Here is a 56,826-nt window from a genome sequence, read left to right as displayed (position 1 = left end):
GCAGCCGATGGAGGTCGACGACGTCCTGGCTGCTGACACGTGGGCCCGCAGCGAAGCGTCGCGTCGGGTGCAGGCCCTCGCAGCCGAACGGGAGACCCAGCACTGATGACCGCCCTGCTCTACACCGTCGGAGTGCTGCTCTTCGCACTCTCCTTGGTCGTCTCGATCGGGTTGCACGAGCTGGGTCACATGATCCCGGCCAAGAAGTTCGGTGCGAAGGTGACGCAGTACTTCGTCGGCTTCGGTCCGACGGTGTGGAGCAAGCAGGTCGGCGAGACCGAGTACGGGATCAAGGCGATCCCGCTCGGCGGTTTCGTGAAGATCGTCGGCATGCTGCCGCCCGGTGCCGAGGAACTGGCCGAGGAGGTCGGGACCGACGCCGAGGGCAACCAGGTGCTGCGGATCCGCAAGTCCAACACCGGCATGTTCACCCAGTTGGTCTCCGACGCCCGCGCAGCGGAGTGGGAACTCGTCCAGCCCGGTGACGAGGAGCGCCTCTTCTACCGCCTCCCGTGGTGGAAGAAGGTGATCGTCATGGGCTCCGGCCCGGCGGTCAACATCGCCATCGCCTTCGCGATCTTCGTCCCCGTCTTCGCCACCTACGGCAATTCTTCCGACGTGCGCACCGTCCCGGTCGTCTCCGACGTCTCGGCCTGCGTGGTCCCGGCTGCCGAGAACGGCCGTGAGTGCACCGACGCCGACCCGGTCGCCCCGGCCAAGCAGGCCGGGATCGAGGTGGGCGACGAGATCGTCTCCTTCAACGGCGTTCCGGTCGGCGCCTGGGAGGACGTGCAGCGCGAGATCCGGGCCAACGACGACGGCGCGGCCACGATCGTGGTGCTGCGCGAGGGCCGTGAACTCTCCCTGACCACCAACACCACCGTCACGAGCCGGCCCACCGTGGGCGCCGACGGCCTGGCGGACGGCCAGGGCACCGTCGAGGTCGGATTCCTCGGCGTCAGCCCCACCACCGAACTCGTCACCGGCGGCGTGGGCTACACGGTCTCCCAGATGGGAGACATGACCGTCAACACCCTCGAGGCCCTGGCGCACATGCCGGCCAAGGTGTGGGGCGTGGCGAAGGCGATCGTCGGTCTGGAGGAGCGTGACCCGATGGGGCCGGTCTCGATCGTCGGTGGTGGTCGTCTGGCCGGTGAGGCCGTCTCCACCCACGAGGTCCCGGTCACCGACCGTGCGGTCTTCCTGCTGATGCTGATCGCGGGCTTCAACTTCTTCATCGGCATGTTCAACTTCGTGCCGCTGCTCCCGCTCGACGGCGGTCACATCGCCGGTGCCCTCTACGAGGCCGTACGTCGTGGTCTGGCGAAGGTGTTCCGTCGCCCCGACCCGGGCCACTTCGACACCGCCAAGCTGATGCCGGTGGCGTACGTGGTGGGCCTGACGGTGATGGTCATGGGTGTCGTCCTGATCGTCGGTGACCTGGTGGTCCCGGTCTCCATGAACGGCTGAGTGAACAACGGCCAGAACGGCTGAGTGAACGACGGCCAGAACGGCTGACACGTCACACTCGGAAGGGCCAGTGCTCCGGCGACGCGGACAGGCGTGGGGCTCCCCAGTAACCTTGGCGCCATGACGTCCATCGGCCTCGGCATGCCCGCTCTCCCCGCTCCGGTCCTCGCTCCGCGTCGTGCGACGCGTCAGATCCAGGTCGGCTCCGTCGGGGTCGGATCCGAGCACCCGATCTCGGTGCAGTCGATGACGACCACCCCCACCACCGACATCAACGCCACGCTCCAGCAGATCGCCGAGCTGACCGCTGCCGGCTGCGACATCGTCCGCGTGGCCTGCCCCAGCGCCGACGACGCCGAGGCACTCCCGGCGATCGCGAAGAAGTCGCAGATCCCGGTCATCGCCGACATCCACTTCCAGCCCAAGTACGTGTTCGCCGCGATCGAGGCCGGTTGTGCCGCGGTCCGCGTCAACCCGGGCAACATCAAGAAGTTCGACGACCAGATCAAGGAGATCGCCAAGGCCGCCACCGACCACGGCACCTCGATCCGGATCGGCGTCAACGCCGGCTCGCTCGACAAGCGGATCATGGACAAGTACGGCAAGGCGACCCCCGAGGCGCTCGTCGAGTCCGCGATCTGGGAGGCCAGCCTCTTCGAGGAGCACGGCTTCCGTGACTTCAAGATCTCGGTCAAGCACAACGACCCCGTCGTCATGGTCCGCGCTTACGAGCTGCTGGCTGCGGCCGGCGACTGGCCGCTGCACCTCGGCGTCACCGAGGCCGGTCCGGCGTTCCAGGGCACCATCAAGTCGGCCACCGCGTTCGGTGCACTGCTGAGCCAGGGCATCGGCGACACCATCCGCGTCTCCCTCTCGGCCCCGCCGGTCGAGGAGGTCAAGGTGGGTCGCGCGATCCTGGAGTCGCTCAACCTCAAGCCGCGTCGTCTCGAGATCGTCTCCTGCCCGTCCTGCGGCCGCGCACAGGTGGACGTCTACACCCTCGCCGAGCAGGTCACGGCCGGCCTGGAGGGCATGGAGGTGCCGCTGCGCGTCGCCGTCATGGGGTGTGTCGTCAACGGTCCCGGTGAGGCCCGTGAGGCCGACCTCGGTGTCGCCTCGGGCAACGGCAAGGGCCAGATCTTCGTCAAGGGCGAGGTCATCAAGACCGTCCCGGAGTCCCAGATCGTCGAGACCCTGATCGAGGAGGCCATGCGCCTCGCCGAGGGCATGGAGCCCGTCGAGGGTTCCAGCGCCTCGGTCAGCGTCTCCTGACGCCCACCCTGAACACCTCGACGACGTGACCAGCATCGACGCCCGGACCTCCGTGGACGGGGTCGTGGTCCTGGGGCCCGACGACATGGCCGCCTTCTTGGCGGTCACCCGTCGGGACCCGGTGGTCAACGTCTTCCCCGAGTACCGCGGGCGCTCCACCCACCTCGACCCCCGTTGGCTCGGGGGCGAGGTGTGGGGCCGGTTCGTCGACGGCACCCTGGTCGCGGCGCTGCACGTCGGGGCGAACGCCGTCCCGATCTCCTGCGACGCAGAGTCGGCGGGCGTCTTCGCGGCCCGGATGCGGGCCCTGCCGCGTCGTTCCTGCACCTTGGTCGGCCCACGTTCCTCGGTCGAGGTGCTGTGGGAAGGCCTCCGGGACCTCTGGGGTGAGCCCCGAGACGTCCGCTGGGACCAGCCGCACCTCGAGATCCGCACCGCACCGGCGATCGTCCCGGATCCGTCGGTCCGTCTGGTCGAGCCGCACGAGCTGGAGGCGCTCTACCCGGCCTGCGTGGCGATGTACACCGAGGAGGTCGGCGTCTCGCCCGAGGCCGGCGGCAACGACGAGCTCTACCGTGCTCGGGTGCGGCAGCTGATCGGACGTCGGTGGTCGTTCGCCCGCTTCGGCGAGGACGGCCGCGTCGAGTTCAAGGCCGAGGTGGCCTGCGCGTCCCCGTACGCCGCCCAGGTCCAGGGCGTGTGGGTCCGACCGGACCTGCGCGGACGCGGCATCGCCGCACCGGCCACCGCTGCCGTCGTGCAGCTGGCCCGCACCCGGATCGCTCCGGTGGTCTCGCTCTACGTCAACGACTTCAACCACGCCGCCCGTGCGGCCTACACGAAGGTCGGTTTCACCCACACCGCGACGTTCTCCACCGTCATGTTCTGAGCCCTGTCGCGGTCCTCGTCGTCACGGCGGTGTCTGACCGGCCACGTCGATGTGGGTCTGGGACGTGGCGGGTTCACGCCGCCGGGAGCCGCGCCGTTAGCCTGATCCCATGATCATGCGGATGTCCCAGCTCTTCGTCCGAACCCTCCGGGACGACCCGGCCGACGCGGAGGTCCCGAGCCACAAGCTGCTCGTGCGCGCCGGTTACGTGCGGCGTGCCGCGCCGGGCATCTACACCTGGCTGCCGCTGGGTCTGAAGGTGCTGCGCAACATCGAGAACATCATCCGTGAGGAGATGAACGCGATCGGCGCCCAGGAGATGCTGTTCCCCGCTCTCCTGCCCAAGGAGCCCTACGAGGCCACCGGGCGCTGGGACGACTACGGCGACAACATCTTCCGCCTCAAGGACCGCAAGGGCGGCGACTTCCTCCTCGGCCCCACCCACGAGGAGATGTTCACCCTGGCGGTCAAGGACATGTACTCGTCCTACAAGGACCTCCCGCTCTCGATCTACCAGATCCAGACCAAGTACCGCGACGAGGCACGTCCGCGCGCCGGCGTCCTGCGTGGTCGCGAGTTCGTCATGAAGGACTCCTACTCCTTCGACCACAACCAGGCCGGTCTGGACGCCTCCTACGCCGCGCACCGCGCCGCCTACATCCGCATCTTCGACCGTCTCGGCTTCGAGTACGCCGTCGTGAAGGCGACCGCCGGTGCCATGGGTGGCTCCGCCTCGGAGGAGTTCCTGGCCAAGGCCGCCGTCGGTGAGGACACCTACGTCCAGTGCTCGCACTGCGACTACGCCGCCAACGTCGAGGCCGTCGCCGTGCGTGTCCCGGCCGAGGTCGACGCCGCTGCCGCTCCGGCCGCCGAGGTCGTCGACACCCCCGACTGCGCCACCATCGACGCCCTGGTCGCCCACCTCAACGCCGCCCAGCCGCGTGCGGACCGTCCGTGGACCGCCGGTGACACCCTCAAGAACGTCCTGGTCGTCTTCAAGCACCCCGACGGCACCCGCGAGCCCGTCGCGATCGCCGTCCCCGGCGACCGCGAGGTCGACGCCAAGCGCCTCGAGGGCCAGATCGAGCCCATCGAGGTCGAGGCCTTCGACGAGTCCGAGTTCCGCAAGCACCCCTCGCTGGTCAAGGGTTACATCGGCGCCGGCGTGCTCGGCACCGAGAACGCCTCCGGCATCCGTTACCTCCTCGACCCGCGCGTCGTGGCCGGCACCTCCTGGGTGACCGGTGCCGACGTCGACGGCAAGCACGTCGTCGGTCTGGTCGCCGGCCGCGACTTCAACGGCGACGGCTTCATCGAGGCCGCCGACGTCCGTGACGGCGACGCCTGCCCGTCCTGCGACGAGGGCTCGCTCTCGACCGAGCGCGGCATCGAGATGGGTCACATCTTCCAGCTCGGTACCCGTTACGCCGAGGCCCTGGGCCTCAAGGTCCTCGACGAGAACGGCAAGCTCGTCACCGTCACCATGGGCTCCTACGGCATCGGCGCCTCGCGTGCTGTCGCGGCGATCGCCGAGAACACCCTCGACGAGATCGGCCTGGCCTGGCCGCGCGAGATCGCCCCGGCCCAGGTGCACGTCGTCGCTGCCGGAAAGGGCGAGGAGATCTTCGCCGAGGCCGAGCGCATCGCCACCGAGCTCGACGCCGTCGGCATCGAGGTCATCTACGACGACCGCGCCGGCAAGATCAGCCCCGGAGTGAAGTTCAAGGACGCCGAGCTCATCGGTGTCCCGACGATCGTCACCGTGGGACGTGGCCTCACCGACGGCAACGTCGACGTCAAGGACCGTGCCACCGGCGAGAAGGCCGAGGTCGCTGCTGCCGACGTCGTCGCTCACCTCGTCACACTGGTGCGTGGCTGATCATCGTCTGAACGCGTTCACGACGCAGGGCCTCGACCGGATCGCCGGTCGGGGCCCTGTGTCATTCCCTGTGTCATTCCCGGAGAAGCACCACGGGAGCACATCGTCGGCCGCACTGTTCCGCTGGGCGGAACGAATGCGGCACAGTGGGGTCCGGGGCCGACGCTGACCGGCTCCGGCGGGCCCTGCGACGGGCGCGTGGGGGAGATCTCGGGACTTCCCCACGCGCCCGCAGGCCCGTCAGGCGAGCAGGTCCGGAGCGCCGGGGAACGGTGTCGCGTCGGCGCCCCAGCGCAGCAGTGTCGACGCGGTCTCGGCCAACGTCATCACCGCCCAGTCGCGGGCCTCGGCCGTGGTGGCTGCGACCTGTGCGGCGTACGTCTGGGCGCACCGCTCCTCGGCCTCCAGGCCGGCGGCCCGGACGAGGTCCGCGGTGGAGGCCTCGGGCAGGGCGTAGGCGGGCTCGGCAGCGACCGGCTGGGCCCCCTGGGTGCGCACCATCACCATCAGCTGCTCGCGACGACCCCGGTGCACCTGGTACTGCTCGCGCAGCAGCGCAGCGAGCTCGGGTTCACGCGAGGCCGACGTCATGCCTCCCAGAGCCGTGAACAGGTGCACGACGGCGTGTTCGGCAGCGAGGGTCTGCTGCAGGGCGTCGAGTGCGGTCGGCTCGCTCCGGGGCGTGGGGGAGTCGGTCACGGAGTGCCGTCCTTCGTCTTCGAGTTCGGGGTCAGTGCCACGAGGTGCTGGGAGACGCCGGCCGCGGCTGACGCGAGCAGGCGCGCGAAGGCACCGCTGGTGGTGCGCCCCGCGGCGTCGGAGAGCAGCGTCTGGTGCGTCTGCGCCTCCTGGTGCAGCACGGCCACGCCGACGGCAGGCGCCGGTGCGGCACTCGGTGCCGTCGTCGGCGTCGCACCGGCGGAGGCAGAGGCGTCCGGGGCGGGGTCGGTGGTGAAGCGGTCGAGGTGGGACTGCAGGGCGTCGCCGAGAGCGGTCAGGGCTCGTTCGCGACGCGGCTTGACCGCGCCTGCTGCGACGGTGGCGCGGACCCGGTCGAGCAGTACCCGGGTGGAGTCGGTGACCTCGTCCAGGATCGCCTGGTCCTCGCTCGCCGTCGGGCTCTCAGGGCCGGTGTCACCGGAGTCGAGGAGGTCGCAGCCCGCGGTCAGTGTGAGCGGGAGCGTGAGCGTGCTCACTCCCAGGGTGGTCAGCAGGCGGCGGCGACTCGGGCCGGTGCGGGCGGAACGAGGCAGGCTGGGGGTCACGAGGCAGAGCCTAGGTCACCTCGGGCGCCCCTCCTGACTCCGCCACGAGGCTCCTCGCGAGGTGCTCCGCCGCGGTCACGAGGGTTATGGTTGCTGCAACAACAGAACAAGGAGGTCGATACCGGTGAGCAACACCAGAACCGATGAGAAGAGGGAGCGCATCGCGCAGACCCTCACCGACCCCCTCGCTGCACTCGGCCTCGATCTCGAGGCCGTCGAACTCTCCGCTGCCGGCAAGCGCAGCGTGCTCCGCATCGCGGTCGACAAGGACGGCGGCGTCACGATGGACGACGTCACCGACGCGACCCGTGCGGTCAACGAGATCCTGGACGCCGACGGCGTCATGGGTGAGACGCCCTACCTGCTCGAGGTCACCTCGCGCGGTGTGGACCGTCCCCTGACCCTGGAGCGCCACTGGCGCCGCAACGCGGACCGACTCGTGAAGGTGACCCTCGTCGAGGGCGGCACCTTCGAGGGACGGATCGGCGCTGCCGAGGCCGAGAAGGTGACCCTGGACGTCGACGGTGCGCAGCGCGAGCTGCTGTACGCCGACGTGGCCAAGGCGCTGGTGCAGGTGGAGTTCAACCGCAAGACGGTGAAGGACGACGTCGAGGACGCGGACGACCTCGACGATGACGAGTACGTGGACGAGGGCGAGGACGACTGATGGACATCGATCTTGGCATCCTGAGGATGCTCGAGCGCGAGAAGGGCATCTCCTTCAACGTGCTGGTGGAAGCGATCGAGCAGGCTCTCCTGACGGCCTACACCAAGACCCCCGGAGCACAGGACCGTGCCCGGGTGCAGCTGGACCGCAAGACCGGCAAGGCAGTCGTGCTGGCCGTCGAGACCGACGACGACGGTCGTTTCGTCGGCGAGTTCGACGACACCCCGGCCGACTTCGGTCGCATCGCCGCCACCACGGCGAAGCAGATCATGATGCAGCGTCTGCGTGACGCCGAGGACGACATCAAGTTCGGCGAGTTCGCCGGACGCGAGGGCGACATCATCTCCGGCACGATCCAGCAGGGTCTCAACCCGGACGACATCATGGTCGACCTGGGTCGGCTCGAGGCGATCATTCCCGCCGGTGAGCGAGTTCCGGGCGAGGACTACTCCCACGGCACCCGCATCAAGACCGTCGTCGTGTCGGTCCGCAAGGGCATGCGCGGCCCGCAGATCACCCTGTCGCGCACCCACCCCAACCTGGTGAAGCGCCTCTTCGCGCTCGAGGTCCCCGAGATCGCCGACGGCACCGTCGAGATCGCGGCGATCGCTCGCGAGGCCGGCCACCGCACCAAGATCGCGGTGCACTCCACCGTTCCCGGCGTGAACGCCAAGGGTGCCTGCATCGGCCCGATGGGTTCGCGCGTGCGCAACGTGATGAACGAACTCCAGGGCGAGAAGATCGACATCGTGGACTGGTCCGAGGACCCGGCCGCACTGGTCGCCCACGCCCTCTCGCCCGCCCGCGTGAACAAGGTCGAGATCCTCGACCGCGCCGCACGCACCTGCCGCGTCGAGGTCCCGGACTTCCAGCTGTCCCTGGCGATCGGCAAGGAGGGCCAGAACGCCCGCCTCGCCGCCCGCCTGACCGGCTGGAAGATCGACATCCGGTCCGACGAGGCCGAGAACGACTGAGGCCGTCGTGGCGACGCGCCACGCCCGGGAGCCAGCACTCGTGCGCCCGGGCGTGGCGTCCGCCGCCCAGTTCGGTCATCAGTGGGTGAGCGCGGTAGGCTGCCCCCGGTGGTATCCAAGACGATGATTCAGACGCCCGGTCCGGTGAGGACCTGTGTGGGTTGTCGTCGACGAGCCGCCAAGAGCGAACTGGTGCGCGTGGTTGCGGGCACCGGGTCGGACGGCCGGTCGGCCGTCCTCCCCGACCTCACCGCCACCGCACCCGGTCGCGGGGCGCACGTTCACCCCGCGGTCGAGTGTCACGAACTCGCCGAGCGTCGGCGGGCCTACTCCCGGGGCCTGAGGGTCCAGGGGCAGCTCGACGCCAGCCCGGTGGGTGAGCACATCATCGCCCTGACCGAAGGGGTCGTCGTCAGCGACGGTGACCCTCCGCAGAACGACCGACCAGAAACTGGAGCAGGCAGCTCATGAGCACTCGATGAGTACTTTCCGATGAGCCAGCACCACCACTAACGGTCCGAGACGACACCCCTCCCGGGGCTCGGGCCAGAAGGAGCAACGTACAAACGTGGCCAAGACCCGAGTCCACGAACTCGCCAAGGAGTTCGGTGTCGAGAGCAAGGTTGTTCTCGAGAAGCTCAAGGAGATGGGTGAGTTCGTCAAGTCGGCATCGTCGACCGTCGAGCCCCCCGTCGAAATGCGTTTCAAGAAGCAGTTCGGTGAGCAGTTGAAGACCTCCGAGTCCTCCTCCACCGGCGCCGCTGCGGCCACCCCCGCAGCCCCCGCGGCCAAGCCGGCCGCACCCAAGCCCGGCCCGGCTGCACCCAAGCCCGGCCCTGCTGCCCCGAAGCCGACCCCGGCTCCGGCTGCCCCCAAGGCTCCCGCCGCCGAGAAGCCGGCTCCGGCTCCCGTCGCCGAGAAGCCCGTCGCTGAGAAGGCGGCCCCGGCCGCCGAGAAGCCGGCCCCGGCGCCTGCTGCTCCCGCTGCCCCGAAGCCGGCTGCTGCCGAGCCCAAGGCTGCCGGTGCTCCGCGTCCCGGCCCGAAGCCCGGCCCCAAGCCGGCTCCGGCCCCCGCTCCGCGTGAGAACCGCAACGAGCGTTCCGACCGTGGCGAGGGTGGCGCTCCGCGCCCCGGCGCCCCGGCTCGCAAGTCGCCGGCCCCGCGTCCGGTCGGCAAGCCCGGTGCCCCGCGCCCCGGCAACAACCCCTTCGCTCCCTCCCAGGGCATGGGCCGCTCGCGCGGTCCCCAGGGTGGCGGCCAGGGTGGCAACGACGAGAACCGTCCGCCGCGTCCCCCGTCGGCTCGTGGCGAGGGTGGCGCTCCGCGTCCCGGTGGCGCTCCGCGTCCCGCCGGTGGCGGCATGCCGCGCCCGAACCCGGCCATGATGCCGAAGTCCCCGGCCGCGTTCGGTCGCGGTCCGAGCGGTGCTCCGGCCCGTCCGGGCGGCCCTGGCCGTCCCGGTGGTGCCGGTCGTCCCGGTCCCGGTGGCGCTGGCCGTCCCGGTGCCGGTGGTGGCGCTGGTGCCGGTCGTCCCGGTGGCTTCTCCAACGGTCCCGCCCGCCCCGGTGGCGGCGGCAACCGTCCCGGCCAGCGCGGTCAGACCCAGGGTGCCTTCGGTCGCCCCGGCGGCCCGTCGCGTCGCGGTCGCAAGTCGAAGCGCGCTCGTCGTCAGGAGTTCGAGGCCATGCAGGCCCCGACCATCGGCGGCGTGCGCGTCCGCAAGGGCGACGGCGAGACGATCCGTCTTGCCCGCGGTTCGTCCCTGACGGACTTCGCGGAGAAGATCAACGTCGACCCCGCAGCACTCGTGCAGATGCTTTTCTCGCTCGGCGAGATGGTGACCGCCACCCAGTCCGTGGGTGACGAGACCCTGGAGCTGATCGGCGAGGAGCTGAACTACAACGTTCAGGTCGTCTCCCCGGAGGACGAGGACCGCGAGCTCCTCGAGTCCTTCTCGCTCGAGTTCGGCGCCGACGAAGGCGACGAGGACGACCTCGTCCACCGTCCGCCGGTCGTCACCGTCATGGGTCACGTCGACCACGGTAAGACCCGCCTCCTGGACGCCCTTCGCAATGCGAACGTGGGCGGCAAGGAAGCCGGTGGCATCACCCAGCACATCGGTGCCTACCAGGTCACCACCGAGGTGGACGGCAACGAGCGTCGCATCACCTTCATCGACACCCCCGGTCACGAGGCGTTCACCGCCATGCGTGCCCGTGGTGCTCAGGCCACCGACATCGCGATCCTCGTGGTCGCTGCTGACGACGGTGTCATGCCGCAGACGGTCGAGGCGCTCAACCACGCCAAGGCCGCTGGCGTCCCGATCGTGGTCGCGGTCAACAAGATCGACAAGCCGGACTCCGACCCGACCAAGGTTCGTGGCCAGCTGACCGAGTACGGCCTCGTCCCCGAGGAGTACGGCGGCGAAGCGATGTTCGTCGACGTCTCGGCCAAGTCCGAGCTCAACCTCGACAAGCTGCTCGAGGCCGTCGTCCTCACCGCGGACGCGTCCCTCGACCTGCGTGCCAACCCGAACCAGGACGCACAGGGTCTGGTCGTCGAGGCCAACCTCGACCGCGGTCGCGGTCCCGTTGCCACGATCCTCGTCCAGCGCGGAACGCTCCGCGTCGGCGACTCGATCGTTGCCGGTCCGGCCCACGGCCGTGTCCGCGCGATGCTCGACGAGCACGGCGACGAGATCACCGAGGCCGACCCGTCGCGCCCCGTCATGGTGCTCGGTCTGTCCGCCGTCCCCGGCGCCGGTCAGAACTTCATCGTGGTCGAGGACGACCGTATGGCTCGCCAGATCGCTGAGAAGCGCGAGGCACGTGAGCGTGCGGCCATGCAGGCCAAGCGTCGCGTCCGCCGCACCCTCGAGGACTTCATGGCTTCCATGGAGAAGGGCGAGAGCCAGGAGCTCAACCTCATCCTCAAGGGCGACGTGTCCGGTTCGGTCGAGGCTCTCGAGGACTCGCTGGCCCAGATCGACGTCGGCGACGAGGTCACTCTGCGCGTCATCGACCGTGGCGTCGGTGCGATCACCGAGACCAACGTCGACCTGGCTGCCGCCTCCGACGCGATCATCATCGGTTTCAACGTCCGGCCCCAGGGCAAGGCGGAGAAGATGGCGGACAAGGAAGGTGTCGAGATTCGTTACTACTCGGTCATCTACCAGGCCATCGAAGAGATCGAGGCCGCGCTCAAGGGCATGCTCAAGCCGGAGTACGAGGAGGCCCGTCTGGGCCAGGCCGAGATCCGCGAGATCTTCCGTTCCTCCAAGGCCGGAAACATCGCGGGTGTCATGGTCACCGACGGTTCCATCCGTCGCAACGCCAAGGTCCGCATCATCCGCGACAAGAACGTCATCGCGGACAACCTGGACCTCGCCTCGCTCCGCCGCGAGAAGGACGACGCCTCCGAGATCCGCGAGGGCTTCGAGGGTGGTCTGGTGCTCAAGAACTTCCAGGACATCAAGATCGGCGATGTCGTGGAGTCGTTCGAGATGCGCGAGATCCCGCGCAGCTGATCCACTGTTCGAGTCGGCGCCAGTCGCAAGGCTGGCGCCGACTCGGCATTTCAGGCCCACCCACGTGGGCCGTCCGCAACACCCCGAACCATCTGTCCCGCGTGTCCGACCAGGATGCGCGGGACGGTCTTCACGAGAGAGAGTGGAGCCATGAGCAGCCCCCGAGTTCGCAAGATCGCCGACCGCATCAAGGTCATCGTCGCCGAGATGCTCGAGCGTCGAATCAAGGACCCGCGCATCGGGTTCGTCACCGTCACCGACGTGCGCGTCACCGGTGACTCCCAGCATGCCAGCATCTTCTACACCGTCTTCGGTGAGGAGGAGCAGCTTGCCGAGACCGCCGCGGCACTGGAGTCGGCCAAGGGCCTGATCCGTTCCGAGGTCGGCAAGCAGCTGGGCATGCGCATCGTCCCGACGCTGGAGTTCTTCCACGACGCCCTTCCCGAGAACGCTCGCGCCCTCGACGAGGTCCTGGCTCGCGCCAAGGCCGCTGACGCTGCTGTCGCGGCCCAGCGTGAGGGTGCGGCGTACGCCTCCGGCGACGACCCGTACAAGAAGCCCCGCGTCATCGGCGGCGAGGACGAGCAGGACGACGAGGACGCGTGAGCAACAACAGCTCACAGCCCTCTGAGGTGGTCTCCGGGCTCGTCGTCGTCGACAAGCCCGGAGGCATCACCTCACACGGCGTGGTCTCGCGTGTCCGGCGTCTCGCCGGCACCCGCAAGGTGGGCCACGCCGGAACCCTCGACCCGATGGCCACCGGTGTCCTGGTGCTGGGCACCAACCGTGCCACCCGGCTCCTGGGTCACCTGATGCTCACCGACAAGGGGTACGACGCCACCGTCCTGCTGGGCGTGGCCACCACCACCGACGACGCGGAGGGCGAGGTCACCACGACCACCTCGGCGGAGCATCTCACCGAGACGCAGGTCCGCGAGGCGTTGACGCCGTTCGTCGGCGACATCCTTCAGGTGCCCACTGCCGTCTCGGCGATCAAGGTCGACGGCAAGCGTGCCTACGAACGCGTGCGCAACGGCGAGGAGGTCGAGCTCAAGGCTCGCCCCGTCACGGTGCACGGCATCGACGTGCACGCCTTCCGCACGCCCGCCGAGGGCGCTGCCGCCGGGACGGTCGAGCTCGACATCTCCGTTCGCTGCACTTCGGGCACCTACATTCGCGCCATCGCGCGTGACCTCGGTGCCGCGTTGGGCGTCGGCGGCCACCTGACGGCGCTGCGCCGTACTGCGGTGGGCGCCTTCGACCTCGCGACCTCCTCCACGGTGGAGGAGTTGGAGGAGGAGTTCCGCGTCGTCCCGATCGCGGAGGCCGCTCGGATGTCCTTCCCGGCGATCGACCTCGACGCGGAGCAGGAGCGCGAGGTCCGTTACGGGCGTCGCCTCGACCTTGCCGTGGACGCCGTGACGGCTGTCTTCGCGCCGTCGGGTGAGTTCCTTGCCCTCTACGAACCGTCCGGATCCGGGGCAAAGCCGCTGGCGGTCTTCGTCGGATGAGCACCACCCCGGAGCAGCCCGGAGTCTTGTCCTCCGGGGGTGTCGTCACCGTCCCCGAAGTGAAGTGGGAGAGTTCTACCGTGCAGATCTGGCGTCACTTGAACGAGGTTCCCCAGGACCTGGGGCCCACCGTGGTCTCCGTCGGCAACTTCGACGGGGTACACCGGGGGCACCAGCACGTCCTGCGTCGCGCTCGTCAGACCGCGGAGGAGATCGGGGTCGAGACCACTGTGGTGGTCACCTTCGACCCGCACCCGATCGCCGTCCTGCGGCCCGAGCACGCGCCGCCCACCCTGACCAACATCGAGTCGCGGGTCGCGCTGCTGGCTGAGCAGGGCGTCGACGCCGTGCTCGTCCTGCCCTTCGACCGTGAGATCGCGGCCTGGGGCCCGGACGTCTTCATCGACAACGTCATCGTCGGTCCGCTCAAGGCCAAGGCCGTCGTGGTGGGAGCGAACTTCCGTTTCGGCTCCCGGGCCGCCGGCGACGTGGCGCTGCTCAAGGAGGCCGGCGAGCACCTGGGCTTCACCGCCGAGGGCGTGCCTCTCGACGGTGGACCGCAGGTGTGGTCCTCGACCTACGTCCGCAACTGCCTGTCGACCGGCGACGTCGCCGGTGCGGCGGAGGCGTTGGGGCGTCCCTTCACGGTGCGTGGCACCGTCATCAAGGGCGACCAGCGCGGCCGCGAGCTCGGTTTCCCCACCGCCAACGTCCCGATGCCGGCCACCGAAGCCGCGCCCTCCGACGGCGTCTACGCCGGACGCCTGACCCGCCGCGACACGGGGGAGACCTACCCGGCAGCGATCAGCGTCGGCACCAACCCGACCTTCGCCGGTGTGCGTGAGCGCCGGGTGGAGTCCTACGTCCTGGACCGCACCGACCTTGAGCTGTACGGCGTCGAGGTCGACGTGGCGTTCGTGGAGCGTCTGCGCGGAATGGTTGCCTTCGAGGGCATCGAGGCCCTGATCGAGACCATGCACGGCGATGTGGTCAAGGCGCGGGAGATCCTGGGCGCCTGAACGTTCACACAGGGGTCCACCGGCACGACGCTGGTGGGCCCCTGTGTCGTTCCGTGAGGATGCGAACAGGTGTCCGAACAGGAGTGTGGTGTGGACCGACAGAGTGCTGGTGCGCCGGTGTGGCACGCGGCCGGGTGGACAGGTCACGTTCGACATGGGCTCGTGGACGGGGCGGAACGTGTGCACCCACACGTGCGGTCCAGTCGGCGTCCACGACCCGTGAGCACGAGCCGTGAGCACGAGCCGGGCAGGCACACACCACATCCTGGGGATCCATGTCCTTCGACACTCGACGTCAGCGCCTGAACCGTCAGGGCCCGCCACGTCCGGTCGGGGCTCTGCGGCTGGCTGCGGTGAGTGTCGCGGCTCTCGCCGTGGGTGCTGCTGTGCTCTCGCCGACGGCGGCACACGCAGGGCCGGACCACTCGGAGTCTCAGGTGGTGGCGCAGGCCAAGGCCGCGAAGCGTGTCACCCTGAAGACTGCCTATGGCAAGAAGGCCGTCGCGACGGTCAGGGGGAAGAGGTACACCCTCACTTTTGCTGGCAAGAAGGGCGACAAGGTTCGCATCGCCGCGGTCCTTCCCGCGAAGCAGGGCGGTGGGCTGGAGCTTCTCGCCCAGCGCACGCTGCTGGGCCCCAAGGGGAACGCGATCGCCGCCGGCACTGACGGGTACGCGACGCTGAAGCGGTCCGGCACGCACCTCGACGAAGGTGTCGGTCCCGGTGCGGACCGGGTACCAGTACGCCGTGGACGTCAAGGTCGGACCGGGAACGCGGATCGCTCTCTCCGGCGACGCAGAGACGGTCGTGGTCGGCGGCAGGACGTCGAAGGTCGAGCCCCACGGACTCTCGGCCATGAGCACCAGGGGCGAGAGCCTGCCGCGCGGCGGTCATGCCCAACGCGTTCTGGCGACGAACAAGGCGTCCTCGATCCTGCTGTTCACCGAACCGGCAGCAGCAGGCAAGTCCTTCCGCGTCGTGCCGACTCCCGTCCACGACGAGACGATGGTGGTCAGCGGCGACAGCATCGTGGTGCCGGCGCGGTCCGACGGCCTCGAGACGTTGGTCCTGGCCGAGTCAGGAGACGTCCTGTACGGCGACCTCACGGTCCATGCCGCCCCTGGAACGGCGTGGGGATCACCTACGGTCGACCGGTGGTCGGTCCGTACCCCTACGGCTGCAACGGCTGCGGTGAGGAGACGGCCACGACGAACCAGCTGGGCAAGCACGTGACGTCGATCTTCGGCGGTCTGGTCGGCGGCACGGGTGCCGCGGTGTTGATCAGCACCGGCAGCGTCGGCGCCGAGGGCCACTTCGAGCTCTCGATGACCCCGCGAGGTCAGTGAGCACCTGCACGACCCGCCGTACGAACGCGTGAGCCCCCGGAACCTCCACGGTTCCGGGGGCTCACGCCGTGCTGGGCCGGTGCGGCCCTGCCACCTGCTCTCAGGCGTCGTGGTTGAACTCGACGAGCTCGACGATCTTCGCGACCGCTGCCTCGTCGGAGCCGGCGATCTCGAGCACGTCGCCGTGCTGGGCGCCCAGCGTCATCAGCATCAGCGAGGAGGCTGCGTCGACACCGTTGACGGTGACGTCGGAGCCCAGGGCCTCGGCGGCCTCGGCGATGACGGCGGCGGGACGGGCGTGCAGGCCGACGGTCGAACCGACGGTGGCGTTCTTGGTGATCATGCAGGGGGCTCCTGTGCAGGTACTGGTGGACGGATGGGCCGGGGCGAGCCCCGTGGGGTGCCGGGCCCGAGGCTGTCAGCCTACGGACCCGGCGCGAACCGCGACGAGTTCGAGGATCAGGCCTCGACGGCCTTCTTGGAGCCGGCGCTCTTGAGCGCGGTGACCATGGCGGCAGCCACGATCACACCGGCGACCAGGGCGACGATGAAGCCCAGGACGTTCTCGACCGCGAAGAGGACGAAGATGCCTCCGTGCGGGGCGCGGACGCCGACGTCCATCGCCATCGAGACGGCACCGGTCACGGCCGAACCGACCATGATCGAGGGGATGACGCGCAGCGGGTCGGCAGCGGCGAACGGGATGGCGCCCTCGGTGATGAAGGAGGCGCCGAGCAGCCAGCCGGCCTTGCCGTTCTCGCGCTCGGCCTCGGTGAAGAGCTTCGGGCGGACGACGGTGGCCAGGGCCAGGGCGATCGGGGGCACCATGCCGGCGAGCATGACCGCCGCCATGATCTTCAGCTCGGGAGCGTCGGAGGCCAGCGAGGCGGCGCCGACACCGGCAGCGGCGAACGAGTAGGCGACCTTGTTGAGCGGGCCACCCATGTCGAAGGCCATCATCAGGCCCAGGACGATGCCCAGGATGATCGCCGAGGAGCCGTTGAGAGAGTTCAGGCCGTCGTTGAGCTGGTCCATCACCCACGAGATCGGCTTGCCCAGCACGACGAACATCACGAAACCGGCGATGATCGAGGTGAAGAGCGGGATCACCAGGACGGGCATCAGGCCGCGAGCCCAGGTCGGGACCTTCCAGCCGGCAATCCAGTGCGCGATCACACCGGCGAGGACACCACCGACGATGGCGCCGAGGAAGCCGGTCGCGGGAGCGCCGATGCCGTCGGCGGAGGCCACACCGAAGATGTTGGAGGCCAGACCACCCATGACGAAACCGGGGGCGATGCCCGGACGGTCCGCGATGGCGTAGGCGATGTAGCCGCCCAACGCCGGGATGAAGAACATGAACGCGGTCTTGCCGATGATGAAGAAGAGCGCGCCGATGTAGGCCAGCAGGCCGGAGTCGAAGAGCACGTGCTCCAGACCGAGGGCCTGGACGTCGGGCAGGTCGAAGAGGGTGTTGTTGACCGCGATCTCACCGTAGGCGTTGGTGATGTCGTACCCGCCGAGCAGGAACGACAGGGCGATCAGCAGACCGCCGGCCGCGGTGAACGGGATCATGTAGGAGACACCGGTCATGAGGACGCGGCGGGTGCGGCCACCCCAGGACTCCTTGGCTCCGGTGGTGTCGGCGGCAGCGGCGTCGGCCGAGCCCTCGACACGGGAGGCGTTCGGGTCGGCAGCGATCTTGAGCGCCTCGGCGATCATCGCGTCGGCCTCGTCGATCGGACGCTTCACGCCCGAGTTCAGGACCGGCTTGCCGGCGAAGCGGGCCTTGTCCTTCACGCCGACGTCGGTGGCGAAGATGACCGCGCCGGCTCCTGCGATGACACCGGCCGGGATCGGGGTGGAACCCGCCGAACCCTGGGTCTCGACGGCCAGCTCGACGCCAGCGCGCTCGGCAGCGGCCTGCAGGGCCTCGGCGGCCATGTAGGTGTGCGCGATGCCGGTGGGGCAGGAGGTCACGGCGACCAGGGAGGCCTTCTGCACCTCGGCGGGGGCCTCGACCGGTGCGGCAGTGGCAGTGGCGGCAGCGGCGGGAGCAGCGGCAGCGGCCGGGGTCTCGCCGATGGCCTCGTTGACCAGCGTGACGACGCTCTCGACGTCAGCGGCGTTGCGCAGCGCAGCGGTGAACTCGGGCTTGACCAGCGAACGGGCCAGCTTGCTGAGCAGCTGCAGGTGCGTCGAGTCACCGTCGGCCGGGGCCAGGATGAGGAACGCGAGGTCGGCAGCGCCGTCCTTGGCACCGAACTCGACGGCCGGGGCCAGTCGCGCGAACGCGAGAGTGGGGGTCTCCACGCCGGCGGTGCGGCAGTGGGGGATCGCGAACCCACCGGGGAGACCGGTTGCCGAAGTCGCCTCGCGGGCGAACGCGTCAGCGATGATCTGCTCGAGATCGGAGGCGCGACCAGCGTCGGCGACCAGGGCTGCGAGGCCCCGGATCACGTCGTGCTTGTCGGCGCCCCACTGGGCGTCGAGCCGGACCAGGTCCGGCGTGATCAGGTCATGCATGCCAACCTCCGAGGGCTGAAACGGAGACCAGGTCCGGGCGGACCTGGGTGGGGGTGGGAACCGTGGTGCCGGGCAGGGCTGCAGCAGCACTGCCGTAGGCGACTGACATGGTCAGGCGCCCGGGGGCGTCCAGACCACGCAGGTCGGCCAACAGGTGACCGAAGAGGGAAGAGTCCCCGGCGCCGACGGTCGAGACGACCGTGGTGGGCGGGGGAGAGGCGTGCCAGGCGCCGTCGGCGTTGACCAGCACGGCGCCGTTGCCGCCGAGGGAGGCGAGCACGGCACGGGCGCCCCGGTCCACGAGGACACGGGCGGCGCGGGCGGCGGCGACGGGGTCAGCCTCGAGGGCGTCGGCGTCGTCACCGGTCAGGGAGGCCAGCTCTTCGCCGTTGGGCTTCATCAGGTCCGGCTGGGCGTCGGCGAGGTCGGCGACGAGCGCGGCCAGCGGCGCGCCGGAGGTGTCGACGGCGACGCGGGCCCCGGTGTCGCGCAGCGCGCGGCACAGGTCGGCGTAGAACGTGGCCGGCGCGCCGGGAGGCAGGGAACCGGCCAGGACCACCCAGGTGGCGCCGGCTGCCTGCTCGACGACGGTGGCGGCCAGCGCCTCGACGTCGGTCGGGCTCAGGGTCGCGCCGGGGGCGTTGAGCTTGGTGGTGGTGCCGTCGGGCTCGGTGACGGTGATGTTCATCCGGATCGCGCCGGCGGGGGTCGAGGTCACGACGGTGACGCCACCATCGCGCAGGGAGGTGACGAACTCGTCGTCGTCACGGGCCGGGAGGACGGCGACGGTGGGGACCTCGGCAGCCACTGCGGCGCGAGAGATGTTGACGCCCTTGCCTCCGGGCTGGTCGAGCACGGTGGAGATCTTCTGGACCTCGCCGCGCTGCAGGGCGGTGGTGAGCGAGACAGTGCGGTCCACGCTGGGATTCGGGGTCAGGGTGAGGATCATGCGACGACCACCTCCAGGCCGTGACGCTCGAGTTCGCTGCGCTCGACGGCGTCGATGCCTGCATCGGTGACCAGGACGTCGACGTCGGAGAGGCGGGCGAAGCGGTGGGTCGACTCGAGCCCGAGCTTGCTGGAGTCGACGAGGGCGACGGTTCGTCGCCCTGCTGCGACGAGAGCACGCTTGGTGGCGGCCTCGTCCCTGTCGGGGGTGCTGAGTCCGAACTCGACGCTGAGGCCGTTCGCGCCCACGAACGACATGTCGACTCGGATCTCGGCGAGGGCGGCGACGGTGTCGGCGCCGACGGCTGCCTGGGTGGTGGGGCGCACACGCCCGGGCAGCAGGACCAGCTCGATGTTGGGGTTGCCGGCCAGGCGCGCGGCGAGTGGGACCGAGTGGGTCACGACGGTGAGCTGGTGGTCGTGGGGGAGGGCGGCGACCAGCCGGGCGGTGGTGGAGCCCGCGTCGAGCAGGATCGTTGAGCCGGGGGCCGGGAGCAGGGCGATCGCCGCGGCGGCGAGGCCTTCCTTGGCGTCGGTGTTGTGCTGGTCGCGCTCGTTGAGTCCGGACTCGGTGGGGGCCAGCGCGTCGACCGGGACTGCGCCACCGTGCACGCGGCGGACGAGGCCGCGGCGCTCGAGAGCGGAGAGGTCACGACGCACCGTCTCGGTGGTCACGGAGAAGTCCTCGGCCAGCCGGGCGACGGAGACCCGTCGTTCGGCGTTGATGAGCTGGGCCATGGCCTGTTGGCGTTCCTCGGCGTACACGTCGGCGTCCTTCCTGGGTCCCGAGACTGATCATGGGGGGGATCGGAACGGGATCCGACAGATGCCCGTTCATCTTTGTACCTGTTGGTTTACGCCCGATTGTGTTGCTTGTCAAGGTTTCAGTCGATAACGTGACGACATGAGCACCACCACGACCCCGGCCGTTGCCGGCACGCCCCACCACCTCCGTGGCACTCCCGTCGTCCCCGGCCTCGCTGTCGGTCCCGTCGTGCAGGTGCGCACCGACGTCTCCGCCGCAGCTGTCGCTGCCTACGGCGACGGTGGTCACGCCGACGCCGAGGCCGCCCTCGCGGCGTTCGACGTTTCCGTCACTGCGGTCTCCGACGCCTTCACCCGTCGCGCGGCCGATGTCCAGGGCCAGGCCAGCGCGGTGCTCACCGCCACGGCCGGGCTTGCCAAGGACCGGGGCCTGCGTGGCGCCGTGGCCAAGGCGCTCGGCAACGGCGCCTCGCTGCTCGACGCGATCGCCGAGGCGGTCGAAGGTTTCGTGACCCTCTTCGAGTCGATGGGCGGCCTGATGGCCGAGCGCGCCACCGACCTGCGCGACATCCAGCGTCGCGTGGTCGCCCACCTCGTCGGCGAGCCCGAGCCGGGTCTGGCGCTGCCGGCCGTCCCGTCGGTGCTGGTCGCCGAGGACCTCGCCCCCAGCGACACCGCAGGTCTCGACCCGGCACGCGTGCTCGCCCTGGTCACCGAGAAGGGCGGGCCCACCAGCCACACCGCGATCATTGCTCGCCAGCTCGGGATCCCCTGCGTGGTCGGCACCAAGGGTGCCTTGGCGCTCGTCGTCGGCGCCGACGTCCTCGTGGACGGTTCCACCGGTCTGGTCGAGCTGGACGTCGACGTCGACGCGGCCCGCGCCCGCATCGCCGCTGATGCTGACCGGATCGCCCGGATCGAGGCATGGGAAGGCCCCGCCGCCACCGCCGACGGTGTTCCGGTCAAGCTCATGGCCAACGTCGCCGACGGCGCTTCGGCCCGCGACGCCATCGCCGCGCCGGTCGAGGGCGTCGGCCTCTTCCGCACCGAGCTCTGCTTCCTCGACCGCGCCGTCGAGCCGTCGGCCGAGGAGCAGGCCGACATCTACGCCGAGGTGCTCGAGGTCTTCGCCACCGCCGAGCGAGCCGACCAGCACGTCGTGGTGCGCACCCTCGACGCCGGCTCCGACAAGCCGGTCGCGTTCGCCACTCACGAGGGCGAGGAGAACCCCGCCCTGGGTGTGCGCGGCCTGCGCCTGGCGTATGAGAACCGTGGGCTGATGGAGCGTCAGCTCGACGGCATCGCCGCCGCGGCGCAGCGCACCGGCGCCGACGCCTGGGTGATGGCGCCGATGGTCGCCACCGTCACCGAGGCCCGCGAGTTCGCCGCCGAGGTCCGTGAGCGTGGACTGAAGCCCGGCGTCATGATCGAGGTCCCCTCGGCCGCGCTGCTCGCCGACCGGATGCTGGAGGTGGTCGACTTCCTCTCCATCGGCACCAACGACCTCACCCAGTACACGATGGCGGCCGACCGCATGGCTTCCGACCTCGCTCACCTCACCGACCCGTGGCAGCCTGCCGTGCTGACCCTGATCCAGATGACCGCGGCTGCCGGTCGACGCGCCGGAAAGCCGGTCGGAGTCTGTGGTGAGGCTGCCGCCGACCCGCTGCTGGCCGTCGTCCTGGTCGGCATGGGCATCACGTCGCTGTCGATGGCCGCCTCGGCCGTGCGAGCCGTCGGGGCACGGTTGGCCGAGGTGACCGAGGCCCAGTGCCGCGAGGCCGCCGCGGTCGCCCTCGCGGCCACCAGCCCGCGTCGTGCGCGCGAAGCCGTGCATGCCCTGCTGGGTGCCTGAGGGCCGGGTGGCGGGCCGGGTCCTTCGCGATTGGGGACGCTGCCGGCGTCGCTGTTAGTCTTGTCCGGTTGCCCGTGGCGGGCAACGTCGCCGTCCAACGGCCGCGGAACCAGAGTGCCCGGGTGAACAGGCCCCGGCGCGCCGCGCAACGAATTGAAGGGAGCCCCGCATGTCCATCGGTACTGACGCGGAGACCAAGAAGAAGATCATGGCCGAGTACGCCATCACCGAGGGTGACACTGGCTCGCCCGAGGTTCAGATCGCGCTGCTCTCGCACCGCATCTCCCACCTGACCGAGCACCTCAAGCAGCACAAGCACGACCACCACTCGCGTCGTGGTCTGCTGCTCCTGGTCGGCCAGCGTCGCCGCCTCCTGAACTACCTGCAGAAGGTCGAGATCGCGCGTTACCGCTCGATCGTCGAGCGTCTCGGCCTGCGCCGCTGACGAAGTGCTGAGGGTCCGCTCCCGCGTGGAGCGGGCCCTTTGCCGCATTTCTGGCTAGGATCAGAAATGTGTCCGCCACGAGCGGGCCATCACAACTGAACACGAAGACACCACACAAGGAGCACCCCGCGATCAGGCTCGGTCCTCGGTAGTGGCCTTCAGGCGGACCGCACGGTCCTGCTGCGGGCCTCGATCGAAGACCGGCCACGTCCCAGACACAGGACAGGTTTCCCGCGGGTGCTCCGCGAACAGAAAGGGCCCACACTCTCCGTGGAACCCATCATCTCCGCCGTCGAGACCACTCTCGACAATGGCAAGTTCGGCCAGCGCACCGTCAAGTTCGAGACCGGCCTGCTGGCCCGTCAGGCTGCCGGCGCCGTCACCGCCTACCTGGACGACGAGACCATGCTTCTCTCGGCCACCACGGTCGGCAAGCAGCCGAAGGACCACTTCGACTTCTTCCCCCTCACCATCGACGTCGAAGAGCGCATGTACGCCGTGGGTCAGATCCCCGGCTCGTTCTTCCGTTCCGAGGGTCGCCCGGGCGAGGACGCCATCCTCACCTGCCGTCTGATCGACCGCCCGCTGCGCCCGACCTTCAAGAAGGGTCTGCGCAACGAGGTCCAGGTCGTCATCACCGTCATGGCGCTCGACCCCAACCAGCCGTACGACGTGCTGGCCATCAACGCTGCGTCCATGTCGACCCAGCTCTCCGGCCTCCCGTTCTCCGGTCCGGTCGGCGCCACCCGCGTCGCCCTGATCGAGAACCAGTGGGTCGCCTTCCCGACGCACGCCCAGCTCGAGGACGCCGTCTTCGACATGGTCGTCGCCGGTCGTGTCACCGAGACCGGTGACGTCGCGATCATGATGGTCGAGGCCGAGGCCACCGAGCGCACCATCGAGCTCGTCGCCGGTGGCGCCACCGCGCCCACCGAGGAGGTCGTCGCCGGCGGTCTCGAGGCCGCGAAGCCCTTCATCAAGCAGCTCTGCGAGGCCCAGGTTGAGCTCGCGAACGTGGCCGCCAAGCCCGTCGCCGAGTTCCCGATCTTCCTCGACTACGAGGACGACGTCTACGCCGCCGTCGAGGCTGCCGTCTCCGAGGCCACCGCGCAGGCGCTGACCATCGCCGGCAAGCACGAGCGCGAGGACCGCCTCGACGAGATCAAGGCCGAGCTGCTCGAGAAGATCGGCGCTGACTTCGAGGGTCGCGAGAAGGAGATCGGTGCTGCCTTCCGTTCCCTGAACAAGGCCCTGGTCCGCCAGCGCGTCCTGCGCGACAAGATCCGCATCGACGGTCGCGGCCTCGCCGACATCCGTCCGCTGCACGCCGAGCCGGGCGTCATCCCCCGCGTCCACGGCTCCGCGCTGTTCGAGCGTGGCGAGACCCAGATCCTGGGCGTCACCACCCTCGACATGCTCAAGATGGAGCAGCAGCTCGACACGCTCTCCCCGGAGAAGCACCGTCGTTACATGCACAAGTACGTCTTCGCTCCGTTCTCCACCGGTGAGACCGGCCGCGTCGGTTCCCCGAAGCGTCGCGAGGTCGGTCACGGTGCGCTGGCTCGCCGCGCCCTGCTGCCCGTCCTTCCCTCGCGCGAGGAGTTCCCCTACGCGATTCGTCAGCTCTCCGAGTGCATGGGCTCCAACGGCTCCACCTCGATGGGCTCCGTCTGCGCCTCGACTCTGTCGCTGCTGCAGGCCGGTGTCCCGCTGAAGGCTCCCGTGGCCGGTATCGCGATGGGCCTGATCTCCGACCAGGTCGACGGTGAGACCCGCTACGTCGCCCTCACCGACATCCTCGGTGCCGAGGACGCGTTCGGCGACATGGACTTCAAGGTTGCCGGTACCCGTGACTTCGTCACCGCCCTGCAGCTCGACACCAAGCTCGACGGCATCCCGGCCGACGTGCTGGCTGGCGCACTGACCCAGGCCCGCGACGCCCGCCACACCATCCTCGACGTCATGAACGAGGCCATCTCCGGCCCCGAGGCCATGGCCGAGACGGCTCCGCGCATCATCACCGTGAAGGTCCCTGTGGACAAGATCGGTGAGGTCATCGGGCCGAAGGGCAAGGTCATCAACCAGCTGCAGGACGACACCGGCGCCTCGATCTCCATCGAGGACGACGGCACCGTCTACATCGGCGCCACCAACGGTGCTGCAGCTGAAGCGGCGAAGGCAGCCATCAACGCCATCGCCAACCCGACCATGCCCGAGGTCGGCGAGCGCTACCTCGGCACGGTCGTGAAGACCACCAACTTCGGTGCCTTCGTCTCGCTCATGCCGGGCAAGGACGGCCTTCTGCACATCACCAAGCTGAAGGCCCTCAACGGCGGCAAGCGGATCGAGAACGTCGAGGACGTCGTGTCCGTCGGCCAGAAGATCCAGGTCGAGATCGGTGAGATCGACGACCGCGGCAAGCTGTCGCTCGTCCCCGTCGTCGAGGACGCCGAGGCTGAGGCCCCGGCGGAGACCGACGCCGAGTGACGCTGAAGAGCAACGGACCGGCCGGCCAGCAGAATTCTGCTGGCCGGTCGGCCATTTCGACCACCTCCCCGCAGCCGGTCGGTTCGACCCGCACCCTGCTGCAGGTGGAGGACACTGACGGACGCGTCACCTCGCTGGTGCGTCGTACTCTCCTGCCCGGCGGCCTGCGCGTCGTGACCGAGCAGATGGCCGGCGTGCGTTCCGCGTGCGTCGGTGTCTGGATCGGTATCGGTTCACGAGACGAGTCCCCGAGCCTCCACGGCGCCTCGCACTTCCTGGAGCACCTGCTGTTCAAGGGCACCAAGGAGCGCACCGCCATGGAGATCTCCGTGGCCCTCGACGAGGTTGGTGGCGAGTTCAACGCGTTCACCGCCAAGGAGTACACGTGCTTCCACGCCCGTGTCCTCGACGAGGACCTCGACCTGGCCGTGGACGTCCTGGGCGACATGATCACCAACTCGGTGATCACTGACGACGACGTCGAGGCCGAGCGTGAGGTCATCCTCGACGAGATCGCGATGCACGACGACGACCCCGACGACGTGGTGCACAACCTCTTCGCCGCCCAGGCATGGGGTGACTCGCCCCTCGGCCTCCCGATCGCGGGAACCGAGGAGTCGATCGAGGGACTGACCCGCGACCAGATCGTGCGGTTCTACAAGAAGCACTACCGTCCGGCCAACATGGTCGTCACGGTGGCCGGCAACGTGGAGCACTCGGCCGTCGTGCGGAGCATCCGCAAGGCGTTCGGTCGCAACAACTTCCTGGTCGGTGACGAGTCCCCGGTCCGTCCCCGCATCACCGCGGAGGCACAACCGGTCAAGCCGGGCGTTTCGAAGGTCATCCGCCCGCTGGAGCAGGTCAACGTAGTGCTGGGGGTCAAGGGTCTGACCCGCAACGACCCGCGTCGCTACGTGCTCGGTGTGCTCAACACCGCACTGGGTGGCGGCACCTCGTCGCGCCTGTTCCAGGAGGTGCGCGAGAAGCGCGGACTGGCCTACTCGGTCTACTCCTTCGCCTCTCACCACGACGTCGCCGGCACCGTCGGTGTCGGCGTGGCGTGTGTCCCGGCTAAACTGGACGAGACCCTCGAGGTGGTGCGTGCGGAGCTGGCCAAGCTGGCTGCGGAGGGCATCACCGCCGAGGAACTTGCGCGCGGCAAGGGCCAGATGCGCGGCGGCATCGTCCTGGGGCTGGAGGACTCCGGTGCGCGCATGTCGCGTCTGGGCAAGTCCGAGATGGTCTACGACGAGCTGATCTCGATCGACGCCGTGCTGGACGCGATCGCGTCGGTCACGCTCGAGGAGGTCAACGCTCTGGCGGCCGAGCTCTTCGTCCAGCCCGAACTGATGGCTGTGGTGGGCCCGGAGGCCTGATCACAGGTCTCGAACACTGCGCCGGCCTTCGGGCCGTCCATGGTGCCGGACGCAACGAGGGCCCGGGAGGAAAAATCCTCCCGGGCCCTCGTCGTACGTGCTGGGGATCAGCGCTTGCCGATGATGCCGATGACCGGCGGCTGCTTCTGCTCGATGATCGAGACGCGGAAGCCGCCCTCCTGCAGCGCCTTGGAGGCGTTGCGGACCATGTCGGGGACCAGCTCGGGGCGCGAGGCCTCGTAGAACAGGAACACCGAACCGCCGGGGACGACGCGCTCGTGGAGCAGCGCCACCTCGTCGGCGCACTCACGCGACCAGAAGAGGTTCACGTTGAAGGAGAAGACCTTCGTGAGGCGCTTGACCGGAACGCGAAGCGTCGCGAGGTCGATCTGACGCACGGTCAGACGGCCTGCCTCGACGTACTTCGCGTTGCGGCGCTTGGTGCGGTCGACGCCGGACTCCGAGCGGTCGATCGCGAAGAGCTTACCGGTCTCGAGCTTTCCGCAGATGACCTCTGCTGCGGCGCCGTTACCGCATCCGATCTCCAGCACCTGGTCGTTGGGCTGGACATCCATGTACTCCACCGCCCACCGAATACGGGCCGGGATCTGCTGCAAAACCATGGGGTACAGACTGCCATGCCCATGGTCACGGGGAGGCACCGCCACCCTCACAATTCGGTGTTCACGCTAGGGTCAGTTTCCGTGAACACCACTGAAGCCCCCCTGCGCGTCGCGGTCCTCGGAGCCCGCGGCAAGGTCGGACGCGAGATCTGCAAGGCCGTCGAAGCTGTGTCAGACATGACCCTGGTCGCCGAGATCGACGCCGGTGACCCGATCGAGCGTCTGGTGGAGTCCGGGGCCCAGGCCGTCGTCGACTTCACCCACCCCGACGTCGTCATGGGAAACCTGCAGTTCTGCATCGAGAACGGCATCCACGCTGTCGTCGGCACCACCGGCTTCGACGACGAGCGTCTGGCCCGTCTGGGGGAGCTGCTCGCGGCCTCTCCCGAGACCGGCGTGCTGATCGCTGCGAACTTCTCCATCGGCGCGATCCTGATGATGCGCTTCGCCGCCCAGGCGGCCCCGCTGTTCGAGTCCGTCGAGATCGTCGAGCTGCACCACCCGACCAAGGCCGACGCGCCGTCCGGCACTGCCGGCCGCACCGCTGAGCTGATCGCCGCGGCCCGTCGTGAGGCCAACTCTCCGGCGATGCCCGACGCGACGTCGCAGGAGATCGACGGAGCGCGTGGCGCGGACGTCGACGGCGTCCGGGTCCACTCGGTCCGTGTGCGTGGCCTGGTGGCCCACCAGGAGGTCATCCTGGGCGGTCTGGGCGAGACCCTGACCATCCGCCACGACTCGATCGATCGTGCGGGCTTCGGCCCTGGTGTGCTGGCCGGTCTCCGCGCCATCGAGGCGCACCCCGGCCTGACGATCGGCCTGGAGCACTTCCTCGACCTGCCCTGAGCAGTCACGACGTAGGACGCAGGGCCCCGGACGACGCTCGGCCGGGGCCCTGCGTCGTTGCTGAGCCGTGTCAGGCCAGTCGCAGCAGCGCGGCCACGACGGCGGCGCCGAACACCACCACCAGGAACGGCGCCCGCAGCAGCAGTGCGGCGACGGCGAACGCCAACCCGGCGAGGCGGGCGTCGAGCACGAGTCGGGTGCCGGAGGCAACCACCTGGACGGCCACGAGGGCAGCCAGGAGCGCGACCGGGATCAGCGCAGCGGCGCGGCGTGCCGTCGGTCGGTCGAGCACCTGCTGGGGCAACGACATGCCGGCCCACTTCAGGAGGTAGGCCCCGACGCAGGCGATGCCCAGGGCGACCCACAGGGTCGTGGAGTCGTTCATCGCTGCTCCTCGGGGGAGAGGAGCCCGACGAGGAGGGCCACCGAGCCCGCGACCAGGACGGGGACCCCGGCCGGGGTGGCGGGGACCAGCGTGATCGCCACGATCGCGGCCACGAGCGCCACCCGACGGTTGGTCGCGGTGCCCAGCCGTGGCCACAGCAGGGCCAGGAACGCGGCGCCCACGGCGGCGTCGAGGCCGAAGGTGCGGGGATCGCCCAACGCATCACCGGCGAGCGCACCGCACAGGGTCGCGAGGTTCCAGAGCAGGAAGACCGATCCGCCGGTGTGCCAGAAGGCCGTCCGCACCGAGGCGGTGTCGGGGCGGGTGACGGCCATCGCCGAGGACTCGTCGATCACCACGTGGGCCGCCAGCGCCCGCCGGGCGGGCCGGAGTGCGAGTCGCGGCGCAAGGCCGATGCCGTAGAAGGTGTTGCGGGTGCCGAGCAGCAGGGCTGAGGCGGCGCCGGAGAACGGAGACGCGCCCGAGGCGACGACGCCCACGAAGGCGAACTGCGAGGCACCGGTGAACATCACCAGCGAGAGCAGGCAGGTCTGCAGGGTCGAGAGTCCGGACGCCACCGAGACGGCACCGAACGAGAGCCCGTAGACCCCGGTCGCGGCGCCGACGGCCCAGGAGTCGCGGACCAGTGCCCGCCGGGTGGTCGGCGGATTCTCCGGGCCGTGGGGAGGTTCGATCGTGGGGGAGGGGGATGGCACCCCGCGAGGGTAACCAGCCCGGCCGTGGGCTGCGGGAATCAGCCGGCGGTCGCGGAGCCTCCGTCGCGGTGGGCACCGACCACCAGCCGGGCGAGCAGTGCGCCGACGGCGACGGCCCCCAGCGTCGCAGCCGGGACGAGCACCGGCACCTGCGGGCTGATGCCGAGCCACAGGCCCACGACGCCGCTGAGGACGAGAACGGTGACGGTGACGCCCCAACGGTGCAGGGCGGGGAGCGGTCCGAGCACGAGAACCCCCGAGAGTTGGTGACGAATGCCGGGGCTCCAGTGTGTCTCAGATCACCGAGAAGACAAAGGGAGGCATGCCGAGAACAGGGGAATCGCCGCACCGCCGTCGTCGGGAACGACACGAGACCGCCCGGAACACCGGACGGCCTCGTGCGTGGACGACGTGGATCAGCGGTAGTTCTCGCCGAGCGCGTCGCCGATCTTGCGCTGCGGCTTGGGCAGACGCATGAACTTCATCTGCATGGCGCGCGAGATCGCGTAGTACGTGGTGCCCTTGAGGTCCGCCTCCGGGAAACGGGCCTTGAGTTCCTTGCGCAGCTTCATCCGCAGGAAGACCATCTCCAGGACGATGAACAGCATCACGCCCAGGAGCAGGATCTCGCTGCTGGCGCGGACGCTCTCGCTGGGCACGAAGCCGAGCAGCAGCACGACCACCATCAGCGGCAGCAGCAACTCGATGAACGAGAAGCGCACGTCGATGTAGTCGCGCACGAACCGGCGAACCGGACCGCGGTCGCGCGAGGGCAGGTGGGTCTCGTCGCCGGTGCGGTAGGCCTCACGGACCTTCGCCGACGCGGACTCGCGGGCCTTGCGGTTGGCGGCTGCGATCTCCTTGCGGCTGCGCGGGGTCTTGGCGCGGGCGCGGGCGGCGGCCTCGGCCTCCTTGCGGCTCGGCGTGGGACGGCCCTTGCCACCGACCTTGGTCGGCGTGCCGGCCGCGGAGGAGTTCTCTGCGGGGGGCTGGGGAGCGGACTTGGCGGATCGGGACACGGAGGAGCCTTCTGACGAACGGACCGGTGATGTCGAGGATACCGGGGACCACCCTCCCGGACCTGTTCGCCCGGCTTGCGAGGAGCGCCTAGGGTTGTCACACACACGCGTGCGCTCGGTCACGCCGGGACGAGTGTCTCGTCGGGCCGTCGTACGACGCACCCTGCTGCACCCGGCCTCCACCCTCGGATCGGGCGCCAACCACGAGGAGAACGATTTCATGAGTCTCATGAAGCGAGCCAGCCTGATCTTCAAGTCGAAGGCCAACAAGGTGCTCGACAAGGCCGAGGACCCCCGCGAGACCCTCGACTACAGCTACCAGCGTCAGCTGGAGCTGCTCAGCAAGGTGCGTCGCGGTGTCGCCGACGTCGCCACCAGCCGCAAGCGTGTGGAGCTCCAGGTCACCCAGCTCGAGCAGCAGGCCGCCAAGCTCTCGGACCAGGCGCAGAAGGCGATCGACGTCGGCCGCGAGGACCTCGCCCGTGAGGCGCTGACCCGCAAGTCGGGACTCGCCACCCAGATCAGCGACCTCCGTGCCCAGCACGCCCAGCTCCAGGGTGAGGAGGAGAAGCTCGTCCTGGCCCAGCAGCGTCTGCAGGCCAAGGTCGAGTCCTTCCGCACCCGCAAGGAGACCATCAAGGCCACCTACTCCGCAGCCGAGGCGCAGACCCGGATCACCGAGGCCATGTCCGGAATCGGCGAGGAGATGGGTGACGTCGGCCTGGCGATCCAGCGCGCCGAGGACAAGACCGCCGACATGCAGGCCCGAGCCGGCGCCATGGACGAACTCCTCGCCTCCGGTGCCCTCGACGACTTCTCCCACAGCGGCGGTCGCGGCGACGACATCGCCCGCGAGCTCGACGCGCTGAGCGCTTCGGCCGACGTCGAGGCCGAGCTGGCCGCCCTCAAGGGCCTCAAGAAGGGCCCCGAGGCGATCCAGGCGCCGCAGCAGCAGCCCGGTGGTGTCTTCCAGGCCGAGCAGATCACCGACCCGCAGCGCAACCAGAACTTCTGAGGAGCCAGCCATGATCATCCGCATCCTCGGTGAGGGCCAGTACGACGTCGCCGACTCCGCGCTCGACGAGCTCAACGCGCTCGACGCCGTCGTGGAGGCAGCCGTGCACGCCGGTGACGAGGCCGCCTTCGCGCCGGCGCTCGAGGCCCTGGTCGACGGTGTCCGTCGCCTCGGCTCGCAGCACGAGGTCGACAGCCTCGACGCCTACGACCTCATCCTGCCGATGGCTGACGCCTCGCTCGACGAGGTCCGGGAACTCCTCGCCGACGACGGTCTGATCCCGGGCTGAGCCCCCGTGGCCCGCACCCGCTTCGCCGACGACCACGGGCTCACTGCCCGCATGACGTTGGTCATGCTCCTGCTCGGCGGCCTCTTCGTGGGGCTCGTCGTGGTGCTGATGTACGCCTTCAGCGACTACGCGTTCCTGATCGGGATCGCGGGGATCGCGGTGGCGTTCTACCAGTGGTGGAGTTCGGACAAGGTCGCCATGAAGGCGATGCGGGCCCGTGAGGTCACCCCGGAGCAGGCGCCGGAGCTCCACGGCATGATCGACCGTCTCTGCTCGATGGCCGACATGCCCAAGCCGCGGGTGGGGATCTCCGAGATGAACGTCCCCAACGCGTTCGCGACCGGACGTTCTCCCGAGCGGTCGGTGGTCTGTGTGACCACCGGCCTGCTCGGGATGCTGAGCGCCGACGAACTCGAGGGCGTCCTGGCCCACGAGCTCTCCCACGTCGCCCACCGTGACGTGCTGGTGATGACCATGGCCTCCTCGGCTGGCATCGCCGCCGGCATGCTGACCCGTGCGGTCCAGTTCGGCGGGATGGGGCGCAGTCGCGGCAACAGCAACGAGAACCGGTCCGCGTTCGCCGCCATGATGGTCGCCCTGGTGGTCAGTCTGGTCGTGTACGCGATCAGTTTCTTCCTCACTCGACTCCTGTCCCGCTACCGGGAGATGGCTGCCGACCGGGCCGGGGCGTACCTGACCATGAAGCCGGAAGCGCTGGGGAGGGCCCTGCAGAAGATCTCGGGTCAGATCTCTGTGACCCCGGCGGCGGACCTGCGCGGCACCGGCGCCATGAATGCCTTCTTCATCGCCCCGGCGATCAGCGGGGACACCTTCCGTCGAGCCACCTCCACCCATCCCTCGCTCGAGCAGCGACTCGACCAGCTCGCCCGGATCGGCACCGAACTGGGTCGCGAACACTGAGAAGGAAATCCATGGGCATCCTCGACTCCCTGCTGGGGCGCAGCCGACCCAAGCAGCCCGACCTCGACGCCCTGTTCCAGGTGCCGTCCGCCGCGCTGACCTTGCTCACCGAGCTCGGCATGACGCCCGTCGGTCAGGGATCGGTCTGCTACCGCGCCGCCACCGGAGCCGGCTTCGACCGGGCCGGGGACGAGTTGCGTGGCCTGCTTGCGCTCGACCCGACGTTGTCGGTCACCACCAGCGTCGACGCCTTCGGCTACACGTGGACGGTCGTCGAGACCGGTGACGGGGCCGACAGCGACGTCTCCACCCTCTGCACGGCCCTGCACACGGTCAACTCCGCGCTGGAGGCCCAAGGGTTCGGTCCGGGCCTGCTGTGCACTGTCGTCGGGTTCGAGACGTCCGAAGGCCAACGGGTGGGGCTCGTCTACCTCTACAAGCAGGGCACCTTCTACCCGTTCGCCCCGGTGCCGGGCGCGAACGCCCACGACCCGCGACGTGACAGCGTGCTCGAACTCAGGATGCGTGACGCACTTGCTGGGGAACTGCGGCTGGAGAAAGACCTGCAGCGTTGGCTGGCAGTGTGGGATGCTCCCGGACTGTGACGTCCGACACCTCAGCCCATGCTTCCGTGGAGTCCGCTCGCGCACCCGTGGGTGCCGGTGCGGCGGCCCGCCTGCAGGCCGAGGTGCCCGACATCTGGCCGGGGCTGTGCGAGGTGCTGTCCGCGGCGTTGGGTGAGGCCCGCGTCGACGTCGTCGCCGACTCCCCGGACGGCCCCGTCACCGTGGTTCGTGCTCCCGGGCGGGTACCTCGGGACTCCGAGGTGGCCCACCATGAACCGCTCCGTTGCGGGACGGGACGCGAGTTCGCCACCCTGGTCGTCGTCAAGAGAGGCCCCGAGCCGTTCACCGAGCGCCAGACGGCGCACGTCAGGGCCGTGGGGGAGTCCCTCTGTGCCGCCCGTGAGGTGGCCGTTCTCCAGGGGGTCGTGTTCGACCTCGAGGAGCAGGTCGCGCGGGCGCCCGAGGCACTCAGTGACGGAGCCGGTCAGCTCGCCCACGACATCAACAACCCCCTGGCCGCGACGTCGATGTCCCTGGAGATCGCTCGTGACGAGGTCACCGACCCCCTGGTCGCCAAGCTCCTGGACCGCGCCGTCAACGGCACTCGCCGGATGAAGCGGATGGTCGCCGACCTGGTCGCCTTCAGCGCCGCGCCCGGCCCGGGAGTGGCCAACCTCGAGGACTCCCTGGTGCGCCTCTGTGACGAGTTCTCGGGAACGGCCGTGGCCGAGGTCCGGGGCGTGGGCACAGATGTCCTGCTCCCGTTCACGCCGGCCCACCTGGACCTGCTGATGGTCGCGTTGCTGGAGAACGCGGTGAAGTTCGCTCACGACGACCAGGATCCCCTGGTCGAGGTCGTCGCCGGAGCGTCGTCCGAGCGCGACGGGTGGGTCCGGGTGAGCGTCCACGACGCCGGCCGCGGCATCGCACCCGACCACCACGACCGGGTCTTCACGCCCACCGTCCGCCTCGACCGCCGCGTCCCCGGACTTGGGTTGGGGCTGGCCACGGTGCGTCGTCTGGTGGCTGGGGCAGGGGGGCGTACCGGGGTGGCAGAATCGCATCTGGGTGGTGCCGAGGTGTGGTTCGAGGTCCCGTCCGTCGCCGGGTGATCGTTCCGCCGCGGCACGGGGTGTGACTTCGGTCGCGAGGAGGCGACTAGGATTCCCGCCATGACGACGATCGACCTGCCGCTCCTGCCCCTGGGCAAGGGACGTGACCTGGACGCCGAGCGCGGCGTCGAGTGCCCCGGCGACCTGCCGGCGCCGTCCGACCCCGACCTGGTTGCCCGCGCCGAGGCGGCGAAGGCCGCCCTCGGCGAGCGCCTCTTCGTGCTCGGACACCACTACCAGCGTGACGAGGTCATCCAGTTCGCCGACGTCACCGGCGACAGCTTCAAGCTGGCCCGTGAGGCTGCTGCCCGACCCGCCGCCGAGTTCATCGTCTTCTGCGGTGTGCACTTCATGGCCGAGTCCGCCGACATCCTCACCAACGACTCCCAAAAGGTCGTCCTGCCTGACCTCGGCGCCGGCTGCTCGATGGCCGACATGGCCCGTCTGGGCCAGGTCGAGGACGCCTGGGACGCGCTCGCCGAGGCCGGCGTGATCGACCAGGTCGTGCCGATCACCTACATGAACTCCTCGGCCGACATCAAGGCGTTCTGTGGTCGCAACGGCGGTGCCGTCTGCACCTCCTCCAACGCCGAGGTGGCACTGGAGTGGGCCTTCGCGCAGAAGGACGACGCCAAGATCTTCTTCTTCCCCGACCAGCACCTGGGCCGCAACACCGCGGTCCTCGAGCTCGGGTTCTCCCTCGACGACTGCGTCGTGTGGAACCCGCACCGGCCCAACGGTGGCCTCACGGTCGAGCAGATCCGTGCCGCCCGGATGATCCTGTGGCAGGGCCATTGCTCGGTGCACGGTCGCTTCTCCGCCGACGTCGTCGACGAGCTGCGCGTGGCTCACCCCGGCATCACCGTGATGGTGCACCCCGAGTGCACCCACGAGGTCGTCACCCGCGCCGACCTGGTCGGTTCGACGGAGTTCATCATCAAGACGATCGAGGCCGCTGAGCCCGGCACCTCGTGGGCCATCGGCACCGAGCTCAACCTCGTCAAGCGTCTCGCCGACGCTCACCCGGACAAGAACATCGTCTTCCTGGACCGCAACGTCTGCTACTGCTCGACGATGAACCGCATCGACCTCCCGCACCTGGTCTGGGCGTTGGAGAACCTGGTGGCTGGCAACGTCGTCAACCAGATCACCGTCGACGTCGAGACCGAGAAGTGGGCCAAGGTCGCGCTGCAGCGCATGCTCGACCTCCCCGGCAAGACCTCCAAGGACTGACCTGCCGCTCCGGCAGACTCCCCGGGGCATCCAGCAGGGCCCGTCGACCCACCGCGAGGTGGGAACGGCGGGCCCTGCTGCACGGGGCCGACGTCACGGTGGAAGATGTGCGCATGCGCGTCGTCTTCGCCCCCGACAAGTTCGCCGGCACCCTCACCGCTCCCGAGGCCGCTGAGGCCATGGCGGCGGGGTGGCGTCGTCACGTGCCCGACCTCGACGCGGTGCTTGTCCCGATGGCGGACGGGGGACCGGGGTTCGTCGACGTCCTGCACTCCACGCTCGGCGGTGACCTGCTCGACCTCGAGGTGAGTGGCCCGCACGGCAGCATGGTCCCGGCGCAGGTGCTGCTGGTCCCGGACGCGGGAGGCGCTGGAGTGACCGCCTACGTCGAGTCCGCGCACGCCAACGGCTTGCACCTCACGGGACGCCACCGACCGCGAACGGCCACCACCCGTGGAGTCGGTGAACTTGTTGCCGCGGCCGTGGACGCGGGCGCGACCCGCATCGTGCTCGGCGCCGGAGGCTCGGGCACCAACGACGGGGGAGCAGGCATGCTGGCGGGCCTCGGCGTGACCGCGGACGTGCCGCTCGACGCCGGGCCGGACGGCCTGCGTGGTGTCACCCGGGTCGACCTCGCCCCTGCCCTGGCGCGCCTGGAGGGGATTGAACTGGTCCTGGCCTCCGACGTCGACAACCCACTGACCGGGATGTTCGGCGCGCCGAAGGTCTTCGGCCCGCAGAAGGGGCTCGACGACGCCGACGTGGTCGAGGTCGACGCCCTTCTGTCCCAGTTCGCACGCTGCTGCGACCTGCGCGCCTCGCTGCAGCAGGGAGCAGGTGCCGCGGGTGGCCTCGGCTACGCGGCACTGCTGCTGGGTGCCGTGCGACGCCCCGGGTTCGACGTCGTCGCCGACGCGGTCGGACTCACGACGCTGGTTGCCGACGCCGACCTGGCGGTGACGGGGGAGGGGTGCTTCGACGCCCAGTCCGGTGCCGGCAAGGTGCCGCACGGGGTCGCCCAAGTGGCCCAGGCCCAGCTGCGACCGTGCGTCGTGCTCGCCGGGGCGGTGGAGGTCGGCGCCCGCGAGGCACGTGGTCTTGGCGTCGAAGCGGCCTACGGACTTGTCGACATGGTGGGACGCGAACGTGCCTTCGCCGACGCCGCCGGGGCACTGGCCGACGTCGCCGAGCGGGTCGCCCGTTCGTGGAGCGCCGGCTGAGCCGGTGCGTACCGGGGCGGCCGCAGAGCGTCGTGCGGCAGGGGAATAACCCGGCGTGTGAGAGCATTGACGCGTAGACAACAGCCTCCACCCCCTGGGAGTTCACATGACCGAGCAGGTCGAGACCACCGAGCGTCGTACGGACCAGATCAACATCAGCCCGGTCGCCGCCGCCAAGGTGAAGAGCCTCCTCGAGCAGGAGGGCCGCGAGGACCTCTCGCTCCGCATCTCCGTCCAGCCGGGTGGCTGCTCGGGTCTGCGCTACCAGCTCTTCTTCGACGAGCGCACCCTCGACGGTGACGTCGTGACCGACTTCGACGGTGTCTCCGTCGTCGTCGACCGCATGAGCGTCCCGTACCTCAACGGCGCGATGATCGACTTCGTCGACACGATCGAGAAGCAGGGCTTCACGATCGACAACCCGAACGCCACCGGCTCCTGCGCCTGCGGCGACTCGTTCAACTGATCCTCGCCTGCGTCACCGGCCGCTCGCGCGGTCGGTGACGCAGGACGGACAGCAGAGAGGCCCCTGACCCATCGGTCGGGGGCCTCTCTGTGTCACTGGTTGTTGCTGGCGGCTCTGCTCAGTCCAGATGCAGGTGCAGCGAGTTCGCCAGAGCGGCCGTCGCCGCCGTCACCGTGATCTCTCGCTTGGGGAGCTCGGAGGGGAAGTCGGCGAAGTGGATGGAGGGGGCCTCCTGGACGGCGGCGCGAGCTGCGCGCTCGAGATCCAGGCTGGAGGCGACGCGTCGTGCGTCGGCAACCATTTCGGCGGGGTGTGAGAGCTCGTCGTGGGTCAGGTGTGCTGCCTGCGTGATCGGCTTCATGGGAGAGACGCTAGGTGTTACCGATTGGTACGTGAACCGGTACTGAACGGTATCCTGCGTCGCATGCCTCTGCTCATCGCCGGCTCCATCGCGACCGACCACCTGATGTCCTTCGGAGGGCAGTTCTCGGACTCCCTCGTGGCTGACCAGCTGGACAAGATCTCCGTCTCCTTCCTCGTCGACGACCTCGAGGTCCGTCGCGGCGGGTGCGCGGCCAACATCACCTTCGGCCTGGGCAACCTCGGCCTGCGTCCGGTCCTGGTCGGAGCCGTCGGCGAGGACTTCGCCGGCTACCGCGCCTGGCTGGAGCGTCACAACGTCGACTGCGACTCCGTGCACGTCTCGGAGACCAAGCACACGGCCCGTTTCGTCTGCACCACTGACACCTCCATGGCCCAGATCGCGTCGTTCTACCCCGGCGCCATGAGCGAGGCCCGCGAGATCGAGCTCAAGCCGATCGTCGACCGCGTCGGTGCTGCCCAGTACGTCCTCGTCGGCCCCGACGACCCCGAGGCGATGGTTCGTCACACCGATGAGTGCCGCCAGCGCGGTTACCGCTTCGTCGCGGACCCGTCGCAGCAGCTCGCCTTCGGCGACGGCGAGCTGATCCGCAGCCTCGTCGAGGGCGCGGACATCCTGTTCTCCAACGAGTACGAGTCGTCGCTGATCACCTCCAAGACCGGTTGGTCCAAGGAGGAGGTCCTCGACCGCGTGGGCACCTGGGTGATCACCCTGGGGGCCGACGGTGTTCGGATCGAGCGCAAGGGTGCCGAGCCGATCGTGGTTGCCGCCGTGGCCGAGGTGGAGGCCGTTGAGCCCACCGGTGTCGGTGACGCGTTCCGTGCCGGTTTCCTCGCCGGTCTGGTCTGGGAGCTCGACACCCGACGCTCGGCCGAGCTGGGCTGCCTGCTTGCCGCGCACGTCGTGGAGAAGGTCGGCACCCAGGAGTACACGCTCACCCGTGAGCAGTTCCTGGCCCGTGCTGAGAACGCCTACGGGGCCGAGGCCGCTGCGGAGATCGCTCCGCACCTCTCGACCTTGCGCTGACCGTGATGAACTGACTGCCCTGGGCTGACTGCTCTGGGCTGACCCCTCAGTGTTCAGCTGATCCGGCGGACCAGGTGCCTCGGCACCTGGTCCGTCGTCATTTCTTCACCCACGTACTCCTGGCCCCGCATCCGGCACCAGGCCGGGACGTCCACCCGCGCCGCGACGTCGCGTGCGAGGACGGCCACGAGTTCGCCGACGGCGACCTCGGTGTACCGGCGCCCCAGCTGGATCACCGGCATCGGACACAAGAGGTCGGTACAGTCGAGTTCGAGTGCTGCGGGTGTCATGGCGTTCACATCCCGATCCGGGCGCGCAGGTCATTGACGACGCGCGGCAGGACGGCGAGGAAGGCGTCAATCTGGGCATCGGTGGTGTCTCGGTGCAGCGAGAGTCGCACGTTGCCGTGGGTGAGTGCTCCCATCGCGGCCAGGACGTGCGAGGGAGTCATCGTGGACGACGTGCAGGCCGAGCCACTCGCGATCCCGAACCCGGCCCGGTCCAGTTCAGTGACCAACGACTCCCCGTCGAGGTAGAGGCAGGAGAACGTCACGACGTGCGGGAGCCGGTCCTCGGGATCACCGACCACGTCCACGTCCTCCATCGTCGACACCGCGCGACGGATCCGCTCGATCTGCGCATGCTGACGTCTCTGCGTTGCCTCGCCCTCGGTGAGCGTGGCCTGCAGCGCCGCAGCGGCGGCCAGGACGCCCGGAACGTTGTCGAACCCGGAGGCACGTTCGTCGCCGCGGTCATCGACCGGGAACGGGTGACGCCAGCGCGCCCCCTTGCGGACGAGCAGCAGTCCGACGCCGGCCGGTCCGCCCCACTTGTGCGCGGATCCTGCGGCGACGTCCCAAACGGCGGGGACGGGGGAGTGGCCCCACGAGGCGCAGGCATCGGTGAAGAGCGGAATGTCGCCGAGGTGTTCCTTGGCCGCGACGAGGTCCTGGCGGGTGCCCACCTCGTGGTTCGCGCTCTGCAGGGCGAACGCCGCGAGGTCGTCCGCGTGCTCGTCCAGCACCGTGTCGAGCGCCGCGAGGTCGAGAGCGCCGCTCCTCAGCACCGGGACCTCGACCGTGGGCCCGCCACGCCAGTCGAGGGCGTGCAGCACCGAGGAGTGCTCGACGGCGGAGTGGGCGACCGTGGCGCCGTGACGTCGACGGCCGTGGGCCAGGCCCAGCAGACCGCGGTGCACGGCGTCGGTGCCCGACGTCGTGAAGGTGACCTCGTCCGGACGCAGGCTGAGGCAATGGGCCACCACTTCGCGGGCGTTGTCGAGCAGCATCCGGGCCCGTCGACCCTCGTGGTGGAGGCGTCGCGGGTCGGCCCACCCCTGGTCGAGTGCAGCCATCAGGGTGGTCCGCGCGGAAGGATGCAGGGGGGTGGAGGAGACTGCATCGAGGTCCACCCGTGCAAGAGTGGACCCGGACGGGTCGCCAGATCCGGTCGAAGGTCGTTCGGACCACGACTCTTCCCGTGTCTCGTCGCTGCTCTGGTGCACGAGGAGAACCTAACTGCACACCGTTGAGACGACCTCGGGGAGACCCTGTCTCCACTCCGGGGACGTGTTCCGATAGTGTGGCCCCATACGTGACTGCCCAAGAGAGAGAGGCTCGTTCGTGGGTCTGCAACTCCCCTCGCGCGCAGCGGCACCCGTGAAGAAGGGTGTGAGAGCAGCTGTGCTGGGTCTCGGCCTGCTCGCACTCGGTGCGTGCTCCGCTGAGGACAAAGATCAGATCAGAAACCTCGCGATGCCGGATCCGGCGTCGGAGCAGGCTCCTGCCACCTTCGAGCTGTGGAAGTGGAGCTGGGTCGCGGCCGCCGTTGTCGGCGTCATCGTCTGGGCCCTCATGTTCTACGCGGTCTGGAGGTTCCGCCGTACCGCGAAGAACCAGGTTCCCGTTCAGACGCGCTACAACCTGCCGCTCGAGATCTTCTACACCATTGCCCCGATCCTGATGGTGATCGTCTTCTTCTTCTGGACGGTTGACGCCCAGAACGAGATGCTCGACAAGGACGCCAAGGTCGACCAGACGGTCGACGTCGTGGGCCAGCAGTGGTCGTGGACCTTCAATTACACCGGCCAGGCCGCTGACGGAAAGACCCCGTACGTCGTGGGTACGACCGCCGAGCGCCCGACTCTGGTGCTGGAGAAGGACAAGACGGTTGAGTTCAAGCTGCACTCGCCCGACGTCATCCACTCGTTCGGCATCGACGCCTTCCTCATGAAGATGGACGTCATCCCGGGCACGGTCAACACCATGCGTGTGACGCCGAACAAGGTGGGCGACTACAACGGCAAGTGCTTCGAGCTCTGCGGCGTCTACCACTCCCGCATGCTGTTCGACGTCAAGGTCCTTGACTCGGCTGACTACGCCGCCTACATCGACGGACTCGTCGAGGAAGGCTCCGTCGCCGACGCGCCGCTCCTGGGTGGTTCGGACGTCAACACCGTCGCCGGTCTCGAGACCGAGGGCACCAAGAACGAAGGAGGCCACGAGTGAGCGCCGCCGCTGCTGCCGCTCCCGTGGGCGGGCGTAAGTCGTTGGGACAGCAGGCCGTGCGCATGCTGACCACGACGGACCACAAGCTCATCGGAAAGATGTACCTGGTCACCTCGTTCGTGTGGTTCATCCTCGGTGGCCTCATGGCCATGGTGATCCGCGCAGAGCTGGCGTTCCCGGGTCAGCAGGTCGTCAATGACGAGCTGTACAACCAGATGTTCACCATGCACGGCACGATCATGCTGCTGCTGTTCGCGACGCCGTTGTTCTTCGGTTTCGCCAACGTGATCATGCCGATCCAGATCGGTGCTCCTGACGTGGCGTTCCCGCGCCTGAACATGTTCAGCTACTGGCTGTACCTGTTCGGTGGCCTCATTGCCGCGTCCGGCTTCCTCACCCCCACCGGTGCAGCCGACTTCGGTTGGTTCGCCTACGTCCCGCTCTCCGACGCGGTCCGTTCGCCGGGATCGGGTGGCGACCTGTGGATCATGGGTCTCTACCTCAGCGGTCTGGGAACCATCCTGGGTGCCGTCAACTTCATCACCACGATCATCTGCATGCGTGCCCCCGGAATGACCATGTTCCGGATGTCGATCTTCACGTGGAACACCCTGATCACCTCGATCCTGGTTCTCCTCGCGTTCCCGATCCTCGCCGGCGCGCTGCTCTCCCTCGAGGCTGACCGCATCCTCGGTGCCCATGTCTTCGATCCGGCCCACGGTGGCCCGATCCTGTGGCAGCACCTGTTCTGGTTCTTCGGTCACCCTGAGGTGTACATCCTCGCGCTGCCGTTCTTCGGTGTCGTCTCCGAGATCCTGCCGGTCTTCTCGCGCAAGCCGATCTTCGGTTACGTCGGTCTGGTTGCCGCGACGCTCGCCATCGCGATCCTCTCGATCGCTGTGTGGGCTCACCACATGTTCGTCACCGGTCAGGTCGACCTCCCGTTCTTCGCGGGCATGACCTTCCTGATCGCCGTGCCGACGGGCGTGAAGTTCTTCAACTGGATCGGAACGATGTGGGGCGGATCCATCTCGATGGACACCCCGATGCTCTGGACCATGGGCTTCCTGACCACCTTCCTCTTCGGTGGTCTGACCGGTGTCATCCTGGCGTCGCCGCCGCTCGACTTCCACGTCTCCGACTCCTACTTCGTGGTTGCTCACTTCCACTACGTGGTCTTCGGAACCGTCGTCTTCGCGATGTTCGCGGGCTTCTACTTCTGGTGGCCCAAGTTCACCGGTCGCATGCTCGACGAGCGTCTCGGCAAGATCCACTTCTGGATCCTGTTCCTCGGCTTCCACACCACGTTCCTGGTCCAGCACTGGCTGGGCGTCGAGGGCATGCCGCGTCGTTACGCGGACTACCTGCCCGAGGACGGCTTCACGCTGCTGAACCAGATCTCCACCGTGGGTGCATTCCTCACCGCCGTCTCGACCCTGCCGTTCCTCTGGAACGTCTACAAGACGCGCAACGCTCCCAAGGTCGAGGTTGACGACCCGTGGGGCTGGGGTCGCTCGCTGGAGTGGGCCACCTCGTGCCCGCCGCCGCGTCAGAACTTCTCGAAGCTGCCGCGCATCCGTTCCGAGTCCCCGGCGTTCGACCTCCACCACCCGGAGCTCGCTGCGCACGACGAGGACGACACCACTGAGGGAGGCGCCCGATGAAGGTCGAAGCTTGGATCTTCGGAATGTGCGGAATCTTCTTCGCACTGGTCACCCCGGCCTACTGGGTGATCGCGGGAGACTGGACCGGTACGTCCGCCCTGACCATGGCCACCTTCCTGGCGCTCATGGTCGCTGCTTACCTGGGTTTCCAGGCCAAGCGCATGGACGCTCGTCCCGAGGACCGTCTCGACGCTGAGATCGCGGACGGAGCCGGCGAGTACGGCTTCTTCCCGCCCTTCTCGTGGTGGCCGCTGTGGTGCGCCCTTCCGGCTGCACTGGCTGTCTTCGCGATCGCGATGACTGCATGGTGGCTGTTCGTGGTGGCCTTCGGCCTCGCGATGGTCGCCGCTGTCGGCTGGGTCTTCGAGTACTACCGCGGCGCGCACGCTCACTGAGCCTGCCTGCCCACCGCGAAGGGCGCGGAGTGGATCTTCCACTCCGCGCCCTTCGCGCATTTCTGCTCCCACTTGCCAGGGGACTGATCAGTCCTGCAGCATCTCGCGGACCAGGGGTGCGACCTCGGTGCCGTAGAGGCGGATGCACTCCATGAGCTCCTCGTGGGGCTGAGGGCCGTTGGTGTACTTGAGGTCGAAGCGACTCAGGCCGAGTTCCTTGACCGTGCTGGCGATCTTGGTGGCGACCGTCTCGGGCGATCCGACGAAGAGTGCCCCGTGAGAGACTTCCTGCTCGAACTGAATCCGGGACATCGGACCCCAGCCACGCTCCGCCCCGATCCGGTCACGGCTGGCCTTGAAGTGCGGGTACAGCAGGTCCTTGGCCTCATCGTCAGTGCCCGCGACGAAGCCGGGCGCGTGGACGCCGACGGGGAGTTCGGGGAGATGGAACTCGGCGAGTGCGCGGTGGTACAGATCCACGAACGGGGCGAACCGCGACGGTGAGCCGCCGATGACGGCGAGCATCATCGGAAGCGAGTGTCGTGCGGCGCGGACGACCGACTCCGGCGAGCCGCCCACCCCCACCCAGGCGGGCAGCGTCCCGCGTTCGGTCTGCGGGTAGACCTGCGTCGACTTCAACGGTCGGCGGTGGCTCCCTGTGAAGGCCACCGGCTGCTCGGTGCGCAACTGGCTGAACAACTCGAGCTTCTCTTCGAACAGGATCTCGTAGTCGTCGAGGTCGAGCCCGAAGAGGGGGAACGACTCGGTGAACGAACCTCGACCCAACGTCACCTCGGCGCGGCCCGACGAGAGCGCGTCCAGGGTGGCGAACCGCTCGTAGACGCGGATCGGGTCCTCCGAGCTGAGGACGGTCACGGCCGTGCCCAGGGTGATCCGCTCGGTACGTCCCGCGATGCCGGCCAGCACCACGTCCGGAGCAGTGATCGCGAAGTCCTCGCGGTGGTGCTCGCCGACGTTGAAGACGTCGAGCCCGACCTCCTCGGCCAGGACTGCTTGGTCGACGATCTGGCGGATCACCTGGTGGTGGGGGAGGGGAGTGCTGTCGGGGCCGTGGGGGACGTCGCCGAAGGTGTCGAGGCCGAGTTCGAGAGTCATGGCTGCTCCTGGAGAAGTAGGGGTCACGCGTCGAAGAGATGGGGATGGAGGCTGACGAGCTCCTCCAGTGCTGTGAAGGTGGGCGCGAGAGCGTGCGTCTCTGCCGTGCAGCGGTAGGTGCCGTCGCGATGTTCAAGGAGCCCGAGGGACACGAGCTCACGAAGCCGGGCTGCAAGCACGGCGTGGCTGATGCCTGGGACGGCCTCGAAGAAGTCGCGGTAGCGCGTGGCGCCGTCCAGTGCTGCGGCCGCGACGGCGCCACAGCGGGAACGACCGAGCAGCGCCAGTGCTCTGTCGACACGACGACACGTCGGGGAACCGACGTGTGCCGCGTCAGGGATGCTCACACCTCTTCGCCGAGCGTCTCGGCGCGGAGACGGTACTTGGCCGCCTCCTCCTTGTTGCCTTGGCGCTCCAGTGCGCGACTCAGGAGCAGCGCCATGTAGCCGTTGGTCGGGTCGGCGAGGAGAGCCTCGCGGCTCGCGTTCACCGCAGGTGCCAGACGAGCCGAGTGGTAGTACGAGCGGGCGAGGAGCTCGCGGACCTGGGCCAGGTAAGAGACGTCGGCTTCAGGGTGCTCCAGAATGCCTTCCAGCGTGCGGGCGGCGCCGATGTAGTCCCGCTGGCTGAACTGCTCCTCGGCCCAGCGCCAGGCGTCGTAGGGGCTCTGGTGCAGCATCGACAGGTTCATCGTGCACTCCTCCGTGGATCTCCGGGAATCCACTCTGGATTCCGTAGCGTCCAACGGTGGCCGCCTAGTCGTTATTCCGCGCGGAAGGAGGGAGAGCCGGCGGGGGAGTGGGGTGTCCCGAAATGGCCGGAGGCCCGACACCCTGATGGGTGTCGGGCCTCCGGAGAGATCCAGTGGATCAGTGGGCGTTGTCAGAGCCCTCGATCTCGTCGTGGTGCCCGTGGTGCTGGGCAGCCTCGAGTTCGGCCGGGGTGGGCTTCTGGACGTTGTAGCCGTACCACCAGGCAGCGCGCTTGGCGCGGCGGCGGTCCTTGCCCTTGAGCTTGGCGATCTCGACGTCGCTGAGGACCAAGTTGTCCTCGCGGTCACGCTCGGTCAGCGTGAAGGCGGCGTCGGCCGAGAGGGCCTCGTGGCGCTCGGAGTAACCACCGTCGACAGAACGCTCGACGACGCCGGTCTCGCGGCCGTGGAGGAGGACCTCGTTGTCGTGACGCTGGAGCGAGATGCACCAGCGACGGGTGACGATGAACGCGATCACCGGTCCGATGAACACAGCAGCACGCAGGAAGTACGTGATGTTGTTGATGCTGCTGTCGAACTTGATGGCGATCAGGTCGTTACCACCGGCGGCCCACATCAGACCGTAGAAGGTCATGAAGGCGACCATCAGGGCGGTACGGGTCGGGGCGTTGCGCGGGCGCTGGAGCAGGTGGTGCTCGCGCTTGTCGCCGGTGATGGCGGCCTCGACGAACGGCATCGCGGTGACCAGGGCCCAGAAGGCGATCGGCAGGATCAGGATCGGAAGCAGAATGTTCCAGCTGATCGTGTAGCCGAAGATGACCGACTCCCAGCCCGGGATGATGCGGAGAGCACCGTCGGGCCAACCCATGTACCAGTCAGGCTGCGAACCAGCGGTGACCTTGGATGGGTCGTACGGGCCGTACTTCCACATCGGGTTGATCGTCAGCAGACCACCCATGAGGGCGATGATGCCGAAGACGCTGAAGAAGAAGCCACCCATCTTGGAGATGTAGACGGGGAGCAGCGGGTAACCGACGACGTTGTCGTTGGTGCGGCCGGGGCCAGGCCACTGCGTGTGCTTGTGGTACATGACCAGCATCATGTGCGCGGCGATCAGGGCGAGCAGGATGCCCGGCAGGAGCAGCACGTGCAGGATGTAGAAGCGCTGGATGAAGATCTCACCCGGGAACTCGCCACCGAAGACGAAGAACGACATCCAGGTTCCGACGATCGGAGCGGCCTTCATGAAGCCGTCCGCGGCACGCACACCCGTACCCGAGAGCAGGTCGTCGGGGAGCGAGTAGCCGGTGAAGCCCTCGATGGTGCCGATCAGCAGCAGGAGCGAGCCGATGACCCAGTTGATCTCACGCGGCTTGCGGAACGCACCGGTGAAGTAGACGCGCATCAGGTGGACCATCATCGAGCCGATGAAGATCATCGCGGCCCAGTGGTGCATCTGACGCATGAGGAGACCGCCACGCACGTCGAACGAGATGTTCAGCGTGGAGGCCATGGCCTCGGTCATGTAGACGCCGCGGAGCTGGTCGTACGAGCCCTCGTAGACGATCTCCGACATGCTCGGCGTGAACCAGAGCGTGAGGAAGATACCCGTGATGAGCAGGACCACGAAGCTCCACAGGGCGATCTCGCCCAGCATGAAGGACCAGTGGTCGGGGAACACCTTGCGGATGTTCTTCTTGGCGAGCGAGGCCAGACCGACCCGCTCGTCGGCCCAGACGCCCAGCTGACCAATCTTGGTGCTGGGTGCCGCGGCGGCAGCGGCAGTGCCGTTGCTGTGAGCCACCTTGGTGGTGTCGACACTCACTTCTTCTCACGCTCCCAGTAGCTCGGTCCGACTGGCTCGGTGAAGTCGCTCTGCGCGATGAGGTAGCCCTCGGCGTCGACGGCGATCGGGAGCTGCGGGAGCGCCCGGTGAGCCGGTCCGAAGACGACCTTGCCGCTGTCGGCCAGGTCGAAGGTCGACTGGTGGCAGGGGCAGAGCAGGTGGTGGGTGGTTCGCTCGTTGAGCGAGATCGGGCAACCGACGTGGGTGCAGATCTTGGAGTACGCAACGATGCCGTTGACGTCCCAGTTCTCGCGACCCTCGCCCGGCTTGATGTCGTCCGGGTGCATGCGGAGCAGGATCAGCGAAGCCTTGGACTTCGCGACCTGGACCTCGCCACCGTGCATCTTGTGCTGACCGGTCTTCTCGTCCACCTCGAGGAGGGAGAACGGCTGAGCGTTGACGAGGTCACCGATCTCGAGCTCGGAAGCCAGGATCGGGGTGCCGACGACGTCGCGAGCGATGCGCTCGCCCTTCTTCCACAGGGTGTGGCGCAGGCCCTCACCCTTGTCCGCGTCGTCGACGTCCCAGGGGGACGGACCGAGGTCGCGGAAGGAGACCAGCGCCATGGCGCCGGCGCCACCGAGGGCGGCGAGGAGGGTGTTGCGCACGAGCGGGCGACGGGCGATGCCGGCCTCGGCAAGACCCTTCTCCAGCTCAGCGATGGCGACCGCGCGGTCCTCCTCCGGGGAGGCGACTGCGTGGCGGTAGTCAACGACCTCGACGTCGGTCATGAGCTTGCGCGACCACTGGATGACACCGATGCCGATGCACATGAGCGCAAGGCCCATGGTGACGCCCAGCGCAACGGTGGAGGCACCGAAGCCGAGCCAGGTGTCCCAGTCGTCGCCGACGCTCAGCTTGAAGTAGCTGACGATGAAGAGGACGGCGAAGACCAGGGACGCGACGAAGAACATCGCAACCTGGCGCTCGGCGCGCTTCTCGGCCTTGGGGTCGACGTCCGTGGGGCGCGGGGTGTGCGCCGGGACGCCGGGGTTCGGGAACAGGTCGTTCTCCGTCACCTCGGGGAGGTTGGAGTCGTGGTTGCTCACGCTTCCACCTTGCCCTTCTTCGAGCGGGTCGTGTGGGCGGCGATCCAGATGGCGAACGCGACGGAACCGCCGACGCCGAACAGCCAGGCGAAGATGCCCTCAGAGACCGGGCCCAGGCCGCCGAGGCCGAAGCCGCCGTACTCGGTCGGGTTCTCGATGGACTTCAGGTACGCGATGACGTCGCGCTTCTGCTCCGGGGAGAGGTTGCCGTTGGAGAAGACGTCCATCGACTGCGGGCCGGTGAGCATGGCCTCGTAGATGTGCTTCTCCTCGACGCCCTTCAGCGCGGGAGCGTAGCCGCCGCGCGGCATGGCGCCACCGGAGCCGTTGAAGTTGTGGCACGCGGTGCAGTTGGTGAGGAAGATCTGGCCACCGTTCTTGATGGCCTCCTGACGCTCTTCCGCCGACAGTCCGTCGATGCTGTAGTCCGACTCGGTCGGAACGGCCGGTCCGGCCCCGAGGGAGGCGACGTAAGCAGCGAGCTGCTCGGTCTCTTCCTCGTTGTAGGCGACCGTCTTGCGAGGCGCCTGGGCGCCGGGCTGAGCCATCGGCATGCGGCCGGTGCCGACCTGGAAGTCGACTGCGGCGGCACCGACACCGATGAGTGACGGGCCGTACTGCTGGCCGTCACGCTGGGTGCTGATGCCCTCCGCGTTGAGGCCGTGGCACGACGAGCAGCCGACCAGGAAGAGCTCGCGGCCCTTCTCGATCTTCGCGGTGTCGGACTCGGTCTCGTGAGCTGTTGCCGGGGAGAAAGCGGCGTACAGCCCGCCGGTCATCAGGAGACCGGCGAGCAGTACGGCAAGCCCCGCGAGCGGACCCCGGCGTTGCCGGGAGAGCCGACCTGCGGCTCGGTTAAGGGAACGCAATTGTCTAAATCCTCTTCAGATCCGGATCGGGACTCACTGGATGAGGTAGATCGCTGCGAAGAGCGCGATCCACACCACGTCGACGAAGTGCCAGTAGTACGAGACGACGATCGCGCTGACTGCCTGCTCGTGCGTGAAACGGCGCGCCACGTAGGTGCGGCCGAGCACGAAGAGGAAGGCGATGAGTCCACCGATCACGTGGAGCCCGTGGAAGCCGGTGGTCAGGAAGAACACCGATCCGTAGGCCGAGTCCTGGAGGGTCACTCCGTGGTGGACGAGCTCGACGTACTCGAGAGCCTGTCCAGCGACGAAGATCGCGCCCATGACGTACGTGAGGATGAACCACTCGCGAAGGCCCCAGCCCTTGAGGTTGAGCAGGGAGCCCTTGCGGCCCACCTGCCCACGCTCAGCCGCGAACACACCGAACTGGCAGGCCACGGAGGACAACACGAGGATGGTCGTGTTGCCCAGAGCGAACGGCACGTTGAGATGCGCCGTTTCCTGTGCCCAGAGCTCGGGGACGTTCGCGCGAATCGTGAAGTACGCCGCGAACAGAGCCGCGAAGAACATCAACTCGCTGGAGAGCCAGACGATCGTGCCCACGCTGACCATCGAGGGTCGGTCGTGGTCACCGTGAAGTCGGGATGCCGGAATAGCCGTCGTTGCTGTCGCCACGGAACTCATTATGTAGGTAACCGGCCCCGGAGGCACCCCGGGGTCCCCGTCTTGGTCGGATTTGCACCCACCTGAGCGTGAAAATTCACCTCGAACCGCACTACAGAGCGTCGTAGACGGTTGCTCGGAGCCACGAACGGGCGGGGGCGGTACGATCCGCAGGTGAGCGACACGACCTCGGCACGGCCCGTGATCCAGAAGGTGCTCGTCTACTCCGACGACCGCGACGTCCGCGACAGCGTGATGCTGGCTCTGGGCCCCCACCCGGACCGGTCCGGTGGTGAGGTGCACTACGTCAACGTCGCGACGGCAGCCGTGGTGCTCGACCACGTGCGTGCCGGCGACGTCGACCTGCTCGTCCTCGACGGGGAGTCCGCACCGGTCGGGGGGACCGGTCTGGCGAAGCAGCTGCGCGACGAGCACCCGACCTGCCCGCCGGTGGTGCTGCTGACCGGCCGTCCCCAGGATGCGTGGCTGGCCACCTGGAGCGGCGTTGACGCCGTCGTGTCCCACCCGATCGATCCCGTTCTCCTCGCCCGGACCGTCGCCGGTCTGCTGGCCGACCCTTCCCCGGAGGTTCCCCGATGACCGCGCACCACTGGCCCGAGCTGCTCACCACGCTCGTGGCTGGACAGGACCTCACCGTCGACCAGGCCACCTGGGCGATGGAGGAAGTCCTCGCCGGACTCTCCACGCCCGCACAGATCGCCGGATTCGCGGTGGCCCTGCGCAGCAAGGGAGAGACGGTCGAGGAGCTCATGGGTCTCTCCGCCGCCATGCTCGCTGCCGGCAACCCGATCCGGGTGAGCGGTCGGCTGCTCGACATCGTCGGCACCGGTGGGGACCGCTCCATGTCGGTCAACATCTCCACGATGTCCGCCATCGTCGCTGCCGCTGCGGGAGCCAAGGTCGTCAAGCACGGCAGCCGCTCCGCGTCTTCGGCCTGCGGGTCTGCCGACGTGCTCGAGGCTCTGGGCATCCGCCTCGACCTGCCGACCACGCGTGTGGCGGAGATCGCGGACGAGGTGGGCATCACGTTCTGCTTCGCTGCGGCTTTCCATCCGGCCATGCGCCACGCCGCGGTCCCGCGTCGTGAACTGGGCATCGCCACCACCTTCAACTTCCTCGGGCCGCTCTCCAACCCCGCCCGCCCCGCCGCCCAGGCGATCGGCTGTGCCGACGCCCGGATGGCGCCGCTCATGGCCGAGGTCTTCGCACGTCGTGGTCTCGAGGCATGGGTATTCCGTGGCGACGATGGGCTCGACGAGCTCACCGTCACCGGAACCTCCACCGTCTGGGCAGTCCAGGGCGACAGCGTGGTCCGCACGGTCGTGGACCCCCGCGACCTCGGCCTCTCCCTCAGCCCGATCGAGGACCTGGAGGGCGGCAGCCCCGCGGTGAACGCGGAGGCCGTGCGCCGTCTCCTGGCCGGCGACAAGGGCGCTGTGCGCGACGCGGTGCTCCTGAACTGCGGTGCGGCTCTGGCCGTGCACGAGGGAGCGGGCGGCGACGTCACGGCTGCCCTGGCCGCGGGCATCGACCGGGCGCGCGCTGCGATCGACTCCGGTGCGGCCGAGAAGCTCCTCGGCGACTGGGTCGCCGCGTCCACGAAGGGCTGAGCGGCCCCGCCGGGCGCCTTCGACGGTCACTCTCCTCAAACGGCTCCGCCGACACCGCAAGCCGATCTAACCTCCTGCAGAGGACTGGTGGGACGGCAGGGGAACGATGACGGCACGGGGTGTGGCCATTGGGCTTGTGCTGAGCGATCTGTTTGTTCTGATCAGTGCCTCTTGGGTGGCCATGTTGGTGAAGTTCGGCCTTGCCACGGAGGAGCGGACCTGGGGGCCGATTGAGCTCACCTATCCACAGTTGGGCCTCGCGCTCACCGCGGCCTGGTGTTGGGCCCTGTCGCTCAGCGAGTCGCGGTCGCGGGACGTCCTCGGAGGCGGACTCGAGGAGTACAGGCGGTTGGGTCGTGCGACGCTCTGGACGTTCGGCACCGCGGCAGTGCTCTCGGTCCTGCTGAAGATCGACTTCTCGCGTGGCTACGTCGCTGTTGCGCTTCCGGTGGGCTTGGTGGGCCTGCTGCTGTCCCGCTGGACGTGGCGACGGATCATCCGACGGCTGCGTTCCCGGGGACACTTCGTGGTGCCGGCGCTGGTCGTGGGCAGTCGAGACGCTGTCGATCGCGTGAGTCGGGAGTTCGAATCGCCTCTCAGCGGCCATCGGGTCGTCGCTGGCTGGGCAGCGGAGGACGTGTTCGCCACCGATGGCGGAGACGGCGCGAAGATCGCTCCTGCGCTCGTTCGCGCAGTTGGGAGCAGCGGCGCCAAGGCCGTCGTCGTCACCGATCCGGGCGAGCTCGGCCACGAGGGGATGCGCGCCCTGAGATGGGCCCTGGAGGAGGACGTCGAGGTCCTCGTGTCTCAGCATCTCGTTGATGTTTCCCCGGAGAGACTGGCCCTGACGTTTGTCGGAGGGCAGCCGTTGGTGAAGGTCGAGGAGCCATCCTTTGCACGCGCGGGCGGGGCGCTGAAGGCTGCCTTCGATCGCTTCTCGGCGCTGATTCTCCTGATTCTGTTCTCCCCGGTGCTGCTGGGGGTGGCAGCGGCGGTGAAGATCTCCTCGCCGGGGCCCGTCTTCTTCCGTCAGGTCCGCATCGGGCGAGACGGAGCAGAGTTCATGATCTGGAAGTTTCGATCGATGCGCGTCGGAGCAGATGCTGACCTGCGGCAGATGCTGGAGGAGACGGGGACCTCCGGGAGTCCGCTCTTCAAACCGAAGGACGACCCCCGGATCACTGCGGTGGGCCGCTTCATCAGGCGCACGTCTCTGGACGAAGTGCCACAGCTGCTCAACGTTCTGAACGGCACGATGTCGCTCGTCGGGCCACGTCCCCAGGTGCCCGAGGAGGTTGCTCTGTACCGGGGAACAGAGTCGCTCAGGCTTCGGGTGCTTCCCGGGGTCACCGGGTTGTGGCAGGTCTCCGGGAGATCGCGTCTGACCTGGCAGGAGGCGGCTCGTCTCGATCTCTACTACGTGGAGAACTGGTCCATGCTTGTGGACCTCGTCATTCTGTGGCGCACGGTGGGCGTCGTCCTGCGTGGAGAAGGAGCGCGATGAGATCGATGCTGGCCGAAGACAGAAGAGAGGCGCGCCCGGACCGTCAGCCGTGGGTGCCGTCTGCTGGCCGTCGGAGGAAAGTGGCGTTGGCCGTCCTCCTCGGTCTGGCGGTGACGTATGTCCTGACGGTGTCCCTCGAACCCAGTCTGGACGTGGTCACGGCCAACCATGGTTCGTGGTTGCTCGCCGTCGAGCACACGAGGTGGGTGCCACCGGAGTACTTGCAGGATCACCTTCTGCGTGACGTCTGGATCGGGAGGAACGAGGAGCACGACGTCACCAGCCGAGCCCCTGGAGTGGTGATTCTGGGGCTCCCGGCCTACGCCCTCTTCGGCGGTGACACATTCTCGGTCCTGCCCGCAGCGTTGACAGCGGCACTGGTGACGGCGAGCGCCATGACTCTCCTCTTCTTGGCGCTTAGCCGGGTCGCGAGCCTCCGTCTCGCTCTCGTCGGAACCGGCGTCGTCGCGCTGGCCACCCCGGTGTGGTCAGTGGCGGCAGACGGTATCTGGCCCCACACGCTCACCGTCTTCGCGGTCTGTGCCGGCGCATGGGCGGCGGCGCATCGAAACTGGTGGGCGCTGGGTCTTCTGCTGGGGGTCGGCATCTGGGGGCGCTCACACTTCACTCTGGTGCCGGCTGTGGTCGGAATCTGGGTGGCGCTCTCGCGGAGGGATCTGGGGATCCTGGTGAAGATCGGGGCGGGCAGCGCCCTTTCTCTCTGCGGGACGGTGCTGTGGAGTCGTTGGATGTTCGGTGTGTGGACCCTCACCGGCTCCTACCGTGTGGGTTCGGTTTCTGATCTCACTGACCGATACGAGCATCTCTGGAGCAACGAGCTGGGGCTGTTCCTCTCGCCGGAGCGTGGCGTCCTTCCGTGGACGCCGATCGCGTTGGTCTGCGTTCCGGTGCTGGTGATGGGGCGCGTGAGAGTTCCTGACTGGGCATGGGCGCTGTTGAGTGCTGGCCTTCTGTACACCGTGGTGCAGGGATTCGCTCAAGTGTTCCACGGCGGAGACACGTTCTGGGGACATCGGCTCGGCATCGAGTTCGTGGTGTGCGCTGCACCGTCAGTGGCCCTCGCCTTCACCAATTCCGGGAGGAGGACGCGTTCCCTGTTCGCAGCACTGCTCGGCGTCCAGGTCCTGTGCATAGCCCTGGGCTCGATCCTCAATCTTCCGGGCGTCGTGGCTGAGGAGGCATGGCGAACAAACGCCGTGCTGGAGGCGGCGAAGTCGGCGCCTGTGCCGATGAGCATCCTTCTTCTCGCGGCGGCGGGTCTCGGGTATGGGGTGAACCGGAGAGCGAGCCGTGACTCCATGGGCGCAGATGTCTTCTGACGTCGGGTCCCTGCCCGCCATGGTGATCGCCACCCACGCCCCGGCTGTCTTTGCCGAGGACCGCATGTACCTGCCGGTGCATGCTGGTCGAGCGTTGGCGAGCCCAGTCGCGGGTACGTACGGAGACCACGAGGGCCACTCGATCTCAGAGCGCAACGCTCATTGGTGCGAGCTCACAGCCCTCTACTGGGTCTGGTGCAACCGCGAGAACCCGTCAGGCCTTGGGCTGAGCCATTATCGGCGCTACTTCAGAGGCGAGGCGCAAGGGCCGAAGGGCACGCGAGTCCTGTCCGGGATCGAAGCGGCAGGGTTGCTGGCAGACTTCGACGTGGTGCTCCCGCGGAGACGTTACTACGTCGTCGAGACAGTCCGTTCACACTATGCCCACGCGCACGTGGAGAGCGACCTGTCGGTGGTGGAACAGGTCCTGGAGGAGTGCTCGCCTCATCTGCTGCCGGCGTGGAATCGGGTGATGCAGCGCAGATCATTGAGCCTCTACAACATGTTCCTGGCGCGTCCTGAGCATGCCGAGGCGTACTGCGCATGGTTGTTCGAAGTGCTCGAGAAGGTGGAGAGTCACATCGATCTGGATGGGCGGAACGCCTATCAGGCTCGGGCCCTGGGGTTTCTCGGTGAGCGTCTCCTCAACGTGTGGATCGAAGGACATCCGGAGCTGAGGGTTTTGCGCCGACGCGTGGTTCAGGTGGGCGGCGAGCCGGTGCTCAGGAAGGCCGTGGCGATGTTGCGTCGCCGGTGGGGATGAGTTTCTGGACACGGCTCAGTTCTCGGATCTGAACCGCCAGCACGCATGCCTCCGCGGCACACACCGCTCCGGCCACTCCTCCGGCCGAAGGCGCCCAGACGGCGGCTGCCGCACAGGTCACGAGGCACACCACCAGGCCGCAGACACTAGCCCGCACTAGTCCGACGGAGTGGCCCGAGGCATCGAGTCCGGCGACTCCCAGGGACGACGTCACGACCAGGCAGGACAAGGCGATCCCGAAGCACACTGCGGTCGGCCATTCCATGATGATGTCACCACGTGTGTAGATCCGTGACGCTGCAGGAAGGGCAGTGGCGAATCCTGCTCCGATGGCAGTGGCGACCATCGTGAGCGGAACCAGAGCCGTCGCCATGCGCCGTAGCGTCAGGGCGCCGGAGGCCGATGGGACATGCCCGTGCAGGCTCTGGGCCACCGGAAGGGAGAGGGAGAGCGCCATGCGGTAAAGGCGTTCGCCCAGCGCGAATGTGGGGAGGCCGGTGGGGAACCAGCGCGCCACCACAAGGATCGGCAGGCAACTGTTGAACGCGGCGAGCAGTCCTGCGGTCAGGCCGGGAGCCTGGGCCGTCATGGCCCAGCGCAGCTCCGCTCGCGTGAGCGTGTGCGATCTCGACCGTGTCGACCTGAGGACGTCGTTCTGGACGAGTGCCATCGCGGTCAGCGTCGCCACCAGGTTGGCGCCGGCGTGGGTCTTGGCGTCACCGGTCAGGTGGGCGAGAAGAGCGCCCGAGAGGATCCCGGTCATGGTGGGAACGGTTGTCAAGATGAACAGGCGTCCGGGGGCCTTGGTCCCCACGTAGAACCAGGCCGGCGTCATGCCTATCTGAACCACGGACACGAAGGCAGCCAGTCGGGTTGCTGTCTGGTCGGCAGTCGGCACCACGGACGTGACTGCCATGACCACGGCGCAAGCGACAGGCGCGAGCAGCCAGCTCACGGTGATGGCAGCTCGGACCCACACCGCTCGCGCATCCGGTGAAAGGGCCGCGGTGCGGGCCCCTCCCGTCGTTGCCCAACCCCAGCTGGCAAGAGAAGCCGTCAGGACACCGAGGGTGGTGCCGACGGTCAACCCGCCCCACTGGTCAGCCCCCAAAGAACTGATCAGGACGGGGAACGTGAAGAACTGGGCGAGAGCGGTGAGGACGACGGACGCGGCGAATCCTGCCCCAGTGGACAGTACCTGACGGCCTGCCAAGGGTGCCGTCGACTCGTCGTTCCCGTTCCCGTTCCCGTTCCCGGTCCCGGTTGAGTTCACGGTGCCCGGAGGTGCGTCATCGGTGTTGTCGCGTCGACATCCCGTTTGCGCGGCGCGATGTCCTTCGCGACGACCACCCAGCCCTTGTCCTCGATCAGGGCTGCGGTGAGAGCGCTTTCGCTCGGCAACAGCGCCTCGCGGAGTCCGAGACCCGTGATCTCCTGGTACCAGCCGGGCTCGAGTCGTGAAAGGTTGTAGTTCCGCTTCAGCTCGGAGTTGGTGAACATGTCGCCGTAGCCATGCATCAAGATCTGGAGATCGCGGTGCCGCCACATGTCGTAGCCGCCTTCGCCCCAGTCGTTGAGCAGGGCTGTGCCGTGGGGGAGTGAGTCCACCGAGGCATGTGCTGCGCTCGTCGCGCGAGGGTCCTGCTCGAGTCCCTTGGACCACACTGTGCAGGACACAGCGATCTCCGCTGCAGCGATGACGACGATGGGTATCTCCCACGGTATGCGTCGGGCGCTGCCGGGATCGGTGCCGAGAAGAGCCAGCAGTGGTACGGACATGGCGACTCCGATCGGCACTGTGCGGGCGGAGTAGAGGATCCAAGCGCATGACAGAAGAGCGAGAAGCAGAGGGGCCCATCCCGAGTCGCGTTTGCGACTGGCCAGCACGATGGTTGCGAGCACCAACAACACTGCGAGCACACCCGTAAGGTTGCGGAAGTTGGCGGGCCCCCATTCGAGGAAGTACTCGCTGATCGCTCCCACCCTGAAGACGGCCCGGTAGACGTCGAGACCTACGGGTGAGATCAACACGATCAGGGCTGACGCGGTCAAGCACGTGGCGTGCTTGCCGAGTTGGCGCGGGCGCACGGAGCGGTCGACCGCCATGCCCAACACGGCGGTGGCTCCCACGAGGAGGGCGACCGGCCACATGCCGTGGAGGGCGGACCACAACCACGTCAGCCCGATGGTCCACCAGGGAGTGCGTCCGCTGCGCAGGCTGCTCGCCCACGCACCGGTTACCAGCGCGGCGAAGGCGTAGCTGAGCACCTGGGGGCGCCCGGTGAGGTACATGGCGCAGGAAAAGAGAGCGACAGGGATGATCAGCGCCGACCAAGCGAAGGTCCCCGCGAATCTAGTGCTGAAGTAGAACGAGAAGGCGAGAAACACAACTGCGAGAGCGGTCAGGACGGCCACTCCCCGGAGGCCACCCCACGCTTCGGCCTGGGCCATGCCGAGCTGGGCGAGCCATTGGGTGCTCGTCCAGTCCCGGTTCGCGAACTCGGTGACGGTTCCCGGGGAGGAGATGCTCCAATCGGCGCGGAACTCATCCCCCAGGCGCAGATGGAAGAACGTGTCGGCGTTGGTCACGGGGCGTAGCACTGCCCTCACGATCACCGCCACGAGAGCGACGAGGAGCAGCAGCGGTCCGGCGTCTCGCAGGCGCGAGACGAGGGAAGGAGCATTGGACACGGCTCGACATTCTCACGCCGAGCCGGACAGGAGGGCC

Annotated in this window: 58 protein-coding genes (1 of these 58 cut by a window edge); 35 read left to right on the top strand and 23 right to left on the bottom strand. The window is 68.5% G+C overall.

The window, feature by feature from the left end:
- From dxr to EOV43_RS10405, 5 genes are all read left to right on the top strand, one after another.
- Positions 1–106, top strand: the end of a protein-coding gene (gene dxr / locus EOV43_RS10425; protein WP_239022083.1) for a 1-deoxy-D-xylulose-5-phosphate reductoisomerase. The gene continues 1,016 nt to the left of window position 1, outside the view; the window shows 106 of its 1,122 coding nt (coding positions 1,017–1,122); its start codon lies beyond the left edge, outside the window; it ends in the stop codon at positions 104–106.
- Positions 106–1,470, top strand: coding sequence for a M50 family metallopeptidase (locus EOV43_RS10420; protein WP_128221227.1), 1,365 nt, complete (start codon positions 106–108; stop codon positions 1,468–1,470). The genes dxr and EOV43_RS10420 overlap by 1 nt, the downstream gene beginning before the upstream one ends.
- 120 nt (positions 1,471–1,590) lie before the next feature.
- The gene (ispG, locus tag EOV43_RS10415; RefSeq protein ID WP_128221226.1) at positions 1,591–2,742 is read left to right on the top strand and encodes a flavodoxin-dependent (E)-4-hydroxy-3-methylbut-2-enyl-diphosphate synthase; all 1,152 of its coding nucleotides are present in this window, start codon (positions 1,591–1,593) and stop codon (positions 2,740–2,742) included.
- Between the two features lie 25 nt (positions 2,743–2,767).
- The gene (locus tag EOV43_RS10410; protein ID WP_239022082.1) at positions 2,768–3,631 is read left to right on the top strand and encodes a GNAT family N-acetyltransferase; all 864 of its coding nucleotides are present in this window, start codon (positions 2,768–2,770) and stop codon (positions 3,629–3,631) included.
- A 109-nt stretch (positions 3,632–3,740) separates the two neighbouring features.
- Positions 3,741–5,510, top strand: coding sequence for a proline--tRNA ligase (locus EOV43_RS10405; RefSeq protein WP_128221225.1), 1,770 nt, complete (start codon positions 3,741–3,743; stop codon positions 5,508–5,510).
- Between the two features lie 240 nt (positions 5,511–5,750).
- Here EOV43_RS10405 and EOV43_RS10400 read toward each other — a convergent pair whose 3' ends face one another.
- The gene (locus tag EOV43_RS10400; protein ID WP_128221224.1) at positions 5,751–6,209 is read right to left on the bottom strand and encodes a DUF4439 domain-containing protein; all 459 of its coding nucleotides are present in this window, start codon (positions 6,207–6,209) and stop codon (positions 5,751–5,753) included.
- Complete coding sequence (locus EOV43_RS10395) at positions 6,206–6,775, bottom strand: hypothetical protein (RefSeq protein ID WP_128221223.1); 570 nt, start codon at positions 6,773–6,775, stop codon at positions 6,206–6,208. The genes EOV43_RS10400 and EOV43_RS10395 overlap by 4 nt, the downstream gene beginning before the upstream one ends.
- A gap of 124 nt (positions 6,776–6,899) precedes the next feature.
- On the opposite strand from EOV43_RS10395, the gene rimP reads away from it, so the two are divergent.
- From rimP to EOV43_RS10355, 8 genes are all read left to right on the top strand, one after another.
- A complete protein-coding gene (rimP, locus tag EOV43_RS10390; protein WP_128221222.1) occupies positions 6,900–7,442 on the top strand; it encodes a ribosome maturation factor RimP in 543 nt (180 codons plus the stop codon).
- A complete protein-coding gene (nusA, locus tag EOV43_RS10385) occupies positions 7,442–8,416 on the top strand; it encodes a transcription termination factor NusA (RefSeq protein WP_128221221.1) in 975 nt (324 codons plus the stop codon). The genes rimP and nusA overlap by 1 nt, the downstream gene beginning before the upstream one ends.
- A 123-nt stretch (positions 8,417–8,539) precedes the next feature.
- On the top strand, positions 8,540–8,887 hold the full coding sequence (locus EOV43_RS10380; RefSeq protein WP_128222273.1) for a YlxR family protein: 348 nt from the start codon (positions 8,540–8,542) through the stop codon (positions 8,885–8,887).
- A 97-nt stretch (positions 8,888–8,984) separates the two neighbouring features.
- Entirely contained in the window at positions 8,985–11,942 is a 2,958-nt protein-coding gene (gene infB, locus EOV43_RS10375) for a translation initiation factor IF-2 (RefSeq protein WP_128221220.1), read from the top strand.
- A gap of 150 nt (positions 11,943–12,092) precedes the next feature.
- A complete protein-coding gene (gene rbfA / locus EOV43_RS10370; RefSeq protein WP_128221219.1) occupies positions 12,093–12,548 on the top strand; it encodes a 30S ribosome-binding factor RbfA in 456 nt (151 codons plus the stop codon).
- Complete coding sequence (gene truB, locus EOV43_RS10365) at positions 12,545–13,453, top strand: tRNA pseudouridine(55) synthase TruB (protein ID WP_239022081.1); 909 nt, start codon at positions 12,545–12,547, stop codon at positions 13,451–13,453. Before rbfA ends, truB begins: the two co-directional genes overlap by 4 nt.
- Positions 13,454–13,533: 80 nt before the next feature.
- Positions 13,534–14,472 (top strand): bifunctional riboflavin kinase/FAD synthetase, encoded by a 939-nt coding sequence (locus EOV43_RS10360; RefSeq protein ID WP_164878711.1) that lies wholly within the window; start codon positions 13,534–13,536, stop codon positions 14,470–14,472.
- Positions 14,473–15,195: 723 nt separating this feature from the next.
- Positions 15,196–15,705 (top strand): hypothetical protein, encoded by a 510-nt coding sequence (locus EOV43_RS10355; RefSeq protein WP_128221217.1) that lies wholly within the window; start codon positions 15,196–15,198, stop codon positions 15,703–15,705.
- Between the two features lie 213 nt (positions 15,706–15,918).
- Here EOV43_RS10355 and EOV43_RS10345 read toward each other — a convergent pair whose 3' ends face one another.
- The 4 genes from EOV43_RS10345 to EOV43_RS10330 form a co-directional block, all read right to left on the bottom strand.
- Positions 15,919–16,161, bottom strand: a complete 243-nt coding sequence (locus EOV43_RS10345) for an HPr family phosphocarrier protein (protein ID WP_128221215.1) — start codon at positions 16,159–16,161, stop codon at positions 15,919–15,921.
- A 116-nt stretch (positions 16,162–16,277) separates the two neighbouring features.
- On the bottom strand, positions 16,278–18,344 hold the full coding sequence (locus tag EOV43_RS10340) for a PTS fructose transporter subunit IIABC (protein ID WP_128221214.1): 2,067 nt from the start codon (positions 18,342–18,344) through the stop codon (positions 16,278–16,280).
- Entirely contained in the window at positions 18,337–19,293 is a 957-nt protein-coding gene (locus EOV43_RS10335; protein ID WP_128221213.1) for a 1-phosphofructokinase family hexose kinase, read from the bottom strand. Before EOV43_RS10335 ends, EOV43_RS10340 begins: the two co-directional genes overlap by 8 nt.
- Positions 19,290–20,057 (bottom strand): DeoR/GlpR family DNA-binding transcription regulator, encoded by a 768-nt coding sequence (locus EOV43_RS10330; RefSeq protein ID WP_128221212.1) that lies wholly within the window; start codon positions 20,055–20,057, stop codon positions 19,290–19,292. Before EOV43_RS10330 ends, EOV43_RS10335 begins: the two co-directional genes overlap by 4 nt.
- A gap of 139 nt (positions 20,058–20,196) precedes the next feature.
- Between EOV43_RS10330 and ptsP the strand changes: the two genes are divergently transcribed.
- From ptsP to EOV43_RS10310, 4 genes are all read left to right on the top strand, one after another.
- Positions 20,197–21,912: a phosphoenolpyruvate--protein phosphotransferase gene (ptsP, locus tag EOV43_RS10325; protein ID WP_128221211.1), complete on the top strand. Its 1,716-nt coding sequence runs from the start codon at positions 20,197–20,199 to the stop codon at positions 21,910–21,912.
- Between the two features lie 169 nt (positions 21,913–22,081).
- Entirely contained in the window at positions 22,082–22,357 is a 276-nt protein-coding gene (rpsO, locus tag EOV43_RS10320; protein WP_128221210.1) for a 30S ribosomal protein S15, read from the top strand.
- Between the two features lie 270 nt (positions 22,358–22,627).
- Positions 22,628–24,844: a polyribonucleotide nucleotidyltransferase gene (locus tag EOV43_RS10315; RefSeq protein ID WP_128221209.1), complete on the top strand. Its 2,217-nt coding sequence runs from the start codon at positions 22,628–22,630 to the stop codon at positions 24,842–24,844.
- Positions 24,841–26,220 (top strand): M16 family metallopeptidase, encoded by a 1,380-nt coding sequence (locus tag EOV43_RS10310; protein WP_239022080.1) that lies wholly within the window; start codon positions 24,841–24,843, stop codon positions 26,218–26,220. The genes EOV43_RS10315 and EOV43_RS10310 overlap by 4 nt, the downstream gene beginning before the upstream one ends.
- Positions 26,221–26,327: 107 nt before the next feature.
- Here the strand turns inward: EOV43_RS10310 and EOV43_RS10305 are convergent, their stop codons facing one another.
- Positions 26,328–26,843 carry a class I SAM-dependent methyltransferase gene (locus EOV43_RS10305; RefSeq protein ID WP_128221208.1) on the bottom strand — a complete coding sequence of 172 codons (516 nt, stop codon included), beginning with the start codon at positions 26,841–26,843 and terminating at the stop codon, positions 26,328–26,330.
- Positions 26,844–26,924: 81 nt separating this feature from the next.
- Here EOV43_RS10305 and dapB point away from each other — a divergent pair, with 81 nt between their 5' ends.
- Entirely contained in the window at positions 26,925–27,689 is a 765-nt protein-coding gene (gene dapB, locus EOV43_RS10300; protein WP_239022079.1) for a 4-hydroxy-tetrahydrodipicolinate reductase, read from the top strand.
- Positions 27,690–27,759: 70 nt separating this feature from the next.
- Here the strand turns inward: dapB and EOV43_RS10295 are convergent, their stop codons facing one another.
- From EOV43_RS10295 to EOV43_RS10280, 4 genes are all read right to left on the bottom strand, one after another.
- Positions 27,760–28,074, bottom strand: a complete 315-nt coding sequence (locus EOV43_RS10295; RefSeq protein ID WP_128221207.1) for an AzlD domain-containing protein — start codon at positions 28,072–28,074, stop codon at positions 27,760–27,762.
- Complete coding sequence (locus tag EOV43_RS10290) at positions 28,071–28,790, bottom strand: AzlC family ABC transporter permease (protein WP_239022078.1); 720 nt, start codon at positions 28,788–28,790, stop codon at positions 28,071–28,073. Before EOV43_RS10290 ends, EOV43_RS10295 begins: the two co-directional genes overlap by 4 nt.
- A gap of 38 nt (positions 28,791–28,828) precedes the next feature.
- On the bottom strand, positions 28,829–29,038 hold the full coding sequence (locus EOV43_RS10285) for a hypothetical protein (protein WP_128221206.1): 210 nt from the start codon (positions 29,036–29,038) through the stop codon (positions 28,829–28,831).
- A gap of 168 nt (positions 29,039–29,206) precedes the next feature.
- Positions 29,207–29,809: a DUF3043 domain-containing protein gene (locus EOV43_RS10280; protein WP_239022077.1), complete on the bottom strand. Its 603-nt coding sequence runs from the start codon at positions 29,807–29,809 to the stop codon at positions 29,207–29,209.
- 220 nt (positions 29,810–30,029) lie between these two features.
- On the opposite strand from EOV43_RS10280, the gene EOV43_RS10275 reads away from it, so the two are divergent.
- The 8 genes from EOV43_RS10275 (at position 30,030) to erpA (ending at position 36,631) form a co-directional block, all read left to right on the top strand.
- A complete protein-coding gene (locus EOV43_RS10275; protein ID WP_128221204.1) occupies positions 30,030–30,824 on the top strand; it encodes a PspA/IM30 family protein in 795 nt (264 codons plus the stop codon).
- Between the two features lie 10 nt (positions 30,825–30,834).
- Positions 30,835–31,113, top strand: a complete 279-nt coding sequence (gene pspAA / locus EOV43_RS10270) for a PspA-associated protein PspAA (protein ID WP_128221203.1) — start codon at positions 30,835–30,837, stop codon at positions 31,111–31,113.
- A 6-nt stretch (positions 31,114–31,119) separates the two neighbouring features.
- On the top strand, positions 31,120–32,034 hold the full coding sequence (gene htpX / locus EOV43_RS10265) for a zinc metalloprotease HtpX (protein ID WP_128221202.1): 915 nt from the start codon (positions 31,120–31,122) through the stop codon (positions 32,032–32,034).
- A gap of 11 nt (positions 32,035–32,045) precedes the next feature.
- A complete protein-coding gene (pspAB, locus tag EOV43_RS10260) occupies positions 32,046–32,639 on the top strand; it encodes a PspA-associated protein PspAB (RefSeq protein ID WP_128221201.1) in 594 nt (197 codons plus the stop codon).
- A 26-nt stretch (positions 32,640–32,665) separates the two neighbouring features.
- Positions 32,666–33,712: a sensor histidine kinase gene (locus EOV43_RS10255; protein WP_128221200.1), complete on the top strand. Its 1,047-nt coding sequence runs from the start codon at positions 32,666–32,668 to the stop codon at positions 33,710–33,712.
- A 60-nt stretch (positions 33,713–33,772) separates the two neighbouring features.
- Entirely contained in the window at positions 33,773–34,945 is a 1,173-nt protein-coding gene (gene nadA / locus EOV43_RS10250; RefSeq protein ID WP_128221199.1) for a quinolinate synthase NadA, read from the top strand.
- Positions 34,946–35,058: 113 nt separating this feature from the next.
- Positions 35,059–36,165 carry a glycerate kinase family protein gene (locus tag EOV43_RS10245; RefSeq protein ID WP_128221198.1) on the top strand — a complete coding sequence of 369 codons (1,107 nt, stop codon included), beginning with the start codon at positions 35,059–35,061 and terminating at the stop codon, positions 36,163–36,165.
- A gap of 106 nt (positions 36,166–36,271) precedes the next feature.
- A complete protein-coding gene (gene erpA, locus EOV43_RS10240; protein ID WP_128221197.1) occupies positions 36,272–36,631 on the top strand; it encodes an iron-sulfur cluster insertion protein ErpA in 360 nt (119 codons plus the stop codon).
- A gap of 118 nt (positions 36,632–36,749) precedes the next feature.
- On the opposite strand, the gene EOV43_RS10235 is transcribed toward erpA, so the two are convergent.
- The gene (locus EOV43_RS10235; protein WP_128221196.1) at positions 36,750–36,992 is read right to left on the bottom strand and encodes a hypothetical protein; all 243 of its coding nucleotides are present in this window, start codon (positions 36,990–36,992) and stop codon (positions 36,750–36,752) included.
- 63 nt (positions 36,993–37,055) lie between these two features.
- On the opposite strand from EOV43_RS10235, the gene EOV43_RS10230 reads away from it, so the two are divergent.
- Complete coding sequence (locus EOV43_RS10230) at positions 37,056–38,039, top strand: carbohydrate kinase family protein (protein WP_128221195.1); 984 nt, start codon at positions 37,056–37,058, stop codon at positions 38,037–38,039.
- A gap of 53 nt (positions 38,040–38,092) precedes the next feature.
- Here the strand turns inward: EOV43_RS10230 and EOV43_RS10225 are convergent, their stop codons facing one another.
- Entirely contained in the window at positions 38,093–38,329 is a 237-nt protein-coding gene (locus EOV43_RS10225; RefSeq protein ID WP_128221194.1) for a sulfurtransferase TusA family protein, read from the bottom strand.
- Positions 38,330–38,334: 5 nt separating this feature from the next.
- Complete coding sequence (locus tag EOV43_RS10220) at positions 38,335–39,450, bottom strand: cysteine desulfurase family protein (protein ID WP_206611309.1); 1,116 nt, start codon at positions 39,448–39,450, stop codon at positions 38,335–38,337.
- Positions 39,451–39,661: 211 nt separating this feature from the next.
- Between EOV43_RS10220 and ctaC the strand changes: the two genes are divergently transcribed.
- From ctaC to EOV43_RS10205, 3 genes are read left to right on the top strand one after another with little or no spacing between them, the layout of a single operon-like run.
- The gene (ctaC, locus tag EOV43_RS10215; protein ID WP_465263381.1) at positions 39,662–40,546 is read left to right on the top strand and encodes an aa3-type cytochrome oxidase subunit II; all 885 of its coding nucleotides are present in this window, start codon (positions 39,662–39,664) and stop codon (positions 40,544–40,546) included.
- Positions 40,543–42,210, top strand: a complete 1,668-nt coding sequence (ctaD, locus tag EOV43_RS10210) for an aa3-type cytochrome oxidase subunit I (protein WP_239022075.1) — start codon at positions 40,543–40,545, stop codon at positions 42,208–42,210. The genes ctaC and ctaD overlap by 4 nt, the downstream gene beginning before the upstream one ends.
- Positions 42,207–42,605 (top strand): cytochrome c oxidase subunit 4, encoded by a 399-nt coding sequence (locus tag EOV43_RS10205; RefSeq protein WP_128221192.1) that lies wholly within the window; start codon positions 42,207–42,209, stop codon positions 42,603–42,605. The genes ctaD and EOV43_RS10205 overlap by 4 nt, the downstream gene beginning before the upstream one ends.
- An 87-nt stretch (positions 42,606–42,692) precedes the next feature.
- On the opposite strand, the gene EOV43_RS10200 is transcribed toward EOV43_RS10205, so the two are convergent.
- From EOV43_RS10200 to ctaE, 7 genes are all read right to left on the bottom strand, one after another.
- The gene (locus EOV43_RS10200; protein ID WP_128221191.1) at positions 42,693–43,721 is read right to left on the bottom strand and encodes an LLM class flavin-dependent oxidoreductase; all 1,029 of its coding nucleotides are present in this window, start codon (positions 43,719–43,721) and stop codon (positions 42,693–42,695) included.
- A gap of 23 nt (positions 43,722–43,744) precedes the next feature.
- A complete protein-coding gene (locus EOV43_RS10195) occupies positions 43,745–44,068 on the bottom strand; it encodes a winged helix-turn-helix transcriptional regulator (protein WP_128221190.1) in 324 nt (107 codons plus the stop codon).
- Positions 44,065–44,412: a tetratricopeptide repeat protein gene (locus tag EOV43_RS10190; RefSeq protein WP_128221189.1), complete on the bottom strand. Its 348-nt coding sequence runs from the start codon at positions 44,410–44,412 to the stop codon at positions 44,065–44,067. The genes EOV43_RS10195 and EOV43_RS10190 overlap by 4 nt, the downstream gene beginning before the upstream one ends.
- Positions 44,413–44,590: 178 nt before the next feature.
- The gene (gene qcrB, locus EOV43_RS10185; protein WP_128221188.1) at positions 44,591–46,258 is read right to left on the bottom strand and encodes a cytochrome bc1 complex cytochrome b subunit; all 1,668 of its coding nucleotides are present in this window, start codon (positions 46,256–46,258) and stop codon (positions 44,591–44,593) included.
- On the bottom strand, positions 46,255–47,328 hold the full coding sequence (gene qcrA / locus EOV43_RS10180) for a cytochrome bc1 complex Rieske iron-sulfur subunit (RefSeq protein WP_128221187.1): 1,074 nt from the start codon (positions 47,326–47,328) through the stop codon (positions 46,255–46,257). Before qcrA ends, qcrB begins: the two co-directional genes overlap by 4 nt.
- Positions 47,325–48,197 carry a cytochrome bc1 complex diheme cytochrome c subunit gene (qcrC, locus tag EOV43_RS10175; protein WP_465263380.1) on the bottom strand — a complete coding sequence of 291 codons (873 nt, stop codon included), beginning with the start codon at positions 48,195–48,197 and terminating at the stop codon, positions 47,325–47,327. Before qcrC ends, qcrA begins: the two co-directional genes overlap by 4 nt.
- A 33-nt stretch (positions 48,198–48,230) precedes the next feature.
- Complete coding sequence (ctaE, locus tag EOV43_RS10170; protein WP_128221185.1) at positions 48,231–48,881, bottom strand: aa3-type cytochrome oxidase subunit III; 651 nt, start codon at positions 48,879–48,881, stop codon at positions 48,231–48,233.
- Positions 48,882–49,034: 153 nt separating this feature from the next.
- On the opposite strand from ctaE, the gene EOV43_RS10165 reads away from it, so the two are divergent.
- The 5 genes from EOV43_RS10165 (at position 49,035) to EOV43_RS10145 (ending at position 54,098) form a co-directional block, all read left to right on the top strand.
- Positions 49,035–49,460 carry a DNA-binding transcriptional response regulator gene (locus EOV43_RS10165; protein ID WP_128221184.1) on the top strand — a complete coding sequence of 142 codons (426 nt, stop codon included), beginning with the start codon at positions 49,035–49,037 and terminating at the stop codon, positions 49,458–49,460.
- Positions 49,457–50,491, top strand: a complete 1,035-nt coding sequence (gene trpD / locus EOV43_RS10160; protein ID WP_128221183.1) for an anthranilate phosphoribosyltransferase — start codon at positions 49,457–49,459, stop codon at positions 50,489–50,491. The genes EOV43_RS10165 and trpD overlap by 4 nt, the downstream gene beginning before the upstream one ends.
- A gap of 106 nt (positions 50,492–50,597) precedes the next feature.
- Positions 50,598–51,995, top strand: a complete 1,398-nt coding sequence (locus EOV43_RS10155; RefSeq protein ID WP_128221182.1) for a sugar transferase — start codon at positions 50,598–50,600, stop codon at positions 51,993–51,995.
- A 5-nt stretch (positions 51,996–52,000) separates the two neighbouring features.
- Entirely contained in the window at positions 52,001–53,335 is a 1,335-nt protein-coding gene (locus tag EOV43_RS10150; protein ID WP_128221181.1) for a hypothetical protein, read from the top strand.
- A gap of 19 nt (positions 53,336–53,354) precedes the next feature.
- On the top strand, positions 53,355–54,098 hold the full coding sequence (locus EOV43_RS10145) for a DUF4422 domain-containing protein (protein ID WP_164878697.1): 744 nt from the start codon (positions 53,355–53,357) through the stop codon (positions 54,096–54,098).
- Here the strand turns inward: EOV43_RS10145 and EOV43_RS10140 are convergent.
- Entirely contained in the window at positions 54,058–54,861 is an 804-nt protein-coding gene (locus tag EOV43_RS10140) for a hypothetical protein (protein WP_128221179.1), read from the bottom strand. The two genes, EOV43_RS10145 and EOV43_RS10140, sit on opposite strands and share 41 nt — an antisense overlap.
- Before the next feature lie 506 nt (positions 54,862–55,367).
- Positions 55,368–56,687 (bottom strand): hypothetical protein, encoded by a 1,320-nt coding sequence (locus tag EOV43_RS10135; RefSeq protein ID WP_128221178.1) that lies wholly within the window; start codon positions 56,685–56,687, stop codon positions 55,368–55,370.
- Between the last annotated feature and the right edge of the window lie 139 nt (positions 56,688–56,826).

It is taken from the genome of Nocardioides yefusunii, from assembly GCF_004014875.1.
Taxonomy (GTDB): Bacteria; Actinomycetota; Actinomycetes; order Propionibacteriales; family Nocardioidaceae; genus Nocardioides; species Nocardioides yefusunii.
This window is presented reverse-complemented; position numbering and strand designations above follow the sequence as displayed.

Coding starts and splice junctions, on each gene's coding strand:
- EOV43_RS10420 (WP_128221227.1), top strand. CDS start 106: ATGACCGCCCTGCTCTACACCGTCGGAGTGCTGCTCTTCGCACTCTCC.
- ispG (WP_128221226.1), top strand. CDS start 1,591: ATGACGTCCATCGGCCTCGGCATGCCCGCTCTCCCCGCTCCGGTCCTC.
- EOV43_RS10405 (WP_128221225.1), top strand. CDS start 3,741: ATGATCATGCGGATGTCCCAGCTCTTCGTCCGAACCCTCCGGGACGAC.
- nusA (WP_128221221.1), top strand. CDS start 7,442: ATGGACATCGATCTTGGCATCCTGAGGATGCTCGAGCGCGAGAAGGGC.
- EOV43_RS10380 (WP_128222273.1), top strand. CDS start 8,540: ATGATTCAGACGCCCGGTCCGGTGAGGACCTGTGTGGGTTGTCGTCGA.
- rbfA (WP_128221219.1), top strand. CDS start 12,093: ATGAGCAGCCCCCGAGTTCGCAAGATCGCCGACCGCATCAAGGTCATC.
- EOV43_RS10345 (WP_128221215.1), bottom strand. CDS start 16,161: ATGATCACCAAGAACGCCACCGTCGGTTCGACCGTCGGCCTGCACGCC.
- EOV43_RS10340 (WP_128221214.1), bottom strand. CDS start 18,344: ATGCATGACCTGATCACGCCGGACCTGGTCCGGCTCGACGCCCAGTGG.
- EOV43_RS10335 (WP_128221213.1), bottom strand. CDS start 19,293: ATGATCCTCACCCTGACCCCGAATCCCAGCGTGGACCGCACTGTCTCG.
- ptsP (WP_128221211.1), top strand. CDS start 20,197: ATGAGCACCACCACGACCCCGGCCGTTGCCGGCACGCCCCACCACCTC.
- rpsO (WP_128221210.1), top strand. CDS start 22,082: ATGTCCATCGGTACTGACGCGGAGACCAAGAAGAAGATCATGGCCGAG.
- EOV43_RS10305 (WP_128221208.1), bottom strand. CDS start 26,843: ATGGTTTTGCAGCAGATCCCGGCCCGTATTCGGTGGGCGGTGGAGTAC.
- EOV43_RS10295 (WP_128221207.1), bottom strand. CDS start 28,074: ATGAACGACTCCACGACCCTGTGGGTCGCCCTGGGCATCGCCTGCGTC.
- EOV43_RS10275 (WP_128221204.1), top strand. CDS start 30,030: ATGAGTCTCATGAAGCGAGCCAGCCTGATCTTCAAGTCGAAGGCCAAC.
- pspAA (WP_128221203.1), top strand. CDS start 30,835: ATGATCATCCGCATCCTCGGTGAGGGCCAGTACGACGTCGCCGACTCC.
- pspAB (WP_128221201.1), top strand. CDS start 32,046: ATGGGCATCCTCGACTCCCTGCTGGGGCGCAGCCGACCCAAGCAGCCC.
- nadA (WP_128221199.1), top strand. CDS start 33,773: ATGACGACGATCGACCTGCCGCTCCTGCCCCTGGGCAAGGGACGTGAC.
- EOV43_RS10245 (WP_128221198.1), top strand. CDS start 35,059: ATGCGCGTCGTCTTCGCCCCCGACAAGTTCGCCGGCACCCTCACCGCT.
- erpA (WP_128221197.1), top strand. CDS start 36,272: ATGACCGAGCAGGTCGAGACCACCGAGCGTCGTACGGACCAGATCAAC.
- EOV43_RS10235 (WP_128221196.1), bottom strand. CDS start 36,992: ATGAAGCCGATCACGCAGGCAGCACACCTGACCCACGACGAGCTCTCA.
- EOV43_RS10230 (WP_128221195.1), top strand. CDS start 37,056: ATGCCTCTGCTCATCGCCGGCTCCATCGCGACCGACCACCTGATGTCC.
- EOV43_RS10225 (WP_128221194.1), bottom strand. CDS start 38,329: ATGACACCCGCAGCACTCGAACTCGACTGTACCGACCTCTTGTGTCCG.
- EOV43_RS10205 (WP_128221192.1), top strand. CDS start 42,207: ATGAAGGTCGAAGCTTGGATCTTCGGAATGTGCGGAATCTTCTTCGCA.
- EOV43_RS10200 (WP_128221191.1), bottom strand. CDS start 43,721: ATGACTCTCGAACTCGGCCTCGACACCTTCGGCGACGTCCCCCACGGC.
- EOV43_RS10190 (WP_128221189.1), bottom strand. CDS start 44,412: ATGAACCTGTCGATGCTGCACCAGAGCCCCTACGACGCCTGGCGCTGG.
- ctaE (WP_128221185.1), bottom strand. CDS start 48,881: ATGAGTTCCGTGGCGACAGCAACGACGGCTATTCCGGCATCCCGACTT.
- trpD (WP_128221183.1), top strand. CDS start 49,457: ATGACCGCGCACCACTGGCCCGAGCTGCTCACCACGCTCGTGGCTGGA.
- EOV43_RS10155 (WP_128221182.1), top strand. CDS start 50,598: ATGACGGCACGGGGTGTGGCCATTGGGCTTGTGCTGAGCGATCTGTTT.
- EOV43_RS10150 (WP_128221181.1), top strand. CDS start 52,001: ATGCTGGCCGAAGACAGAAGAGAGGCGCGCCCGGACCGTCAGCCGTGG.
- EOV43_RS10145 (WP_164878697.1), top strand. CDS start 53,355: ATGGTGATCGCCACCCACGCCCCGGCTGTCTTTGCCGAGGACCGCATG.
- EOV43_RS10140 (WP_128221179.1), bottom strand. CDS start 54,861: ATGACCGGGATCCTCTCGGGCGCTCTTCTCGCCCACCTGACCGGTGAC.